The organism is Pseudomonas sp. 1L-C-7-B-C1, from assembly GCF_057291635.1.
The window spans coordinates 166,293-221,328 of record NZ_JBXAWH010000013.1; the positions used below are offsets into that span (position 1 = coordinate 166,293).

General features: G+C 60.6%; 54 protein-coding genes and 2 pseudogenes (2 of these 56 only partly in view). 28 read left to right on the forward strand and 28 right to left on the reverse strand.

Annotated elements, in window-relative coordinates:
• From rho to AC0Z8Z_RS20290, 3 genes are all read right to left on the reverse strand, one after another.
• On the reverse strand, nt 1-317 hold the start of the coding sequence (rho, locus tag AC0Z8Z_RS20280; RefSeq protein WP_037016529.1) for a transcription termination factor Rho. The gene continues 943 nt to the left of window position 1, outside the view; the window shows 317 of its 1,260 coding nt (coding positions 1-317); it begins with the start codon at nt 315-317; the stop codon falls past the left edge of the window.
• Between the two features lie 228 nt (nt 318-545).
• A complete protein-coding gene (gene trxA / locus AC0Z8Z_RS20285) occupies nt 546-875 on the reverse strand; it encodes a thioredoxin TrxA (protein WP_172610313.1) in 330 nt (109 codons plus the stop codon).
• Between the two features lie 122 nt (nt 876-997).
• Nucleotides 998-1,702 carry a FadR/GntR family transcriptional regulator gene (locus tag AC0Z8Z_RS20290; protein ID WP_485620296.1) on the reverse strand — a complete coding sequence of 235 codons (705 nt, stop codon included), beginning with the start codon at nt 1,700-1,702 and terminating at the stop codon, nt 998-1,000.
• A 266-nt stretch (nt 1,703-1,968) separates the two neighbouring features.
• Between AC0Z8Z_RS20290 and AC0Z8Z_RS20295 the strand changes: the two genes are divergently transcribed.
• The 5 genes from AC0Z8Z_RS20295 (at nt 1,969) to ppx (ending at nt 6,545) form a co-directional block, all read left to right on the forward strand.
• Nucleotides 1,969-2,754 (forward strand): transporter substrate-binding domain-containing protein, encoded by a 786-nt coding sequence (locus AC0Z8Z_RS20295; RefSeq protein ID WP_485620297.1) that lies wholly within the window; start codon nt 1,969-1,971, stop codon nt 2,752-2,754.
• A 23-nt stretch (nt 2,755-2,777) separates the two neighbouring features.
• Nucleotides 2,778-3,443, forward strand: a complete 666-nt coding sequence (locus tag AC0Z8Z_RS20300; protein ID WP_485620298.1) for an amino acid ABC transporter permease — start codon at nt 2,778-2,780, stop codon at nt 3,441-3,443.
• Entirely contained in the window at nt 3,440-4,090 is a 651-nt protein-coding gene (locus tag AC0Z8Z_RS20305) for an amino acid ABC transporter permease (protein WP_172613005.1), read from the forward strand. The genes AC0Z8Z_RS20300 and AC0Z8Z_RS20305 overlap by 4 nt, the downstream gene beginning before the upstream one ends.
• Nucleotides 4,077-4,811: an amino acid ABC transporter ATP-binding protein gene (locus AC0Z8Z_RS20310; RefSeq protein ID WP_122534109.1), complete on the forward strand. Its 735-nt coding sequence runs from the start codon at nt 4,077-4,079 to the stop codon at nt 4,809-4,811. Before AC0Z8Z_RS20305 ends, AC0Z8Z_RS20310 begins: the two co-directional genes overlap by 14 nt.
• Before the next feature lie 231 nt (nt 4,812-5,042).
• Nucleotides 5,043-6,545, forward strand: coding sequence for an exopolyphosphatase (ppx, locus tag AC0Z8Z_RS20315; protein ID WP_122623515.1), 1,503 nt, complete (start codon nt 5,043-5,045; stop codon nt 6,543-6,545).
• Here the strand turns inward: ppx and ppk1 are convergent.
• Complete coding sequence (gene ppk1, locus AC0Z8Z_RS20320; RefSeq protein WP_485620299.1) at nt 6,532-8,769, reverse strand: polyphosphate kinase 1; 2,238 nt, start codon at nt 8,767-8,769, stop codon at nt 6,532-6,534. The two genes, ppx and ppk1, sit on opposite strands and share 14 nt — an antisense overlap.
• A gap of 517 nt (nt 8,770-9,286) precedes the next feature.
• Here ppk1 and AC0Z8Z_RS20325 point away from each other — a divergent pair.
• Nucleotides 9,287-9,916, forward strand: coding sequence for a DedA family protein (locus tag AC0Z8Z_RS20325; RefSeq protein WP_240356798.1), 630 nt, complete (start codon nt 9,287-9,289; stop codon nt 9,914-9,916).
• A gap of 135 nt (nt 9,917-10,051) precedes the next feature.
• Nucleotides 10,052-10,732: an isoprenoid biosynthesis glyoxalase ElbB gene (gene elbB / locus AC0Z8Z_RS20330; RefSeq protein WP_485620300.1), complete on the forward strand. Its 681-nt coding sequence runs from the start codon at nt 10,052-10,054 to the stop codon at nt 10,730-10,732.
• Nucleotides 10,733-10,782: 50 nt separating this feature from the next.
• Here the strand turns inward: elbB and AC0Z8Z_RS20335 are convergent, their stop codons facing one another.
• From AC0Z8Z_RS20335 to AC0Z8Z_RS20350, 4 genes are all read right to left on the reverse strand, one after another.
• The gene (locus AC0Z8Z_RS20335) at nt 10,783-11,265 is read right to left on the reverse strand and encodes a YaiI/YqxD family protein (protein ID WP_172610306.1); all 483 of its coding nucleotides are present in this window, start codon (nt 11,263-11,265) and stop codon (nt 10,783-10,785) included.
• Between the two features lie 26 nt (nt 11,266-11,291).
• Entirely contained in the window at nt 11,292-13,184 is a 1,893-nt protein-coding gene (locus AC0Z8Z_RS20340; RefSeq protein WP_485620301.1) for an FTR1 family protein, read from the reverse strand.
• A gap of 452 nt (nt 13,185-13,636) precedes the next feature.
• Complete coding sequence (locus AC0Z8Z_RS20345) at nt 13,637-14,263, reverse strand: LysE family transporter (protein ID WP_122534115.1); 627 nt, start codon at nt 14,261-14,263, stop codon at nt 13,637-13,639.
• 139 nt (nt 14,264-14,402) lie between these two features.
• Entirely contained in the window at nt 14,403-16,313 is a 1,911-nt protein-coding gene (locus AC0Z8Z_RS20350) for an ATP-binding cassette domain-containing protein (RefSeq protein WP_272629612.1), read from the reverse strand.
• A 46-nt stretch (nt 16,314-16,359) separates the two neighbouring features.
• On the opposite strand from AC0Z8Z_RS20350, the gene AC0Z8Z_RS20355 reads away from it, so the two are divergent.
• The gene (locus AC0Z8Z_RS20355) at nt 16,360-16,827 is read left to right on the forward strand and encodes a TIGR02444 family protein (protein WP_485620302.1); all 468 of its coding nucleotides are present in this window, start codon (nt 16,360-16,362) and stop codon (nt 16,825-16,827) included.
• Here the strand turns inward: AC0Z8Z_RS20355 and AC0Z8Z_RS20360 are convergent.
• A complete protein-coding gene (locus AC0Z8Z_RS20360) occupies nt 16,824-17,741 on the reverse strand; it encodes an AlgP family protein (protein WP_485620303.1) in 918 nt (305 codons plus the stop codon). The genes AC0Z8Z_RS20355 and AC0Z8Z_RS20360 overlap by 4 nt on opposite strands.
• Nucleotides 17,742-17,920: 179 nt before the next feature.
• On the opposite strand from AC0Z8Z_RS20360, the gene AC0Z8Z_RS20365 reads away from it, so the two are divergent.
• Entirely contained in the window at nt 17,921-18,598 is a 678-nt protein-coding gene (locus AC0Z8Z_RS20365; RefSeq protein ID WP_122623522.1) for an FKBP-type peptidyl-prolyl cis-trans isomerase, read from the forward strand.
• Nucleotides 18,599-18,689: 91 nt separating this feature from the next.
• On the opposite strand, the gene rsd is transcribed toward AC0Z8Z_RS20365, so the two are convergent.
• From rsd to AC0Z8Z_RS20405, 8 genes are all read right to left on the reverse strand, one after another.
• Nucleotides 18,690-19,148 carry a sigma D regulator gene (rsd, locus tag AC0Z8Z_RS20370; RefSeq protein ID WP_485620304.1) on the reverse strand — a complete coding sequence of 153 codons (459 nt, stop codon included), beginning with the start codon at nt 19,146-19,148 and terminating at the stop codon, nt 18,690-18,692.
• A gap of 180 nt (nt 19,149-19,328) precedes the next feature.
• Nucleotides 19,329-19,856, reverse strand: a complete 528-nt coding sequence (locus AC0Z8Z_RS20375) for a disulfide bond formation protein B (protein ID WP_485620305.1) — start codon at nt 19,854-19,856, stop codon at nt 19,329-19,331.
• A 251-nt stretch (nt 19,857-20,107) separates the two neighbouring features.
• The gene (locus tag AC0Z8Z_RS20380) at nt 20,108-21,355 is read right to left on the reverse strand and encodes a heme biosynthesis HemY N-terminal domain-containing protein (RefSeq protein WP_485620306.1); all 1,248 of its coding nucleotides are present in this window, start codon (nt 21,353-21,355) and stop codon (nt 20,108-20,110) included.
• Nucleotides 21,352-22,494, reverse strand: coding sequence for a uroporphyrinogen-III C-methyltransferase (locus AC0Z8Z_RS20385; RefSeq protein WP_485620307.1), 1,143 nt, complete (start codon nt 22,492-22,494; stop codon nt 21,352-21,354). Before AC0Z8Z_RS20385 ends, AC0Z8Z_RS20380 begins: the two co-directional genes overlap by 4 nt.
• 49 nt (nt 22,495-22,543) lie before the next feature.
• The gene (locus tag AC0Z8Z_RS20390; protein ID WP_485620308.1) at nt 22,544-23,317 is read right to left on the reverse strand and encodes a uroporphyrinogen-III synthase; all 774 of its coding nucleotides are present in this window, start codon (nt 23,315-23,317) and stop codon (nt 22,544-22,546) included.
• Nucleotides 23,314-24,255, reverse strand: coding sequence for a hydroxymethylbilane synthase (gene hemC, locus AC0Z8Z_RS20395; RefSeq protein WP_122534125.1), 942 nt, complete (start codon nt 24,253-24,255; stop codon nt 23,314-23,316). The genes AC0Z8Z_RS20390 and hemC overlap by 4 nt, the downstream gene beginning before the upstream one ends.
• Nucleotides 24,256-24,417: 162 nt before the next feature.
• On the reverse strand, nt 24,418-25,164 hold the full coding sequence (locus AC0Z8Z_RS20400) for a LytR/AlgR family response regulator transcription factor (protein WP_172610293.1): 747 nt from the start codon (nt 25,162-25,164) through the stop codon (nt 24,418-24,420).
• Nucleotides 25,161-26,243: a sensor histidine kinase gene (locus AC0Z8Z_RS20405; protein WP_485620309.1), complete on the reverse strand. Its 1,083-nt coding sequence runs from the start codon at nt 26,241-26,243 to the stop codon at nt 25,161-25,163. Before AC0Z8Z_RS20405 ends, AC0Z8Z_RS20400 begins: the two co-directional genes overlap by 4 nt.
• Nucleotides 26,244-26,389: 146 nt before the next feature.
• On the opposite strand from AC0Z8Z_RS20405, the gene argH reads away from it, so the two are divergent.
• The 4 genes from argH to AC0Z8Z_RS20425 all read left to right on the forward strand — a co-directional run bounded on the left by argH (nt 26,390) and on the right by AC0Z8Z_RS20425 (nt 31,611).
• Nucleotides 26,390-27,784, forward strand: coding sequence for an argininosuccinate lyase (gene argH, locus AC0Z8Z_RS20410; protein WP_485620310.1), 1,395 nt, complete (start codon nt 26,390-26,392; stop codon nt 27,782-27,784).
• A 63-nt stretch (nt 27,785-27,847) separates the two neighbouring features.
• Nucleotides 27,848-28,141: a hypothetical protein gene (locus AC0Z8Z_RS20415; RefSeq protein WP_122534371.1), complete on the forward strand. Its 294-nt coding sequence runs from the start codon at nt 27,848-27,850 to the stop codon at nt 28,139-28,141.
• A 170-nt stretch (nt 28,142-28,311) separates the two neighbouring features.
• Nucleotides 28,312-28,563: a TIGR02647 family protein gene (locus tag AC0Z8Z_RS20420; protein ID WP_122534129.1), complete on the forward strand. Its 252-nt coding sequence runs from the start codon at nt 28,312-28,314 to the stop codon at nt 28,561-28,563.
• Nucleotides 28,564-28,761: 198 nt separating this feature from the next.
• The gene (locus tag AC0Z8Z_RS20425) at nt 28,762-31,611 is read left to right on the forward strand and encodes a class I adenylate cyclase (protein ID WP_485620311.1); all 2,850 of its coding nucleotides are present in this window, start codon (nt 28,762-28,764) and stop codon (nt 31,609-31,611) included.
• A gap of 25 nt (nt 31,612-31,636) precedes the next feature.
• On the opposite strand, the gene AC0Z8Z_RS20430 is transcribed toward AC0Z8Z_RS20425, so the two are convergent.
• A complete protein-coding gene (locus tag AC0Z8Z_RS20430; protein WP_172610289.1) occupies nt 31,637-31,870 on the reverse strand; it encodes a DUF1289 domain-containing protein in 234 nt (77 codons plus the stop codon).
• On the reverse strand, nt 31,867-32,223 hold the full coding sequence (cyaY, locus tag AC0Z8Z_RS20435) for an iron donor protein CyaY (RefSeq protein WP_485620312.1): 357 nt from the start codon (nt 32,221-32,223) through the stop codon (nt 31,867-31,869). The genes AC0Z8Z_RS20430 and cyaY overlap by 4 nt, the downstream gene beginning before the upstream one ends.
• 286 nt (nt 32,224-32,509) lie before the next feature.
• Here cyaY and lptM point away from each other — a divergent pair, with 286 nt between their 5' ends.
• The 6 genes from lptM to AC0Z8Z_RS20465 are packed head-to-tail and all read left to right on the forward strand — an operon-like array spanning nt 32,510 to nt 37,107.
• A complete protein-coding gene (lptM, locus tag AC0Z8Z_RS20440) occupies nt 32,510-32,671 on the forward strand; it encodes an LPS translocon maturation chaperone LptM (protein WP_037016591.1) in 162 nt (53 codons plus the stop codon).
• Nucleotides 32,672-32,680: 9 nt separating this feature from the next.
• Nucleotides 32,681-33,928: a diaminopimelate decarboxylase gene (gene lysA, locus AC0Z8Z_RS20445; protein WP_485620313.1), complete on the forward strand. Its 1,248-nt coding sequence runs from the start codon at nt 32,681-32,683 to the stop codon at nt 33,926-33,928.
• 4 nt (nt 33,929-33,932) lie between these two features.
• A complete protein-coding gene (dapF, locus tag AC0Z8Z_RS20450) occupies nt 33,933-34,763 on the forward strand; it encodes a diaminopimelate epimerase (RefSeq protein ID WP_272629627.1) in 831 nt (276 codons plus the stop codon).
• Between the two features lie 13 nt (nt 34,764-34,776).
• Nucleotides 34,777-35,514: a DUF484 family protein gene (locus AC0Z8Z_RS20455; protein ID WP_485620314.1), complete on the forward strand. Its 738-nt coding sequence runs from the start codon at nt 34,777-34,779 to the stop codon at nt 35,512-35,514.
• Between the two features lie 2 nt (nt 35,515-35,516).
• Nucleotides 35,517-36,422, forward strand: a complete 906-nt coding sequence (gene xerC / locus AC0Z8Z_RS20460; protein WP_485620315.1) for a tyrosine recombinase XerC — start codon at nt 35,517-35,519, stop codon at nt 36,420-36,422.
• On the forward strand, nt 36,412-37,107 hold the full coding sequence (locus AC0Z8Z_RS20465) for an HAD family hydrolase (protein WP_485620316.1): 696 nt from the start codon (nt 36,412-36,414) through the stop codon (nt 37,105-37,107). Before xerC ends, AC0Z8Z_RS20465 begins: the two co-directional genes overlap by 11 nt.
• A 109-nt stretch (nt 37,108-37,216) precedes the next feature.
• On the opposite strand, the gene AC0Z8Z_RS20470 is transcribed toward AC0Z8Z_RS20465, so the two are convergent.
• The 4 genes from AC0Z8Z_RS20470 to glnK form a co-directional block, all read right to left on the reverse strand.
• Complete coding sequence (locus AC0Z8Z_RS20470; protein WP_122534138.1) at nt 37,217-37,546, reverse strand: hypothetical protein; 330 nt, start codon at nt 37,544-37,546, stop codon at nt 37,217-37,219.
• Nucleotides 37,547-37,639: 93 nt separating this feature from the next.
• A complete protein-coding gene (locus AC0Z8Z_RS20475) occupies nt 37,640-38,071 on the reverse strand; it encodes a secondary thiamine-phosphate synthase enzyme YjbQ (protein WP_122623534.1) in 432 nt (143 codons plus the stop codon).
• A 249-nt stretch (nt 38,072-38,320) separates the two neighbouring features.
• Nucleotides 38,321-39,658 (reverse strand): ammonium transporter, encoded by a 1,338-nt coding sequence (locus AC0Z8Z_RS20480; protein ID WP_037016614.1) that lies wholly within the window; start codon nt 39,656-39,658, stop codon nt 38,321-38,323.
• Between the two features lie 34 nt (nt 39,659-39,692).
• Complete coding sequence (gene glnK / locus AC0Z8Z_RS20485; RefSeq protein WP_002555808.1) at nt 39,693-40,031, reverse strand: P-II family nitrogen regulator; 339 nt, start codon at nt 40,029-40,031, stop codon at nt 39,693-39,695.
• Nucleotides 40,032-40,446: 415 nt separating this feature from the next.
• Between glnK and AC0Z8Z_RS20490 the strand changes: the two genes are divergently transcribed.
• Nucleotides 40,447-40,731, forward strand: coding sequence for an accessory factor UbiK family protein (locus AC0Z8Z_RS20490; protein WP_172610284.1), 285 nt, complete (start codon nt 40,447-40,449; stop codon nt 40,729-40,731).
• 20 nt (nt 40,732-40,751) lie between these two features.
• On the opposite strand, the pseudogene AC0Z8Z_RS20495 reads toward AC0Z8Z_RS20490, so the two are convergent.
• Nucleotides 40,752-40,868, reverse strand: a pseudogene (locus AC0Z8Z_RS20495) (addiction module antidote protein, HigA family); the annotation flags it as partial.
• Nucleotides 40,869-41,195: 327 nt separating this feature from the next.
• On the opposite strand from AC0Z8Z_RS20495, the gene AC0Z8Z_RS20500 reads away from it, so the two are divergent.
• The 3 genes from AC0Z8Z_RS20500 to AC0Z8Z_RS20510 all read left to right on the forward strand — a co-directional run bounded on the left by AC0Z8Z_RS20500 (nt 41,196) and on the right by AC0Z8Z_RS20510 (nt 43,530).
• Nucleotides 41,196-41,819 (forward strand): CDP-alcohol phosphatidyltransferase family protein, encoded by a 624-nt coding sequence (locus AC0Z8Z_RS20500; RefSeq protein ID WP_485620317.1) that lies wholly within the window; start codon nt 41,196-41,198, stop codon nt 41,817-41,819.
• A gap of 155 nt (nt 41,820-41,974) precedes the next feature.
• A complete protein-coding gene (locus AC0Z8Z_RS20505; RefSeq protein WP_485620318.1) occupies nt 41,975-42,601 on the forward strand; it encodes a lysophospholipid acyltransferase family protein in 627 nt (208 codons plus the stop codon).
• Nucleotides 42,598-43,530 carry a phosphatidate cytidylyltransferase gene (locus AC0Z8Z_RS20510; protein ID WP_485620319.1) on the forward strand — a complete coding sequence of 311 codons (933 nt, stop codon included), beginning with the start codon at nt 42,598-42,600 and terminating at the stop codon, nt 43,528-43,530. Before AC0Z8Z_RS20505 ends, AC0Z8Z_RS20510 begins: the two co-directional genes overlap by 4 nt.
• Here AC0Z8Z_RS20510 and AC0Z8Z_RS20515 read toward each other — a convergent pair.
• Nucleotides 43,503-44,059: pseudogene (locus tag AC0Z8Z_RS20515) on the reverse strand (GNAT family N-acetyltransferase). The gene AC0Z8Z_RS20510 and the pseudogene AC0Z8Z_RS20515 overlap by 28 nt on opposite strands.
• A 181-nt stretch (nt 44,060-44,240) precedes the next feature.
• Between AC0Z8Z_RS20515 and AC0Z8Z_RS20520 the strand changes: the two are divergent.
• From AC0Z8Z_RS20520 to AC0Z8Z_RS20530, 3 genes are all read left to right on the forward strand, one after another.
• Nucleotides 44,241-45,734 (forward strand): YifB family Mg chelatase-like AAA ATPase, encoded by a 1,494-nt coding sequence (locus AC0Z8Z_RS20520; protein WP_485620320.1) that lies wholly within the window; start codon nt 44,241-44,243, stop codon nt 45,732-45,734.
• A gap of 61 nt (nt 45,735-45,795) precedes the next feature.
• Nucleotides 45,796-46,095, forward strand: coding sequence for a type II toxin-antitoxin system RelB/DinJ family antitoxin (locus tag AC0Z8Z_RS20525; RefSeq protein WP_485620321.1), 300 nt, complete (start codon nt 45,796-45,798; stop codon nt 46,093-46,095).
• Nucleotides 46,082-46,372: a type II toxin-antitoxin system RelE/ParE family toxin gene (locus AC0Z8Z_RS20530; protein WP_485620322.1), complete on the forward strand. Its 291-nt coding sequence runs from the start codon at nt 46,082-46,084 to the stop codon at nt 46,370-46,372. Before AC0Z8Z_RS20525 ends, AC0Z8Z_RS20530 begins: the two co-directional genes overlap by 14 nt.
• 25 nt (nt 46,373-46,397) lie before the next feature.
• Here the strand turns inward: AC0Z8Z_RS20530 and AC0Z8Z_RS20535 are convergent, their stop codons facing one another.
• Both AC0Z8Z_RS20535 and AC0Z8Z_RS20540 read right to left on the reverse strand, forming a co-directional pair.
• The gene (locus AC0Z8Z_RS20535; protein WP_485620323.1) at nt 46,398-48,374 is read right to left on the reverse strand and encodes a methyl-accepting chemotaxis protein; all 1,977 of its coding nucleotides are present in this window, start codon (nt 48,372-48,374) and stop codon (nt 46,398-46,400) included.
• A 218-nt stretch (nt 48,375-48,592) separates the two neighbouring features.
• Nucleotides 48,593-49,513: a LysR substrate-binding domain-containing protein gene (locus tag AC0Z8Z_RS20540; RefSeq protein WP_133773820.1), complete on the reverse strand. Its 921-nt coding sequence runs from the start codon at nt 49,511-49,513 to the stop codon at nt 48,593-48,595.
• 163 nt (nt 49,514-49,676) lie between these two features.
• Between AC0Z8Z_RS20540 and AC0Z8Z_RS20545 the strand changes: the two genes are divergently transcribed.
• On the forward strand, nt 49,677-51,059 hold the full coding sequence (locus tag AC0Z8Z_RS20545) for a NorM family multidrug efflux MATE transporter (protein WP_485620324.1): 1,383 nt from the start codon (nt 49,677-49,679) through the stop codon (nt 51,057-51,059).
• 180 nt (nt 51,060-51,239) lie between these two features.
• Here AC0Z8Z_RS20545 and AC0Z8Z_RS20550 read toward each other — a convergent pair whose 3' ends face one another.
• Entirely contained in the window at nt 51,240-52,910 is a 1,671-nt protein-coding gene (locus AC0Z8Z_RS20550) for a putative bifunctional diguanylate cyclase/phosphodiesterase (protein ID WP_485620325.1), read from the reverse strand.
• A gap of 201 nt (nt 52,911-53,111) precedes the next feature.
• Here AC0Z8Z_RS20550 and rep point away from each other — a divergent pair, with 201 nt between their 5' ends.
• Nucleotides 53,112-55,036: the 5' portion of a DNA helicase Rep gene (rep, locus tag AC0Z8Z_RS20555; protein ID WP_122534146.1), read on the forward strand. The gene runs 85 nt beyond the window's last position; only the first 1,925 of its 2,010 coding nucleotides appear in the window; it begins with the start codon at nt 53,112-53,114; the stop codon falls past the right edge of the window.

Genomic DNA, 55,036 nt, shown 5'->3' on the forward strand with positions numbered 1-55,036 from the left:
TCCTTCGGCGGACGGATCTTGCCGACAATGGTGTCGCCCGTACGCAGGTTGAAGCGGCGGATCTGGCTGGGCGAGACGTAAATGTCGTCTGGGCCGGCGAGGTAAGAGGCGTCTGCAGAACGAAGGAAGCCGAAGCCATCCTGGAGGATCTCCAGCACGCCGTCACCCGAGATTTCCTCGCCGCTTTTCGCGTGCTTCTTCAGCAGGGAGAAAATCACGTCCTGCTTGCGCGAACGGGCCATATTTTCTATGCCCATCTGTTCGGCCATTTCGAGCAGATCGGTAATAGGCTTTTGCTTGAGTTCAGTCAGGTTCATATAGGAATGACGTAATCATGTATGGAGGGGGAAATTAAGCTTTTGGCTTAATGAGGCCGCGCCGCAGAGAAGGCGACAGGATCGCGTGCAAATCGAAAGGAGACGGTCGGCGACGGCTAGCAGGGGGCAACGGAGAAGCCGTTGCGGGGCCGAATGTACCACTTGATTTTCTAAGCGTCTAGTACGACGCCAGAAAAAAACCCCGCGATTTGCGGGGCTTTAACGTCATCAGATATTGGCGTCGAGGAACGCCTGCAACTGTGACTTGGACAATGCGCCGACCTTGGTCGCCGCAACTTGACCGTCCTTGAACAGCATCAGCGTCGGGATACCACGAACGCCGTGCTTGCTTGGGGTTTCCTGGTTGTCATCGATGTTGAGCTTGGCAATGGTCAGCTTGCCTTCGTAGGTAGTAGCGATGTCGTCCAGAACCGGAGCAATCATCTTGCACGGGCCACACCATTCAGCCCAGTAATCGACCAGTACAGGGCCGCTGGCCTTCAGGACATCGGCTTCGAAGCTCGCGTCGCTGACGTGTTTGATCAGGTCGTTACTCATGAGATTTCTCCGAGGTCATAGGCAAAAAACGTGGGCCATCATAACTGTGTCGCGCGGTGACAGGAAGCCGAGGTTGATTGTCTCTCGCTATGACTCGACAGGGTTGCCTCAATCGACGGTATTCAGCCTGAGGGAGCGACGAACACGATGCCGGTGCGTAACGCCGCGCCCCGAATGTGCTCTTGCATGGCCTTCTGAGCCGGGCCAGACGCGTTTCGCGCCAGCGCCCGCAGGATCTTGCGGTGCTCCTGCCAAGTCTCCATCGCCCTGCCCGCCCGAATAAAAGGAAGCTTCTGGCTCTCCAGAAAAATGTCGGCGCTGGCGGTGATGATCCCCAGAATGGCCTGATTGCCACTGGCGACGAGGATGCGCCGGTGGAAATCAAAGTCCAGCCGGGCCGCGCAGTCAAAATCCCCTGCCTTGAGTTCAAGGCGCATGGCCTCGACGTTGTCTTCCAACACATCGCGCTCGTCGGCGGTCAGCGTGACCGCTGCAAGCCCGGCGGCAAACCCTTCCAGCGCATAGCGCAACTGGAAAGTCTCTGCGGGCGAGGCGTGCGCTGCATACGGCCAGGAAAATCCACTCGTGCTCCGTTGTGGTTCAGAAACCGCCTGCACGAAAACACCTTTGCCGGGCTGAACACTGACCAGCCCCAAAGCGCTCAGTGACGACAACGCCTCACGCAACGAAGCGCGACTGACGCCCAGACGAATTGCCAGATCCCGCTGGGATGGCAGGCTATCGCCGGGGACATAGCCTTGCTCGGCGATCAATTTGCGGATCGCCTGGAAGGCGGCTTCAGGCACTGCTACAGGGCTCGGATGCATGGCGATCAACGTGCGTAAACCGTGGGTAAAACCCCTTGTATCGCCCCCGGAGGCATCCGGCAAGTGACGCCCAAGCGAGGGGCGCCGGGCCTTTCAGGCGCGCCAAAGCGGGGCGCCCTTCGCACTCACTGTTCAGACCAGTTAGACCGGATCGTGCATGCGGCCCGCATTCCATGGTCGCGAGCGAGCGGCTGGCATGGGCTGTGCACTGGTGCTTGGCCATCATTTGGGCTTTGCCTACACACTGATCGATTCGGAGACACCCCATGACCCAGCGTTACAGCGCCCTGCTCGCCGCCCTGTTTGCCAGCCTCATGCTCGGCCAGGCTCCCGCCCACGCTACCGGCCTGGATGATGTAACCGCCCGCGGCACGTTGAAAGTCGCCGTTCCGCAAGACTTCCCTCCCTTTGGCTCGGTCGGCCCCGACATGAAACCGCGCGGTCTGGACATCGACACCGCACAACTCATCGCCAATCAGTTGAAGGTCAAGCTTGAGCTGACGCCGGTCAACAGCACCAACCGCATCCCGTATCTGACCACTGGCAAGGTTGACCTGGTGATTTCCAGCCTCGGTAAAAACCCGGATCGCGAAAAGGTCATCGACTTCTCCCGCGCCTACGCACCGTTCTACCTCGCTGTGTTCGGGCCGCCGGAAGACGCGATCAAAACCGTGGACGACCTGAAGGGCAAAACCATCAGCGTGACCCGCGGCGCCATCGAGGACATCGAGCTGACCGCCGTCGCTCCGAAGGAAGTCACGATCAAACGCTTCGAAGACAACAACTCGACCATCGCGGCCTACCTGGCCAAGCAGACCGATCTGATCGCCAGCGGCAACGTGGTCATGGTCGCCATCAGCGAGAAGAACCCCAAGCGCATCCCTGAACTGAAAGTGAAGCTCAAGGACTCGCCGGTCTACGTAGGTGTGAACAAAGGTCAACCCGAGTTGCTCGCCAAAGTGAACGAGATTCTCGAAGCGGCGAAACAAGACGGCTCGCTGGAAAAGAACGCGCAGACCTGGCTCAAGCAGCCATTGCCTGCCGACCTCTGATCATCGACTGCCGAGGCGCATAAATGGCTTATCAGTTCGACTTCATTCCGGTCCTGCAAAACACTGACCTGCTCCTGCGCGGCGCGCTGTTCACGCTGGAACTGACCGCCATCGGCACCCTGCTCGGCGTCAGTCTCGGCATTGTCGGGGCGGTGGTCAGAGCATGGAAAATCCAGCCGTTCTCGGCCGTTTTCGGTGTCTACGTCGAGCTGATCCGCAATACGCCGTTTCTGGTGCAGCTGTTTTTCATTTTCTTCGGGCTGCCGTCCCTGGGGCTGCAGATATCCGAGTGGCAGGCTGCGGTGCTGGCGATGGTCATCAACCTCGGCGCCTATTCGACGGAGATCATCCGCGCAGGTGTGCAGGCCATTCCGAGCGGCCAGATCGAAGCGTCGGCCGCGCTGGCAATGACGCGCTTCGAGACGTTTCGCCATGTCGTGTTGGTCCCGGCGCTGGGTAAGGTCTGGCCGGCGCTGAGCAGCCAGATCATCATCGTGATGCTGGGCTCGGCCGTCTGTTCGCAGATCGCCACCGAGGAGCTGAGCTTTGCCGCGAACTTCATTCAGTCGCGCAATTTCCGCGCGTTTGAGACGTACATCATCACCACGCTGATCTACCTGTGCATGGCGCTGCTGGTGCGTCAGTTGCTGGCGTGGATCGGCCGACGCTACATCGCGAGGAGCCGCTGATGGATTTCACCCTATGGGACGTCGTGCGCAATTTGCTGACCGGGCTGCAATGGACGCTGGCATTGTCGCTGGTGGCGTTCATCGGCGGCGGCGTGATCGGGTTGCTGGTGATGACCCTGCGCATCTCCGAAAAAGCGGCCCCGCGCAGGCTGGCACGCTGCTACATCGAGCTGTTTCAAGGCACGCCGCTGTTGATGCAGCTGTTTCTGGTGTTCTTCGGCGTGGCGCTGATGGGCATAGACATTTCACCCTGGCTCGCGGCGGCGCTGGCGTTGACATTGTTCACCAGCGCCTATCTGGCTGAAATCTGGCGGGGGTGCGTGGAGTCGATCTCCAACGGCCAGTGGGAAGCTTCCGCCAGCCTGGCGCTGACACCTTTCGAGCAACTGCGTTATGTGATTCTGCCGCAGGCGTTGCGCATCGCGGTGGCGCCGACAGTGGGGTTCTCGGTGCAGGTGGTCAAAGGCACAGCGGTGACTTCGATCATCGGCTTTACCGAGCTGACCAAAACCGGCGGCATGCTCGCCAATGCCACGTTCCAGCCCTTCATGGTCTACGGCTTCGTCGCCCTGGGCTACTTCCTGCTTTGCTATCCGTTGTCGCTCAGCGCGCGCTACCTGGAAAGGAGACTTCATGCCTCTGCTTAGAATTTCCGCCCTGCACAAGTACTACGGCGACCACCACGTGCTCAAGGGTATCGATCTCAGCGTCGAGGAAGGCCAGGTCGTGGCGATCATCGGGCGCAGCGGTTCCGGCAAAAGCACGCTGCTACGCACGCTCAACGGACTGGAGTCGATCAATGACGGCGTGATCGAGGTCGACGGCGAATACCTCGACGCCGCGCGGGCTGATCTGCGCAGCCTGAGACAGAAAGTCGGCATGGTCTTCCAGCAATTCAACCTGTTTCCGCACCTGACCGTGGGCGAGAACGTGATGCTCGCGCCACAGGTGGTGAAGAAGGTCTCCAAAGCTGAAGCGACCAGGCTGGCAAAGGAAATGCTGAATCGCGTTGGCCTGGGCGAGAAATTCGACGCGTTTCCGGACCGGTTGTCTGGCGGTCAGCAACAGCGCGTGGCGATTGCCCGTGCGCTGGCGATGTCGCCCAAGGTGCTGCTGTGCGACGAGATCACCTCGGCACTCGACCCGGAGCTGGTCAACGAAGTCCTCGCCGTCGTTCGCGAGCTGGCCAAAGACGGCATGACGCTGATCATGGTGACCCACGAAATGCGCTTCGCCCGCGAAGTGGGCGACAAGCTGGTGTTCATGCATCAGGGCAAGGTGCATGAAGTGGGCGACCCGAAAGAATTAATGGCCAACCCGAAGACGCCCGAGTTGGCGAATTTTATTGGCTCAGTCGAGCAGGCTTGAGCCCGGGTGCAGGACCGGCTTTAGCTCAAATTGTAGGACTAGCTTTAGCCGGGAAAGCGTCAGTTGCCATGCCGCAAATTGATGTTGCACCCACCGGCCTCTTCCCGGCTGAAGCCGGTCCCACCAAACAGCGATGCTCGTGCCGCAAATGCATCCGCGAGGCGTTGCCGGTTTGGCGACGGGGATGGATCGTGGCACGATGTCGGGGTTATCGACCGAGACCTTTTGACCATGCCGCTATCCACAGCCAAAAAACTCTCGCTGATCGCCGCGATCGACCTGGGCTCCAACAGCTTCCACATGGTTGTCGCCAAAGCCAATGAGGGCGAAATTCGCATCCTTGAGCGGCTCGGTGAGAAAGTGCAGCTGGCCGCGGGGATCGATGACGACCGCCGCCTCAGCGAAGAATCCATGCAGCGCGGGCTCGACTGCCTCAAGCGTTTCGCCCAGCTGATCAACGGTATGCCGCCCGGCGCCGTGCGCATCGTTGGCACCAACGCCTTGCGCGAGGCCCGCAACCGCAACGAATTCATCCACCGCGCCGAAGAAATCCTCGGCCATCCGGTCGAGGTCATCTCCGGCCGTGAAGAAGCGCGCCTGATCTACCTCGGCGTCTCCCACACCCTGGCCGACACGCCCGGCAAACGCCTGGTCGCCGACATCGGCGGCGGCAGCACCGAGTTCATCATCGGCCAGCGCTTTGAACCGCTGCTGCGCGAAAGCCTGCAGATGGGCTGCGTCAGCTTCACTCAGCGTTATTTCAAGGACGGCAAGATCACACCCGCGCGCTACGCTCAGGCCTACACCGCCGCGCGGTTGGAGATCATGAGCATCGAGCACGCGCTGCATCGTCTGACATGGGATGAGGCCATCGGCTCGTCCGGCACTATTCGCGCCATCGGCCTGGCGCTGAAGGCGGGCGGCCACGGCAATGGCGAGGTCAACGCCGAAGGCCTGGCCTGGCTCAAGCGCAAGCTAATGAAGCTGGGAGAAGTGGACAAGATCGATTTCGAAGGCCTCAAGCCTGATCGTCGGGCGATCTTCCCGGCGGGGCTGGCGATTCTCGAAGCCATCTTCGATGCCCTCGACCTCAAGCGCATGGACCATTGCGAAGGCGCACTGCGTGAAGGCGTGCTCTACGACCTGCTCGGCCGTCATCATCACGAAGACGTGCGCGAACGCACCCTCAGCTCGCTGATGGAGCGCTACCACGTCGATCTCGAACAAGCCGCCCGTGTCGAGCGCAAAGCGCTGTCGGCGCTGGAGCAAGTGGCGAAGGCGTGGGAGCTTGAGGATAATTCGTATCGCGAGTTACTGAGCTGGGCCGCCAAAGTGCATGAAGTGGGTCTGGACATCGCCCACTACCACTACCACAAGCATGGCGCGTACCTGATCGAGCACTCGGACCTGGCCGGCTTTTCCCGCGAGGACCAGCAAATGCTTGGCCTGCTCGTGCGCGGTCACCGCCGTAATATTCCGAAGGACAAATTTGCCGAATTCGGCAACGAAGGCGTGAAGCTGATTCGTCTGTGCGTGCTGCTGCGTTTCGCGATCCTGTTTCACCACATTCGCGGCACCCAGGAGATGCCGCAGCCTGTGCTGACCGCCAACGATAACCACCTGGACATCGTGTTCCCGGATGGCTGGCTGGAAAACAACCAGCTGACTCAGGCCGACTTCGCGCTCGAAGCGGAGTGGCTGACCCGAGTCGGCATCATCCTCAACGTACGCTGAGGACCGGATTGCTGAGCTTCTCAAGCAGACTCGCCTGCACATTGCGGGCGTTCTGGTTGCCGGTCGGGGTGCTGCGAATGTAGCGCCCGTCCGGCTGCAGCAGCCAGCTATGGGTGTTGTCGGTCAGGTACCCTTCCAGCTCTTTCTTCACACGCAAGATCAGCTTCTTGCCTTCCACCGGGAAGCAGGTCTCGACGCGCTTATCGAGGTTGCGCTCCATCCAGTCGGCGCTCGACAGGAACATCTGCTCGTCGCCGCCATTGAGGAAGTAAAAGACCCGCGTGTGCTCAAGGAAGCGCCCGATGATCGAGCGCACCTGAATGTTGTGGGACACGCCCGGCACGCCAGGACGCAGGCAGCACATGCCGCGCACGACGAGGTCGATCTTGACCCCGGTCTGACTGGCCTTGTACAGCGCGCGAATGATCTTCGGGTCGGTCAGCGAGTTGAACTTGGCGATGATGTGCGCAGGCTTGCCCTCGGACGCCAACTGCGTCTCCCGGCCAATCATGTCCAGCATGCCTTTCTTCAGGGTGAACGGCGCGTGCAGCAGCTTCTTCATCCGCAGCGTCTTACCCATGCCGATCAACTGGCTGAACAGCTTGCCAACGTCTTCACACAGCGCATCGTCCGAGGTCAGCAGGCTGTAGTCGGTATAGAGACGCGCGTTGCCGGCGTGATAGTTGCCGGTGCCCAAATGCGCGTAGCGGACGATCTCGCCGGCCTCACGGCGCAGGATCAGCATCATCTTGGCGTGGGTCTTGTAACCGACCACACCGTAGATCACGACTGCACCCGCCGCTTGCAGGCGGCTCGCCAGTTGCAGGTTCGACTCTTCGTCAAAACGCGCACGCAGCTCAATAACGGCGGTGACTTCTTTGCCGTTGCGCGCGGCATCGACCAGCGCATCGACGATTTCCGAATTGGCGCCGCTGCGATACAGCGTCTGCCGCACGGCCAGCACGTGAGGGTCCTTTGCCGCCTGGCGCAGCAGGTCGACGACCGGCGTGAAGGACTCGAACGGGTGCAGCAGCAGAATGTCCTGCTTGCTGATGACGTTGAAAATGTTTTCGCTGTTCTGCAGCAGCTTTGGAATCGCCGGGGTAAACGGCATGTACTGCAGCTCGGGGTGACTGTCCAGGCCAGTGATGCTGAACAACCGCGTCAGGTTCACCGGGCCATTGACCTGATACAGCTCGGTCTCGCTCAGGTTGAACTGTTTGAGCAGGTAGTCCGACAGCAGTTTCGGGCAGGTGTCTGCCACTTCCAGACGCACCGCATCGCCGTAGCGACGGGAGAACAGCTCGCCACGCAGCGCGCGGGCAAGGTCTTCCACGTCTTCGGAATCGAGGGCCAGGTCAGCGTTCCGGGTCAGACGGAACTGGTAGCAGCCCTTGACCTTCATGCCCTGGAACAGGTCATCGGCATGGGCGTGAATCATCGACGACAGGAACACATAGTTATCGCCCGTGCCGCCCACGTCTTCCGGCACCTTGATGATGCGCGGCAACAGGCGCGGTGCCGGGATGATCGCCAGACCGGAATCGCGACCGAAGGCATCGATGCCCTCCAGCTCAACGATGAAGTTCAGCGACTTGTTCACCAGCAGCGGGAACGGGTGCGTCGGGTCCAGACCGATCGGCGTGATGATCGGCGCGATCTCGTCACGGAAATAACGGCGCACCCAGGCCTTGATCTTGGCATTCCAGTTGCGACGCCGGATGAAGCGCACTTGATGCTTTTCCAGCTCGGGCAACAAGATGTCGTTGAGAATGGCGTACTGGCGATCCACATGGCCGTGAACCAGTTCGCTGATGCGCGCCAGCGCCTGATGAGGCTGCAGGCCGTCAGCGCCAGCCTGTTCGCGGGCGAAGGTGATTTGCTTTTTGAGGCCGGCGACGCGGATTTCGAAGAATTCGTCGAGGTTGCTGGAGAAGATCAGCAGGAACTTGAGCCGCTCGAGCAGAGGGTAGGACTCGTCCAGCGCCTGTTCCAACACGCGGATGTTGAACTGCAGCTGCGACAGCTCCCGATGGATGTAGAGACTGCTGTCATCCAGATTGGGCACCGCGATGATATGCGGAGCTGGATGAGGCGGTTCCAGCGCGGGGACCACTTCAATGGTCGGCTCGACCACGGCAGTGACCTCTTGGTTGACGGGCGGCTGGTTGACAGGCTGAGGGTCAAGCTCGACTGCGGCTTCGGTAGATCCTTCGGTGCTCATGAATAATCCTGTAAGGCAATTGGCCTTGTAACAGTTGGGCCGCGCATACGGCCGATGTCGGAATGCCGCTTGCGCCACAACAGTGGTGACGTACAGCGTGGGGCAACGGTCACGCCCAAGGCGTGGCGGTTCTGAAGATGTTTGCAGCCTGACTCGATGTCGTGCGGCGGGGCGACCGGCGTCAGGCTCGATGCTGTGAGCGGTTTGACTCTCCACGCTACGAATTTCTCCGTACGGTGCAAGCCCTGACCTGCAAACATTCGGGTGGTGCCAGGTGGAGGGCAATGTGCAAGGAGGGGCTCCGAGCCCATCCAGACGGGCAAGCGTGACATTTATAAGTGGCGATTATGACGCTTGCGTGACAAGCGTAATTGCGACGTAACGTGTGAGACACAAACCTGCTCTTCGCGCGAACAATCGCTCCCGAACGTAGGAAACTTTAACGCGGTGACACATTGCATACTTTCCTGAATGCCTTGGGCGCGTTAGGCTGCGCGTTCATTTCGCCAGCACCCAAATGATGCTCCAGCATTTTTTACAAGAATTTGGCTACTTCGCCCTTTTCCTCGGGACCTTTTTTGAAGGCGAGACCATTTTGGTGCTTGCCGGCTTTCTTGCGTTCCGCGGATACATGGATATCAATCTGGTCGTGGTGGTTGCCTTCTTCGGCAGCTACGCCGGCGACCAGCTCTGGTATTTCATGGGGCGCAAGCATGGCCGCAAGCTTCTGGCGCGCAAGCCTCGCTGGCAGTTGATGGGCGATCGCGCGCTGGAGCATATCCGCCGCCACCCCGACATCTGGGTGCTGAGCTTCCGCTTTGTTTACGGCTTGCGCACGGTTATGCCGGTCGCCATCGGCCTGTCCGGCTATCCGCCGGGGCGCTACCTGTTGCTCAACGGCATCGGCGCAGCGGTATGGGCAGCAGCGTTGGGCGCAGCGGCGTACAAGTTCGGCTCCGTGCTCGAAGGCCTGCTGGGCAACGTCAAGAAATACGAGCTTTGGGTCTTGGGCGCATTGCTGGTGATCGGTGTGCTGCTGTGGATTCGCCGCCGCATCAAAAATGCGCGCATCGCCCGGGAAGAGAAGCTGGCCGTTGCGGCCAATGCCGAAGCCAAGGTAGAAGCCAGAAACACCCCTGATGAGTAAATCCTCGGCGCAGGCCGATGAATCCGGAGACATTCGCTGACGGCGTTGTCTTAGGTTCATGGCTTGCGACAATCAGCGCAATGCTGACCTGCGTAACCGGCAAATGGCCGGAGCGCCCGAAGGAGGAACACGCGAATGACCAAAACAGTGGCCGTTATTCTTTCTGGCTGTGGCGTTTACGACGGCGCGGAAATCCACGAAAGCGTGCTCACGCTGCTGCGCCTTGATCAGCGCGGCGCAGTCGTAAAGTGCTTTGCACCCAATATTCCCCAGCACCACGTCATCAATCATCTGACCGGCGAAGAGATGCCCGAATCGCGCAACGTGCTGGTCGAATCAGCCCGCATCGCCCGCGGCGCCATTGAAGACCTCCGCGAAGCCGACGTCACTGAATTCGACGCATTGATCATCCCCGGCGGCTTCGGTGCCGCGAAAAACCTGTCGAACTTCTCCACCCAAGGCGCTGGCTGCAAGGTCCAGGCTGAAGTGCTGGCAATGGCCGAAGCGTTTGCGGCAGCCGGCAAACCCATCGGGCTCATCTGCGTATCGCCTGCGCTGGCCGCCAAAATCTACGGCCCCGGCGTCACCTGCACGATCGGCAACGATGCCGATACCGCTGCAGCGATCAACCGCATGGGCGGCACTCACCAAGAGTGCGAGGTGACGGAAATCGTTGAAGACAAGGACCGCAAGTTGGTGAGCACGCCCGCTTACATGGTCGCCACGTCCATCGGCGAAGCAGCGTCCGGAATCAACAAGCTGGTGGATCGGGTCCTGGAGCTGGTACAGGAAAATGATGACCGTCTCGCCGACTGATCTTTTAAAGCGGGGCGGGTGACACATCCACTGCCCACCCTGACTCGGCCCTAATGGCTCTCGCCTGCTGGCGGCGCGGGATACTCGCGGGCCAGCCGCGTCAGGATCCGGTCCAGGCAATTGGCGAAGGCCTGTTTCTCCCGCTCGCCATAGGCGCCCTGCCCGCCGCTCGCCTGGCCTTGCTCGCGCAGATCTGTGAAGAGATTACGCATCGCCAGGCGCTGACCCATGTTCTGCGCATCGAACTCCTTGCCCCGGGGATCGAGCGCCGCAACGCCCTTCTTGACCAGCCGATCAGCCAAGGGCACATCGCTGCAGATCACCAGCTCGCCCGGCACGGCATGCTCCACCAGATAATCGTCAGCCGCATCCGGCCCGCTGGGCACTACGATCAACTTCACCAGGGTCAGGCTCGGCTTGATCTGACTCTGCCCCGCCACCAGCACCACTTCAAACTTGCGCTTGAGGGCGAACTTGATGACCAGGTCCTTCGCGGCCTTGGGGCAGGCGTCGGCATCGATCCAGACGCGCATAAGCGACTCCAATTCCAGAAATGAATTTATGCAGCAGCCGCTCGGCGCTTCTCAGCTATCCGGCTGCGGCCATACAGCACCACAATCGCCAACAACGCTATGGCTTGCGCACCGAGCGAATAGGCGTCGGCGTGGATCCCAAGCCAGTCGAAATCGAAGAACGGTACCGGACGCGTTCCGAAAATCCCGGCTTCCTGCAGCGCCTTGACGCCATGGCCGGCGAACACCACCGACAGCGCGCACAGCAGCGCAGCATTGATGCCGAAGAACAGCGTCAGCGGCAGCTTCGCCGAACCCCGCAAGATCACCCACGCCAAGCCGACAAGCAGCACCAGCGCCGTGGCGCCTCCCGCCAAGACGGCGTTGTGGCCGGCGGGGCCTGCCTGCAGCCACAGGGTCTCGTAGAACAGAATGACTTCGAACAGCTCGCGATAGACCGAGAAGAACGCCAGCACCGCAAAACCAAAACGGCCACCGCCGCCTACCAGGCTGCTCTTGATGTAATCCTGCCAAGCGGCGGCATGACGTCGGTCGTGCATCCACACGCCCAGCCACAGCACCATGACGCTGGCGAACAGCGCGGTGGCGCCCTCCAATAGCTCGCGCTGCGAACCGCTGACATCGATCACGTACGCTGCCAGCGCCCAGGTGCCCAGGCCCGCCAGCAACGCCAGCCCCCAACCAATGTTGACGCTGCGCACCGCCGATTGCTGACCGGTGTTGCGCAGGAACGCGAGAATGGCGGCGAGCACGAGAATCGCTTCCAGCCCTTCGCGCAGCAGGATCAGCAAACCGGAGATGAAGCTCAATGTGGTGCTCAGGCCATCGCTGCCAAGCAAATCGGCCGATTCCTTGAGCTTGACCTTGGCATCATCGAGCTTCTGCGCCGCTTGTGCTGCGGGCAGGCCGTCCTGCAACGACTGCCGATAGGCCATGAGCGCTTTTTCTGTGTCCTTGCGCACGGTGGCGTCGACGTTGTCCAGCGAGCTTTCGACCAGCTCGAAGCCCTCCAGATACGCTGCGACGGACAGGTCATACGCCTGCTCGCGATCGCCGGCCTGGTACGCGGCGAGACTCTTGTCCAGAGTTGCGCTGGTGTAGTCGAGCAGCTGCGCCGGGCCGCGTTGAACCTGCGGCGGCTGCGCGCGCTGGGCACGGAAGCTGGCAGCGGCTTGCGGCCCTTCGCTGGCGCTGACTTCTGCCGGTGTCTGCCGCGCCAGATCAGCGAGGTTGTAGGGCTTGTCCTGCTTCGCAGCAGAATCCGCGCTGAAGCCTGCGATGTAAGTGGCGAGGTCCCAACGCTGGCGGTCATCCAATTGGTCCGCGAAGGCTGGCATTTCAGTGCCTTCAAGGCCCAGACCGAGGGTGTTGTAGATGTCGTAGAGACTCAGGCGGTCGAGCCGCACCGCGTCACGGAGGTTCGAGGGCGGCGGCAAAAGGCCTATCCCGGCGGGACCGTCGCCTGCGCCCGCATCGCCATGGCACACCGAACAATACTGCGCATACAAGGGTGCGCCACGGGCGGGATCCGGGGTAATCACTGGGGCCTGACTGACTTCGTACGCCACTGCCAGCTTTGCGCCGAGCTGACGCGCCTGACGGGACACTTGAGCGCCGTCCTGCTTCTGGTTGACCGCATTCATCAGCGCTGTGAGGCCCTGCTCCAGCGCTGCCCACTCTGGCTTGGCGGGTAACGCGGCGATCGTGCCCTGCAGCGCCGCGAGAGATTCCAGCTGCTCGCGGTATCCGGCGTCATCCACGACCTTGCCGTCCGCGATCGTCGCCGGGTAGTCCGCTCCGACGTAATCGAGTAAATGCAACGCCTGAGCCGCGTCCTCGGCAGGCGCTGCGCAGGCACTGGCGCTGAACAGGCTCAACAGCACGAGGCTCAGGCAGGTCAAAAAGCGGGAGCGGAACATGAGGGTGGATCTCAATCAGGAATGCGACGGGTTGCCATTGTTCATGTTAGGCGCTGAGGACTCAAGCGCTGAGTTGATGGCTATGACTCAACTGTGGGACTGGCTTCAGCCGGGAACACGTCAGGTGTCACACCGCAAAAATGAGGGTGCTGCCAATGGCCTCTTCCCGGCTAAAGCCGGTCCCACAGAAAGCACCGCGCTTCGTTAGTAGGACTGGCTTCAGCCGGGAAGACGTCAGGTGTCACACTGCAAAAATAGGGCGCTGCCGATGGCCTCTTCCCGGCTGAAGCCGGTCCTACTGACAGCACGTATTCCTCCAGGGGGACCGGCTTCAGCCGAAAAGACGTCAGGTGTCACACTGCAAAAATAGGGCGCTGCCGATGGCCCCTTCCCGGCTGAAGCCGGTCCCACTGAGACATCGTGTGCATCCAGTGGGACCGGCTTTCGCCGACTCAAGCCCTATGCAAGGTGGCGAGGAAGGCCGCGGCGCTGACGAACAATCCGGCGAAGGTGCGGTTCATTCGACGCTGCTGTTTGGGGGTTTTGAGGGCGCGGAGCACTTTCGAAGCAAGCCCGGTGTAGCCCGCCATGACGATCAGATCCACGCAGACCATGGTCGAGGCGATGATCAGGTATTGCGGCAGCAGCGGCAGATGCGTGTCGATGAACTGCGGCAGGATCGCCAGGATGAACACCAGCGCCTTGGGGTTACTGATGTTCACCAGAAAGCCGCGGGCCATGAGCACAAGCGGCTTGCCCACCGGCCGGACAGCTGACTCATCCGCCAGATCGCTAGGCAGCGCACGCCACTGTTTGATGCCCAGATAGACCAGGTAGGCAACGCCGAACCATTTAATCAGGGTGAACGCCAGCGCCGAAGTGGCCAGAACCGCGCCAAGCCCTACGGCGACCACAGCGATCTGCACGACAAGGGCGATCTGCAGGCCCAGCGCGTTCCAGTAGCCACGCCAGAACCCGTATTGCAGACCGCTGGACATCGAGGCAATAGCGCCCGCGCCCGGAGACAGGCTGATAACCCAGCAAGCGGCGAAGAACCCCAACCATGTTTCGAGCGACATCACACACCTCAGGCAACGAAATCTACGCTTAACCTAGTGTTTCCGGGCCCTTGAAGGCCAGTTATTTCTGACTGTTGCGGCGACTTGCCAGACAGCTGTAACGGTCGCCTGCGGTAGACGGCTAACGCAGGCGACGCTGTCAGGACAACGCTTCCAGCTCGGCTTGCATCGACTCCAGCAACTCCAGCGCCTCCATCCAGGCTTCTTCGAGTTCGGCCTCACGGGATTTGAGCTTCGCCTGATCGGCCAGCAGGTCGCGCAATTTGTCTTTGTTGGCCGCTTCGTAGATACCGCTGTCGCCCAAGGCCACTTCTATCTTCGCCAGCTTCTCGTGCAGCGTACCAAGCTCTTTTTCAAGCTTGTCGGCTTCGCGTTTGTGTGGCGCGAGTTGCTGGCGCAGTGCGGCAGCCTGCTGACGCTGGGCCTTCTTGTCGGTCTTGTCGACATTGACCGGTGTATTACTGGCCGGCGCATTGCGCAGGCGGTAGTCCACCAGCCATCGCGCATAGTCATCCAGATCGCCATCGAACTCCTGAACCAGGCCATCGGCGACGAGAAGAAAGTTGTCAGTCGTGCTCTTGAGCAAATGCCGATCGTGTGAGACCACCAGCACCGCGCCACTGAACTCCTGAAGCGCCATGGTCAGGGCCAGGCGCATTTCCAGATCCAGGTGGTTGGTCGGTTCGTCGAGCAGCAGCAGGTTGGGTTTGTCCCATGCAATCAGGGCCAGCGCCAGCCGCGCTTTCTCGCCACCGGAGAAATTCAGCACCGGCTCGTCGAGGCGCGCACCGCGGAAATCGAAACCGCCGAGGAAATCCCGCAAGGCCTGTTCGCGCTCGGTGGGCGCGATACGCTGAAGGTGCAGCAGCGGACTGGCCTTGGCGTCCAGGGAATCGAGCTGATGCTGCGCGAAGTAACCGACCACCGTGTTTTCGCCGCGCACCATACGCCCGCTCAGCGGTTCGAGTTCGCCCGCGAGGTTTTTGATCAGCGTGGACTTACCGGCACCGTTCGGGCCCAGCAAGCCGATGCGTGCACCCGGCGTCAGTTGCAGCTTCACCTTTTGCAAAATGGCTTTGTCGCCATAACCCAGTCGTGCGTCAGATAAATCCATCAGCGGGCTGGAGATCTTGGTCGATTCACGGAAGGTGAAGTCGAATGGAGAATCGACGTGGGCCGCCGACAGCTCTTCCATTCGCTCAAGCGCCTTGATCCGGCTCTGGGCCTGTTTGGCCTTGGTGGCCTGGGCCTTGAAGCGCGTGATGAATTTCTCCATGTGCGCGCGCTGGGCCTGTTGTTTGTCGTAGGCCTGCTGTTGCTGGGCCAGGCGTTCGGCACGAGCGCGTTCGAAAGCGCTGTAACCGCCGCGATAAAGCGTGATCTTTTTCTGCTCGACGTGGGCAACGTGATCGACCACCGCATCCAGAAAATCGCGGTCGTGGGAAATCAGCAGCAGCGTGCCCTGGTAACTCTTGAGCCAGTCTTCGAGCCAGAGAATGGCATCGAGGTCCAAGTGGTTGGTCGGTTCATCGAGCAGCAGCAGGTCCGAAGGACACATCAACGCCTGCGCCAGGTTGAGACGCATCCGCCAGCCACCGGAGAAATCGCTGACCTGGCGCTCCATCTGCTCGTTGGTAAAGCCCAGACCTGCCAGTAACTTGCGCGCCCGCGCATCGGCGGTGTAGCCGTCGGCGCTGTCGAGCTCCGAATGCAGACGCGCCTGCGCGGCGCCGTCCTGGGCGGCCTCGGCAGCGGCGAGGTCATGCTGCACCTGACGCAGGCGCAGATCGCCGTCAAGAACGTAGTCCACTGCCAGACGATCGAGGGTATCGACCTCCTGACGCATGTGGGCGATGCGCCAATCGGCGGGCAGCAGGCAATCGCCATTGTCGGGGGTCAACTCACCCCGAAGCAGCGCAAAGAGGCTGGATTTACCGGCGCCGTTGGCGCCGATCAGGCCGGCTTTCTGGCCGGCGTGCAGGGTCAGCTCGGCGTCTTCTAGCAGACGTTGCGGACCACGCTGTAAGGTAAGGCTTTGAAGTCTGATCATAATGGCGGCGGAGTCTACCAGCTTCGCCCAAAACAGGTAGATGACGATGCTTTCGGACCTATGGAGTTTCACCCTCGATTTCTATGCGCGCCCAGGCGTCGAGCAGGCGTGCCTGAACCTGCAAGCCAATGGCGCCAATGTCTGCGCGCTGCTGTGCGGGGTCTGGATGGACCGGCGTGGTGTGCAGTTCGACCCGGAGCGGGCAAGACAAATCGGACAATTGGCCGATCCGTGGCACGAGAAGGTGGTGGGGCCATTGAGGGATGTTCGGACTCGCTGGAAGGCCGACGCGATTGAAGACGAAGAACTGAAGGCGTTACGCGACAGACTGAAAACCCTGGAGCTCGATGCCGAGCGTGAGCTGCTGGTGCGTTTGCAACGGCTGACCAAAGACTGGCCTGAGCGAGATGCTCAACCTACGGGCGTGTGGCTGGAAGCGCTGGCGGGAGGTGCTGCTCAAGCCAGTCCCGACGCGTTGCAGATTCTGCTTCGCGCCGGGACCGATATCGCTTAGGACGCGCTGTTCGAGGTCGAATCAGCAGCTGGCGCGGCCGGAGCGGCTGGCGCAGCGGAGGCTGCCGGAGCGACAGACGTGGCGGCTGGCTTTGCCGCAGGCTTGGCTGCGACTGGCTTGGCGGCAGCAGGTTTCGATGCAGCTGGCTTGACGGCAGGCTTGGCGGCTATTTTGCTCGCGGCCGGCTTGGCGGCGGCAGTGGCGCCTGGTTTTGCCGCAGGCGCTTTAGCTGGAGCAGGTTTGGCAGTGGCTTTCACGGCAACCGGTTTGGCAGCGGTGCTCTTGGCTACAGGCTTGGCGGCCGATTTCGCGGCAACAGCCGTTTTCGCCGCCGGCTTGCTCGCAGCTGGCTTGGCGGCCACGGTTTTCGCAGTCACTTTAGCAACGGTTTTCTCAGCGACGGCTTTGACCGCAGTTCTAGCAGCAGGCTTTGCCGGGGCGGCTTTAACCGCAGGTTTTGCAGGCGATTTTACAGCGACAGGCTTGGCGTCTGCTTGAACCGGAGGTTTTGCAGCGCGATCGTTCAGCGCTTTGCCAACGGCTTCCTTCACGCGGCCAATGCCTTGGGCCAGCTTCAGGCTTTCCTGAGCATCACGCTTGAGGTTGAGGATGTAGCTGCGGGTTTCGGTCTGACGATCTTTCAAAGCGTCGAGCAGCGATTCGAGCTCGGCCACGCTGTCTTTGGCCTTGCGTTGGGCCTTGGCTTTACCGGCGGCGGCAGCGTCCTGCAATTTGGTGCGCGACTTGTGCAGTTTTTCCTGCGCCTTGCCACGTTGTTTCTCGAGTTTGGCGAGCAGTTTTTCAGCGTCTGCCAATGCTTGAGAGCAGGCGTCTTCGAGATGTTCGAGCAGGCTGCTCGAAAGCTGTTGAAGCAAATGCAACGGAGTGTTTACTGGCTTCTTGGTGGCCGACATGACTTACCTCCTGGCTGATTTGAGTGCGGCCATACTAGACCTCCGCCCGCACCGCCGCTAGGGCATCTTGACACTACGATCCCCGCTCTGTTGCAAGACGCCGAAAAACGCGGCAATACCCGTCACGCTCGGGCTTCAGCGCTGGCATAATCGCTCACTTCCCAGGCCGGAGAGCATTCATGTCGCGCTACCTGTTTATGTCGTTGTTCCTCTTGGTACCCTTTGCTCACGCGACTGATGCTCCGGCGTCCGACAACACTCACGACCTTTCATACAGCCTTGGCGCAAGTCTGGGGGAGCGTCTGCGCCAGGAAGCACCTGACCTGCAGCTGCCCGCACTGCTTGAAGGTCTGCAGTCGGCGTATCAAGGCAAGCCGCTGGCGATCAAACAGGAACGCATGGAGCAGATCCTCAGCGACCACGACGCCGCCCTCGCCCAGGCTGAAAGCTCTGGCCAGACTGAACCGCAAACCGAAGCGGCGCTGAAGGACGAACGCAAATTCATGGACGTCGAAAAGGCCAAACCTGGCGTTCGCCAACTCGCGGATGGCATCCTGATGACCGAACTGACGCCGGGCAACGGCGCCAAACCCGACATCAATGGCCGTGTGCAGGTGAAGTACGTGGGCCGTCTGCCTGATGGCACGATCTTCGATCAGAGCCAGCAGCCACAATGGTTCCGCCTGGACAGCGTCATTGCCGGCTGGACCACCGCCCTCGCCGACATGCCGGTGGGTGCCAAATGGCGGTTGGTCATCCCTTCGGCTCAAGCGTATGGCGCAGAGGGCGCGGGTGATCTGATCGATCCGTACACCCCGCTGGTGTTCGAAATCGAGTTGCTCGGGGTGTCGCAGTAACGCCGGCGATGACCGAGACTTCACCGGCCGCATTAAAGACAGATCATAAAAAAGGGTGCCCAAGGCACCCTTTTTTATATCAGCGTCCTTCTCAGACCTCTTCCTCGACCTGTTGCTTGTGCGCGTTGTGCAGCACTTCGATCAGGCAGTCTTCCAGCTCAAAGCGCTCGTGCAGCAAGCCGCCCAATTCCTTGAATTTCTCGGCGACGCATTTGCCTTCATCACAGAGATCGTTGAACGCCAGCAGCTTCTCGGTGATGACGTCGATCCGAGGATAGATCGTGTCAGCCAGCTCAAGGCCGCGCTGATTCTTGAACGCCTTGGCCTCGTTGGTGAGCTGCTCGTAAATTTCGAAATGACCCGCCGACACGTAATCGACCAACGAGCCGCAGAATTCCTGCAAGGGCGTGCTTTTTTCGGCAAACGCTTCCGGATCTGCACTCAAGGCGTAATAAGCCCTGATCAACTCGTTGCGCTCCAGCAACCAGCGGTCAATCAGCTTGTGAACCCCACCCCAGCGTTCCTGAGCGTTCTGACAACTTTCCAGCATGATGTTCTCTCTTCCCTTCAGGGGCATGCTGCTTCAAGCGCTTTCGTTCGGTCCGAGACGTGTCGGAGCCAGCCGGGAAAAGCGCGAACAGCAGCATTGATCCGATGATGCGTGCGGCCCAGATTATGCCCGCATGACTAGCCCATCAAGGTACGCAGGACATAAAGTTCATACAAGTGTTTAATCCGCCGTCCCCACATCCATTGATCCGAAGCGGCGAAACTCGATAAAAAGGTAGTACAGCGCGAACAGGCTTAAACCTGAAAACGCCAACAGGCTCCACTCCGGCAAGCTGATGCCAAACAGCGACCAGTTGATCTCGGAGCACCCTGCGCTTCCCGCCAGCACCATCGCCATGACCTTCACGTAGCTTTGCGTTTCCATGAGGTAGTGCAGGTTTTCAATACATGCTGCCATGTTCTCGGGCGGCGAAGCCTGCAACCAGACCTGACGTGCCGCGACGCTCGCTCCCAAAGCGGAAAACAGTAAAAGAAAGCCCGCGTAGATACGCCAGCCAGATTTGCCCGGCGCGTGCAGCGCGGCGAGCAAACACACACCCGCAGATACCGCCATGAGCACACGCTGAAGCAGGCACATCGGACATGGCGCTGCATCAACTACAGGGCCGAGATAAACCGTCGCTCCCACAATCGATGCGCAGGCCAGAAACGCCAGAGAGAACAAGGAGCGCGTACGAGCCAGCTGCATGGAAAATCCGTAACAAAAGACGAAGGCGGCTACGGTAGAGGAAAGCGCGAGTCGCTTTCAAGGCGCTCAACGGAGGATATTTCTTTGTTGATGTAGGTAAATCCCGACGCCGTGTTTAAGACGTTATACCGGTAGCCCAAAGATCCTCTCAACAAGCCACACGAAGCACGGAAATGCCCTACACAAATAAAAGACTCAGACACTGAAGAGGCCCGCAAGCGGGCCTCTTAGAGTTGACGTCTTACCCCAGTCTAAGCGCGCGTCAGTGCTGGCAACGGACGGGCGAGCAAACGCTCATCCAGCAAACCCAGACCTTCCTGAAACAGCTGATTGCTGCGATCAGTCTCGCCCAGCTGCGCAAGCAGACGAGCCAGTTCGGCACACGCTTCCGGGTTGCGCTGCAACCTCAAGCTCGACTCGAGGTAATCACGCGCTTTACCCCAAAAGCTGCTTTGCAGGCATAGACGACCCAGGGTCAACAGCAAGCCTGGGTCATCGGTATGACTTTTCAGCCAGCCTTCGGCGGTCTGCAGTTGCCTGGCAGGGTCGGCGCCGCGCACCAAGCCATACAGCCGCGCAAGGTGAGTGTTGTAATCGCGCTTCATCGCCGTACGCAAAACCTCTTCGGCCTGCACGTCGGCGCCCAGGCGCCGCAACTGTTCGGCATACGCCAACACAAGTGCGGGCTCCTGGCGCTGAGCCGAAGTCAATTGCTGCCAGGCGTGCTCCAGCGAAGGCAAACCGGTGGCGACAGTATCGCTGCCTGATTCCCGATGGGCAGCCAAGGAGAGGTTTTCGCCCCAGGCGCGTCTCTCCAGTTCAGCCAGCTCCTGCGCCGGAAGGACTTTATCCTTGCGTAGCTCCGGCATCAGACGAATCAACTCCGGCCACGCGCCACGCTCGCGGTACAGGCGCTGCAACTGGCGCAAGACCTGCGGGTTATGCGGATGGCGTTCTTGCATGGCCTGCAGGGTAACCAGTGCTCCATCGAGGTCGCCACGGTCCACCTGCAGCTGCGCGTGACTCAGCGCGATGGCCAGTTCAGCCTGTGGCTGACGCTCAAGCGCGCGCTCGAGCAGGTTATCGCTTTCTTCATAACGCCCCTGCTCGTTCGCTGCCCGGGCAGCACCGAGGTAGTACAGCAGCGGCTGACGCTCCGCTTCAGCGGCGCGATGCAAGTTGCGTTGCGCACTGGCCCAACGTCCTTCTGCGAGATCCATCTGCCCTTGTTCGATCGCGTTCTGCACACGACGGCTTCGATTGCGGCGTGACCAGGGATTGACCACCCCGCCAGAGGTCGTCAGCAACGTGATCAGCACGCGCACCAGCCACAGAATAAAGAGGAGGGCGACCAGCAGCGCCAGCGCTGCCCAGATGCTCGATTCGTAGCGGAAGGTGTCGTAGGAAATCAGCACGTAGCCCGCATGACGGGAGATCGCGACGCCTATTAGCGCCGCCGCCACGACCAGCACAAAGAGGATGACGTAAGCGCGCTTCATGGCTGTTTCCCAGGCTGCGCCTCGTCAGGGCGTTTCTCCAGCGCACCGCCGACAGGCGTATGACGCTGTTCGAGATACGCCTGCACCGCCGCCAGACTTTGTGTCAGGTCAGGGGTCGCGACGGAGACCGGCTGTTTGCTGAGCTCGTCCAGACGCTGCCCAAGCGCTTTGCTTTGCTGGTTATCGCGATTGAAATTGTCGTCCAGAACGCTGCACGCTTCAGCCATTGCCTTCTCGTAGACCGGGGCCTGGCCGTTGAGCGCAGCCCATTGCGCCTGCTCGATTGCCAGGCTCAACGCCAGACGAACCTGGGTCAGGCTCTGGCCTGCCAGCAACGGACGAATATTCTTGTCTGCGTTGAAGTCGATGCGCACAAACTGGGAAATCTTGTCCCACCATTTGGCCCAATAGCTGTCCTCACTGCCATCGGTCAAACCGAACAGCGAATCGCCCTTGTCCTTGTATTCCGGCACCAGCTCATTTAACTGCGCGACTTGATCCCGCACGGCCGCCAATTGCAGAAACAGTCCGGTGCGATCCGGTTGGTCGACGCTGCGCAGCGCGGTCAGGCTTTTGGCCAATTGCTCGCGAGCCGCGAACGCACCCGGATCGTCCTGCTCGCGCAGGATCTCGTCTGCGCCCTGGACCAGCGCTGCAGCGCTGTTGATGTCTTGCAGTGCAGACAGTCTCAGGCTCGCCAGCCGTAGCAGATGCTCCGCCTCGGCCAGACGCCAATCCTTGCGGCTGGCGCCGAGCACAGTCTCCACACGCTGGCTCAGTCGCTGCTGATCACCCTGCAACTGCGTAACGAGGCGACGGCGATCCTCCAGCTCCTGAGCCGGTGGCAATTGCGCCAGACGTGCGGCGATTTGCTGCTCGCTCTGCTTGAGCGCCTGGGTCTGCGAACCGATGTCCTGCAGTTGACCTGACTGCTCCTGGTGACCGGCCTGCATGGCGCGCAGTTGCCAAACACTCCAGCCGCCAACGGCAACGCCCGCAGCGCCCAGCAACAGCGCCAGTATGGCGAGCCCGTTGCTGCTTCGGCGATTCGACGGTTCTTTGTACGCTGGATCCGGCAGCGGCTCAGGTTTGGCCAGTACCGGTTCAACGTCATCTTTTGGCAAGACTGTTTCGCTCACGTATCCATCCTTTGCATTTTGGGCGTCGCGTAATCCGACTGATCGACCCTTACGCCTGTAAGGCAGGCGCGGGGTGTTCACGCAATGCTGCCAACAAGGCCGGGGCGCTGGCGCCACGGCAATCCACTACGGTAAGGACCCCGGCAGCACGCGCCATTTCGGCGACCCGGGGGCTTGGTACAAACAAAGGCATCTGCGCAAGCGTAGGCCAGGCGTCGCCCGCCAACTCACGCAGATGCTCGAAACCCTGTCCACTGCTGACCACCAGCCCATTCAAGCGTTCCGCCTTTACGGTATGAGGCAGTGTGAAAGCCGGGTATTGCGGCAGGTTGCGACGATACAGCGGCAGGTAATCGACCACCACACCACGATCACGCAACCGTTCGGCCAGCAGCTCGCGACCGTCTTCGCCACGCATGATCAGCACTTTGGGGTCGTAACCCGAGACGGCCTGTTGAAACTGCGGCAGGTCGAGAAGCGCTTCGCTGTCGTCGCCATGCTCGGGGAAGAACACATGCAATCCGTAATCATCAAGAATTTGCGCGGTAGCGGCGCCCACGGTGAACCACTTCTGCATTGGCGGCTGTGGCCAGACTTCATCGAGCATCGCCAGCCCTAGGCGCGCGGCCGGCTTGCTGACGACGATAACCGCGCAGTACGCGGCGAGGTCGTAGATGATCGAGCGATTGCCTTCTGACACCGGCAAAGGCTCGATCTGCAGCAGCGGCAGGCTGGCGCTGTGCACGCCAACCTCAGCCAAGATCTGCGCAAGCGCCTGCGATTCTTCAGTCGGACGCGTGAGCAGCAGGCGCCAGGCTTTCACTCGCCGTCAGCCTCGCCGTATACCGCTTTGAGAATCTTCGCTGCACCTTGAGCCAGCAGCGCTTCGGCCACTTGCACGCCCAGCGCCTGGGCGTCCACTTGTGGCGCGCGCGCTTCTGCGTGCAGCAGCACGGTGCCGGAGGGATCGCCCACCAGACCGCGCAGCCACAATTGCTCGCCTTCCAGCACGGCGTAGCAGGCGATCGGCACCTGGCAACCACCGTTGAGGTGCTTGTTCAGCGCGCGCTCGGCGGTGACCCGCACGGCGGTGTCGTCATGGTGCAGCGGAGCCAGCAAGGCATGAAGTTCGATGTCGACGCTGCGGCATTCAATGCCCACTGCGCCCTGCCCGCCGGCCGGCAGGCTATGGTCGATGCTAATGGGGGCGGTGATGCGGTCTTCGAAACCCAGACGGATCAGGCCGGCGGCGGCAAGGATGATCGCGTCGTACTCACCCGCGTCCAGTTTGGCGAGTCGCGTGTTGACGTTGCCACGCAGAAACCGGATTTGCAGGTCAGGCCGACGCGCCAGCAACTGAGCCTGTCGACGCAGGCTCGACGTTCCGACTACGGCTCCGGCGGGCAGCTCATCGAGACTGGTGTAAGTGTTGGAGACGAAGGCGTCGCGCGGGTCTTCGCGTTCGCAGATACAGAACAGACCAAGCCCCTGAGGGAAGTCCATCGGGACGTCCTTCATCGAGTGGACGGCGATGTCGGCTGTGTGCTCCATCAGTGCTGTTTCCAGCTCCTTGACGAACAGACCCTTGCCACCGATTTTCGAGAGCGGCGAGTCCAGCAGCTTGTCGCCGCGACTGACCATCGGCACCAGCGTCACGATCAGGCCGGGATGCGCCTGCTCCAGACGCGCCTTGACGTACTCGGCTTGCCAGAGGGCCAGGGCGCTTTTACGGGTGGCGATGCGGATTTCGCGAGAAGACATGAACCGGTCCGTGCTGAGTGAATGCGGCGAATAATAACAGCTCGACCGGATCGGACCGAATGACTGTATTCAATCGTTGCGCATCATGATCTCAATCAACCTGCCCACGCCATGCGACGGCATGTCGCCCGCATCGCACGGCATCGCCTTCGCGGCACTTGCTTACAACTGCTGCATCATCTTGCGCACACCGGCAACGTGCCGGCGGCTGACGATCAACGCATCACCGTTGAGCCCCTTGAGGAACAACTGGAAATGGCCCAGCGGCGTGCGCTGCAGGCGTTCGATGCGCTCACGGGCAACCAGCGCGTTGCGGTGAATACGCACGAAGCGATCGCCGAACTCATCTTCCAGGGCTTTAAGCGGCTCATCCAGCAGCACTTCGCCGCCTTCGTGGCGCAGGGTCACGTATTTATGATCAGCGATGAAATAGATCACCTCGGCGAGCGGGATCAGCTCAATGCCCTTTCGGGTACGCGCGCTGATGTGACTGCGCGGGCCGGCGCCGCTTTCCGCAGCAGGCCGGGTCATCGCTGCCAGCTGCACGCGGTTTGGCCGCTCGGCCTTGCGCAACGCATCGATCAAGTGCTCTGGACGAACCGGCTTGACCAGGAAACCCACGGCGCTGACCCGGAAGGCTTCTAGCGCAAATTCATCGTGGGCCGTGCAAAACACGACGGCGGGAGGGGCGTCGCGCTCGCACAATTTTGCCGCGACCTGAAGTCCATCCAGGCCAGGCATGCGGATATCCAGCAACACCACGTCGGGTTTCAAATTTTCAATCAGCTGCAATGCTTCTTCGCCATTTGTGGCGCTGGGTTCCAGAACCTTGTAACCCTCGAGCTCGCTTACCATACGGCTCAGGCGCTCTCGGGCTAGGGGTTCGTCATCAACGATCAGGACATTCATATTGCTCTGGCTTCCTGCGTGAGTCTCGCACAAGGATAGCGTAGACAGGTGAAGTGACGACCGTCTCGGCGCTCCACGCTCAGACTGGCGAGAGGGCCGAAAAGTGCCGTGAGTCGAGCGCCGATGTTTGCCAAGGCCTGCTGAGTGCCGCTCGGGTTTTGCCCCAGGGCGGCCTCATCGTATGGATTACTGACGCGCAATATGAATACTCCCCGTTCGTAGTCCGCCTCAACTCTGACCACGCCGCCTTCAATGCGGGGCGCGATGCCGTAAATCAGCGCGTTTTCCAATAATGGCTGCAAGGTTAGCTGGGGAATTGGCAAGTCGTCGGGAATTGCACTTATGGCCCAGTCCAACTGTAGACGCTCGCCAAGTCGATATTGCTCAATCGATAAATAGCGTTTCGCCAAATCAAGCTCTTCACGCCATGTCGTCAGGCTGCCGGGCTTGCCCAGACTGGCCCGAAACAGGTCAGACAGATCAAGCACCGCCTGCTCCGCCTTGACCGGATCGCTGGTGACCAGGCTGGCGATGCTATTGAGTGTATTGAACAGAAAATGCGGGCGAATCCGCGCCTGCAGGGACTCGATCCTGGCCTGAAGTTCGGCCTGCTGCTGTTTTCGCCACTGACTCTGCAGGTAAAAGTACCGCAGCATCAATGCGGACATGATCAAGGCGATCAGGGCGTAACGCAGGTACCGCTCGACGACCCCATTGAACGAGGTCGGGGGATTCACTTGGTAATAGTCAGTCACGGCGGTGCACATCAGCGTCACCGCGACCACCAGCAGACAACCGATGCAGCCGGCCACGCCAGCACGCATCCGCGCCAGCCAGGGACGCAAGCCACACAGCAGCGCGGCGGACAGCAGCACGATCCACTGCACGAAAAGAGAAATCAGCGCCAGACGCACCCAGTCGAACCCCGGCCGCATGGGCTCGATGAGCACGAGCACGAAGACCAGCAACTCCGCCAGCACCACCAGCATCAGCAACGCCTGGGGCAGGCACAGTTCCGGGAGGAAGAACTCTTTGCCGGGCGCACTGCTCTGCCCCGGTTGTTTGCGCTCGTTTTGCATGGCCGCCAGTCTCTTCGCTCATACCGTCGCAGGCAAGCCGCCGGGGATAAATAAGCGGCAATGCTGTTATCATCGCCCGCGTCTTTAGAATCGGCCGGCGCCGGTTTTTCATCAGTTTCAGCCACCAGCAAAGCAGCGAGCGAATCATGAGCACCGACAAGACCAACCAGTCCTGGGGCGGCCGCTTCAGTGAACCCGTCGACGCCTTCGTCGCACGCTTCACCGCCTCCGTCACCTTCGATCAGCGCCTTTATCGCCACGACATCATGGGCTCCGTCGCCCACGCCACGATGCTGGCCAAAGTCGGCGTGCTGACCGATGCCGAGCGCGACACGATCATCGACGGGCTGAAGAGCATTCAGGGCGAGATCGAAGCCGGCACGTTTGACTGGCGCGTGGACCTCGAAGACGTGCACATGAACATCGAAGCGCGCCTGACTGATCGCATCGGCGTCACCGGTAAAAAGCTGCACACCGGGCGCAGCCGCAACGACCAGGTCGCCACCGACATCCGCCTGTGGCTGCGTGACGAAATCGACCTGATTCTGGCTGAAATCACTCGCCTGCAAGAAGGCCTGCTGGGGCTCGCCGAGCGTGAAGCCGACACCATCATGCCGGGCTTCACTCACCTGCAGACCGCGCAACCGGTGACCTTCGGCCACCACATGCTGGCGTGGTTCGAAATGCTCAGCCGTGATTACGAGCGTCTGGTCGATTGCCGCAAGCGCACCAATCGCATGCCCTTGGGCAGCGCCGCGCTGGCCGGCACCACGTACCCGATTGACCGCGAACTGACCTGCCAACTCCTGGGCTTCGAGGCCATCGGCGGCAACTCGCTGGACAGCGTCTCCGATCGCGACTTCGCCATCGAGTTCTGCTCCGCCGCGAGCATCGCGATGATGCACCTGTCGCGTTTCTCCGAAGAGCTGGTGCTGTGGACCAGCGCGCAGTTTCAGTTCATCGACCTGCCTGATCGCTTCTGCACCGGCAGCTCGATCATGCCGCAAAAGAAAAACCCTGATGTTCCTGAACTGGTCCGTGGCAAAAGCGGCCGCGTATTCGGCGCTCTGATGGGCCTGCTGACCTTGATGAAGGGCCAGCCGCTGGCCTACAACAAGGACAATCAGGAAGACAAGGAGCCGCTGTTCGACGCTGCCGACACCCTGCGCGACTCGCTGCGTGCCTTCGCCGACATGATCCCGGCGATCAAACCCAAGCACGCCATGATGCGCGAGGCCGCGCTGCGTGGCTTCTCCACGGCAACCGACCTGGCCGACTATCTGGTCCGCCGCGGCTTACCATTCCGTGATTGCCACGAGATTGTGGGTCACGCGGTGAAGCATGGCGTCGAGACCGGCAAGGATCTGGCCGAGATGACGCTGGACGAGCTGCGTCAGTTCAGCGACCAGATCGACCAGGACGTCTTTGCGGTGCTGAAGCTCGAGGGCTCGGTCAACGCTCGTAACCACATCGGCGGCACGGCACCGGAGCAGGTCAAGGCCGCAGTTGTGCGTGGCCAGCATTTGCTTGCCACCCGCTAAGCGCATAAACGGCGTCGCCCGATGCGGGCGATGCCATTCAATTGGCAGGACATCGAGAACGACATGAGCGACAACATCGAAAACGACGAAGAAGAGTTTGCGGAAGCGACGCTGATTGAAGCCATCGAAAATCAGATCGAGAGCGACAACCCGCCAGCGGCCAAAGCCACCTACAACAAGCTGACCCTTGTGGGCATCGAGCGCGAAGAGATTCTGCAGATGATGGCCCACATTCTGGCATTGGAGATCGACGGGATCCTGGCTGAAGATCGCCCGTTCAATACTGCCTGGTACGAAGCCGCCCTGCGTGCACTGCCCGATATGCCGCCGGGCGTGCGACTGGCGGAAGACGAGTAACACCTGCCAGATATGCCGGTCGCTCACCCGACCTGACGACCGGCCAGATACTTCCTGCAAAATCCCCAGACCTGACTACACTCCAACAGCCTCGCTGCCGCATGGCGACGGGGCCGTCACGCCTGCGATTCTGATCGCGGTGTATCCACTGGAAAAAGTCTGGAGCACCTATGTCGTTTACCCCTGAATTGGTTGCCGAGCTGGAAATCCTGTCGCTGTTCAATCTGAGCAACACCAAAGAGGGACTGAAGGTCCACCACCATTCCGCGGCTCCCGCAGCCATCGCTGCCGCCCAACGACTCTTCGACAAAGGCCTCACCACACAACACGACGGAGGCTATTTGACCAGCCTGGGGCTGGATGCCGCCGACCACGCTCAATCGCTGCTGATCATTCTTGCCACCAGCCAGGAAGCTGCCTGACTCGACCCTCGCGAAACCTTTGCATGTACGCATCAAATAAAGGTTTCGCGAATCCTCCATTTCGACGATGCTGCGCCGATAAAATAATGGCGCCATAAAAAAGACCCGCGATTGTGCCGTATCGGCCTGACGCCACGCTGTCTTGATTATCGCTACACCTTTACTTCATGCAGTGCCGCCCGCCGGCTTCGAGTCGCGATGACGCGTAGTTCCGAAATTCGCCCGGATCTGGATGAGGGCATTGATCGCAAGGTCCTCGCTCAGTTACGCAGCCGCTTCCTGGCCCTGAGTGAGAGTCGACTGGCGCGCGCCTACGAAGGCTTATCGCCCCGCCAGCAAAGCGTGCTATCCCTGCTGCCGCTGTTTTTCCACGTTAATCATCCGCTGTTGCCAGGCTATGTGTCGGGCTCCACCCCCGCTGGCGTTTCCCATTACGAGCCTGACGCCCAGGCCCTTGCCGAAGCGCAGCGCCTGACGCGGTCGTTCTCCTACAAACCACGCCGGGTGAATCCCCCCCAGCCGATTCACGGCATCTTTCTGATGGGCAGCCTTGGGACCCTTGCCCAGGCTGACCAGAGCGACATGGACGTGTGGATCTGCCACGACCCGCTGCTGTCGGCCGACGAAATCCAGGAGTTGCGCAGGAAGTGCCAGTCCCTGGAAAGCTGGGCGGCGAGCATGGGTGCCGAGGCGCATTTCTTTCTCGTCGATCCGGAGCGTTTTGTCGTCGGCGAGCGCGACGCGCAGCTGAGTGGGGAGGACTGCGGGACGACGCAGCACTATCTGTTACTCGACGAGTTTTATCGCACTGCTATCTGGCTCGCCGGGCGCACCCCGATGTGGTGGCTGGTGCCGGTCTATGAGGAAACGCGCTACGCCGAATACACGCACACCCTGCTGTCGAAGCGCTTTATTCGTGCCGATGAGGTGCTGGACCTCGGCAACATGTCGCACATCCCACCGGGCGAATTTATCGGCGCCGGGCTCTGGCAGTTGTTCAAAGGCATCGAATCGCCCTACAAGTCGGTGCTCAAACTGCTGCTCACCGAGGCCTACGCCAGCGAACACCCGCAGGTGCAGTGCCTGAGCATGCGCTTTAAGAACGCCGTGTTCGCCAAGCGAGTAGACCTCGACGAACTGGACCCATACGTGATGGTGTACCGGCGCATCGAGGAATACCTGCTGGCACGGGGCGAGCCCGAACGGCTGGAGCTGGCACGTCGCAGTTTGTACCTGAAAGTGAACAAGAAACTCACGGGGGCTACTCGCCACCGCAGCAACGGTTGGCAGCGTCTTCTGCTGGAACGGCTGGTCAATGAGTGGAACTGGGACGATCGTCAGCTGGCGCTGCTCGACAGCCGCAGCCAATGGAAAGTGCGTCAGGTCGCCAGCGAACGTCGCGCACTGGTCGGCGAGCTCAACCTCAGTTACCGCTTCCTGACCCAGTTCGCGCGGGCGCAAAAGGCAGTCAATTCGATCAGCAAGCGCGACCTCAATGTGCTCGGGCGCCGGCTGTATGCGGCCTTCGAACGCAAAGCCGGCAAAGTGGAATTTCTCAATCCGGGCATCGCGCCGGATCTGGCAGAAGATACGCTGACGCTGGCGCAACTGCCGAACAAGCGCGAGCCCGGCAGGTATCAATGGTGTCTCTATAACGGCAACCTGAGTGCCCACGAGCTGGAGACGTTTGCCCCGATCAAGCGCAGCCGCGAGTTGCTGGAACTGCTCACGTGGTGCCATCGCAACAACGTCATCGACAGCAGCACGCGCCTGGCGCTCCACCCTGGCATCAGCGATCTGACCGAATTTGAACTGTTCAATCTTCAAGGCGCGCTGCAGCAGAGCATTGCGCTGCCGCTGTCCATGGTCGATGAAGACGTACTGCTGAGCCCGAGCGTGCCCCGCGAGATCCTGCTGTTGGTCAACGTCGGCATCGACCCGCTCAGGCACCACAAAGACCTGAACATCCTGATGACCACCGAGCGAACAGACTCGCTGAGCTACGCTGGCGTCCGCGAAAATCTGGTGCTGACCTTCGACCAGATCACCCTCAACAGCTGGAACGAGGTGCTGGTCAATCGCTTCGACGGCCCCCATGCACTGCTGGACTGCCTGACAGAATTGCTCAACAGCCTGCCGGAAAAGTCCGCAAGGCCTGTCATCCGCGTGCGCTGTTTTTGCCACAACCGTGCGCAGGCTATCGCCCAGCGCGTGGAAGAGCTCATCGGCACCGCGCAACTGCTGCTGGACCGGCGCCTGAATCATCGCTATCTCATTCAGGTCGAGCAGCGTTACCACGTTCTGCAAATGATCCCCGGGCAGGTCAGCCACGTCTCGCTCGAACACGTGCCGGCACTTTTTGATTATCTGGGTGAAGAGCTTTCTGCCTACAGCCCGCTTCATCTGGACCCCCAGGCACTGGACGACTTGGACTTGTCGCTGTTCATCCCGTACGGGCAGCCCGAGTGCATTCAGGTTTTTTACCGGATCAACGAACCCAATGCCGACCTGTACGTGCTCGATGAGCGCAATGCGTTATGGCATCAGCAGGTGCCGTATCACACTGAATCCAGCCTGCTGGTGCCGCTGCAGCGCTTCTTTGAGTCGCTGATGTACCGACGCGTAGCGTTGTTGCCGATGGATAACCCGCTGGAATCAACCTCGCTGGAGGCTTTGTATTACCGCATAACCCCCGATGGATCAGGGCGAGCCCGCCGCGTCGAGCAGCGCTCGCCCCCGGCAATGCTCATCGAAAAACCATTCTTCGATGTGCAGGCGATTATTGAGGAGGCAAGCCCAGGCCAGGTCAGCGTGACGCTGTATTGCGACGGGATGGAGTTCTCCGACCTCGAATTCGGCGATCAGCTGTTCAGCGTCGTGGCGCGGCGAATTCTCGACCAGCGCCGTGAGCCGCAACGTTACCGCTGTTACATCACCGACCTGGACCTGTCCGGGATTCTCGGGGATGCGCGCGGTCAGACCATCCTGTTCCTGCGCTACAAGGCCGAGCTGGAACAGTCACTGAATGCCGCGATGGATGAGGTTTGATGACGACCGGCTCGCTACAGACGATTCAGCGTGCGACGGAATTTACACTGCGACGCTGATCCGCCTGCCGCACGATCTCACGCCGACGCTCATCGGTCGCCGCCCGCCACTCGCGGATGTCTTCGACGTGGCGCTGGCACCCCGTGCAGACTTTGTCCTCATCGAGCCGGCAGATGCTGATGCAGGGCGACGGAACAGCCGGGCTGACGTTGCTGAACAGCGGCTTTGGCGGTTTGACCGGCGTTGCGTTAACGGTCACTGGCGGTTGCCATCGCTGCCGTCGAGGGCATCGAAGTCGATCTCTTCGCCGGCCTGCTGGTTCGCCAGACGATAGAGCATCTCGCTCAACAGCTCTTCGCTCTTGTCGCAGATCCAATGCTTCGCTTCTTCGTCGTAGTCAAAGTGAAAACCACCCGACGCAGCCGCCAGCCACAGCTGACGCAAAGGCTCCTGACGGCTGAAAATGAACTGCGAGCCGTTTTCGAATTTCACGGTCAGCACACCGGCCGAACTCTCAAGGTCCAGATCCAGACCGCTCTCGTCGAAGATGTCCTGGAGCTTTTCCTGGGTGGCATCGACCAGATCGTGAAAACGGGCTTCAGTCAAACTCATTGCATGAACCTCAAAAGTGTCGGCGGATGGCGCAGCGACGCACGATACGGTCGCTCCCCGGCAAATGCAAAGCCTACCCGCCCAACTGCAATGGCGGGACCGGCTTTTGTCGGGAAGGTACCGAACGTCAATGCATCACAGACTGCGTCAGAAATCCGCGCGTGCTGCTCAGTCTAATTGCGTGACGGCGTCAAACCCCCGCCGGACGGGAACTCCAGCGCATAGGCAATCTGTCGGGTGGTCGGTATACTCGGGCGCAATTAATGCTTATACAAAGGATTTCGCCATGAAGCGCCTGATTTCCTCCCTGGCCGCGCTGCTTGCAGTTGCGTGTCTGGTCTCTGCCTGCGGTCAGAAAGGTCCACTGTATCTGCCCGACGACGACTCGTCCGACGGCTCCAGCCAGACCAAGTCGCACTCGCACAAGCATCAGACTTCGACCTACTAGGAATCAGTCATGGACGCCTTCAACTACCGCGACGGTGAGCTGTTCGCGGAAGGAGTGGCGTTGTCTGCCATCGCCGAACGCTTCGGCACGCCGACATACGTCTATTCCCGCGCGCACATCGAGGCGCAGTATCGCGCCTACGCCGACGCCCTGAGCGGCATGCCGCATTTGGTCTGTTACGCGGTCAAAGCCAACTCTAACCTGGGCGTACTCAATGTCCTGGCGCGGCTGGGCGCCGGTTTCGACATCGTTTCCCGTGGCGAACTGGAACGCGTACTGGCAGCAGGCGGTCAGGCTGACAAGATTGTCTTTTCCGGCGTCGGCAAGACCCGTGATGACATGCGCCGAGCCCTCGAAGTCGGCGTGCATTGCTTTAATGTCGAGTCCACCGACGAACTCGAACGCCTGCAAGTCGTCGCCGCCGAAATGGGCGTGCGCGCCCCGGTTTCGTTGCGCGTCAACCCGGACGTCGACGCCGGCACCCACCCCTACATCTCCACCGGCCTCAAGGAAAACAAATTCGGCATCGCCATTGCGGACGCCGAAGACGTTTACATCCGCGCCGCGCAGCTACCGAATCTTGACGTTATTGGCGTCGACTGCCACATCGGCTCCCAACTGACCACGCTCTCGCCTTTCGTGGATGCCCTGGATCGCTTGCTCGATCTGGTCGACCGGCTGGGCGATTGCGGCATTCTGCTGAAGCATATTGATCTGGGCGGCGGTCTGGGCGTGCGTTATCGCGACGAAGAGCCACCACTCGCGGGCGAGTACATTAAAGCCGTCCGTGACCGTCTTGATGGCCGCGATCTGGCGCTGATGTTCGAGCCCGGCCGCTTCATCGTTGCCAATGCCGGCGTGCTGCTCACCCGCGTCGAGTACCTCAAGCACACCGAGCACAAGGACTTCGCTATCGTCGACGCCGCCATGAACGACCTGATTCGTCCGGCGCTGTACCAGGCGTGGATGGACGTAACTGCGGTCAAGCCCCGTGACGGCGCCACACGCACCTACGACATCGTCGGCCCGATCTGCGAAACCGGGGATTTCCTGGCCAAGGAGCGCGAACTCGCCCTGGCTGAAGGCGATCTGCTGGCGGTGCATTCGGCTGGCGCCTATGGCTTCGTGATGAGCTCCAACTACAACACCCGCGGACGTACGGCCGAGGTGCTTGTGGATGGCGAGCAAGCCTTCGAAGTGCGTCGCCGTGAAACCGTGACTGAGCTGTTTGCCGGCGAAAGCCTGCTGCCGGAGTAATCCCATGCTGCTGCGTTTTACCAAGATGCATGGCCTGGGCAATGATTTCATGGTGTTGGACCTTGTGAGCCAGCACGCGCACATTACGCCCAAGCATGCCAAGCAATGGGGCGATCGCCACACCGGCATCGGCTTCGATCAGTTGCTGCTGGTCGAAGCGCCGAACAATCCGGACGTGGACTTCCGTTACCGGATTTTCAATTCCGACGGTTCCGAGGTCGAGCAATGCGGCAATGGCGCGCGCTGCTTCGCCCGTTTCGTGCTGGACAAGCGGCTGACGGCCAAGAAGCAGATTCGCGTCGAGACCAAAGGCGGCATCATCGAGCTGGACATCCGCAACGACGGCCAGATCAGCGTTGATATGGGCGCGCCGCGCCTGGTGCCGGCGGACATCCCGTTCGATGCGCCGGAGCAGGCCACCAGTTATACCCTCGATGTCGATGGCGAAACCGTCGAGCTCGCGGCCGTGTCCATGGGCAACCCCCATGCCGTGCTGCGCGTCTACGACATCAACAACGCACCTGTGCATGTGCTGGGCGCGAAAATCGAACACCATCCGCGCTTTCCGGCTCGGGTGAACGTGGGCTTTCTCCACGTCGTCGACCGTCAGCGCGCGCAATTGCGGGTGTGGGAACGCGGCGCCGGGGAAACTCAGGCATGCGGCACCGGAGCCTGCGCGGCAGCGGTCGCGGCCATTACCCAAGGCTGGATGGATTCGCCGATGCTGATCGACCTGCCAGGCGGACGCCTGTCCATCGAGTGGGCCGGTCCTGGCCATTCAGTGGTGATGACTGGCCCGGCGGTCCGTGTTTACGAAGGCCAAGTACGTCTATGAGCGAGAGTATCCAATGACCGATCAGCCTCAGACTTCAAACGACACGCCCGGCCAATCACCTGCCGAGAACGCAGTGCCTGCCCTTGAAGCCGAGGCGGTTGCGGCCTGGCTGCAACAACACCCTGATTTCTTCGCCGAACACGACGAGCTGTTGGCGATGATGCGCGTCCCGCACCAACGGGGCGACACCGTCTCGCTGGTCGAACGCCAGCTTAAACTGCTGCGCGAGCGCAACATCGAGATGCGTCACCGGCTCTCGCAACTGATGGACGTGGCCCGGGACAATGACCGGCTGTTTGAAAAAACCCGCCGGCTGATTCTCGATCTGATGGACGCAACCAGTCTGGAAGACATCGTCATCTGCGTGGAAGACAGCCTGCGCCAAGAGTTTCAGGTGCCCTTCGTCAGCCTTATTCTGTTCAGCGACCACCCGATGACCGTCGGACGCTGGGTCAGCGCCGCCGACGCGCAGAAAGCCATTGGTGGGCTGATGTCCGGCGGCAAGACCCTGTGTGGCGCGCTGCGCGAGCATGAACTCGAGTTCCTGTTCGGCAGCGAGCAAAGCAAGGAAGTAGGCTCGACCGCCCTGGCGTCCCTCACCCATCAAGGGTTGCATGGCGTTCTGGCCATCGGGAGCCGTGATCCGCAGCATTACAAAAGCTCGGTCGGCACGCTGTTTCTCAGTTACATCGCCGACGTGCTCAGCCGTCTGCTGCCCCGCTTCACCAACTCGCTGCGTTCGGTTCGCTAGTCATGGAAGGGCAACTGGACGCCTACTGCACGCACCTGCGCAGTGAGCGCCAAGTGTCGAGCCATACGCTTGAAGCCTATCGCCGCGACCTGAACAAGGTCCTGGCGTTCTGCGAAAAGCAGCACATCGACAGCTGGAAAGCGCTGGATATTCAGGCCATGCGCAGCCTTGTCGCGCGCCTCCACCAGCAGGACCAATCCTCGCGCAGCCTGGCCAGACTGCTGTCAGCCGTTCGCGGCTTCTATCACTACCTCAACCGCGAAGGCCTTTGCGATCACGATCCGGCCAATGGCCTGTCACCGCCCAAGGGCGAGCGTCGCCTGCCGAAAACGCTTGATGCCGACCGAGCCCTGCAACTGCTTGAAGGCGGCGTCGAAGACGATTTCCTGGCCCGGCGCGATCAGGCCATCCTCGAGCTTTTCTATTCGTCAGGCCTGCGCCTGTCCGAGTTGACCGGACTGAACTGTGCAGACCTGGATCTGGCGGACGGTCTCGTGCAGGTCCTCGGCAAAGGCAGCAAAACTCGCGTTTTACCGGTCGGCAAAAAGGCCCGGGAAGCGCTGGAGGAATGGCTCAAGCAGCGGGCGCTGGCCAATCCACAGGACGATGCTGTGTTCGTCAGCCAGCAGGGCCGGCGCCTCGGGCCGCGATCGATCCAGCTGCGGGTCAAGGCCGCTGGCGAACGCGAGTTGGGCCAGAATCTGCACCCACATATGCTTCGCCATTCATTCGCCAGTCACTTGCTGGAGTCGTCCCAGGACCTGCGCGCCGTGCAGGAGCTGCTGGGTCACGCCGACATCGCCACCACTCAGATCTACACCCACCTGGATTTCCAGCATCTGGCCACGGTGTACGACAGCGCCCATCCACGGGCCAAGCGCAAAGGTAACGCCGACAATGAGCATTAAGCTGATCACCTTCGATCTGGACGACACGCTGTGGGAAACCGCACCGGCGATTGTCAGTGCCGAAGCCAAGCTGCGTGAGTGGCTGGCTGCCAACGCGCCAAAGCTAGGGCCGGTTCCGGTCGAGCATCTGTGGGAAATCCGCTCGCGACTCATCGAAGAGGATCCGACGTTCAAGCACCGGATCAGTGCGTTGCGCCGTACGGTGCTGTTTCACGCCCTGGCGGACGCTGGCTACAGTCAGGCCGAAGCCCACGAGCTGGCGGACCAGAGCTTTGAAGTATTCCTTCAAGGGCGGCACCAGTTGGACATCTTCCCTGAAGTGGTGCCGACACTGGAAATCCTGACCAAGTCTTACACGCTGGGTGTCGTGACCAACGGCAATGCGGACGTTCGACGCCTGGGCCTGGCCGATTATTTCGCCTTCGCTCTGTGCGCCGAGGACCTGGGTATCGGCAAACCAGACCCTGCTCCCTTCGTTGAAGCGCTGAAACGCGGCAATGCCGATGCCAGTCAGGCCGTGCATGTCGGCGACCACCCCGGTGACGACATCGCCGGTGCTCAGCAGGCCGGCATGCGGGCGATCTGGTACAACCCCGCTGGCAAAGTCTGGGAGGCTGAAAGAGCGCCGGATGCCGAGATCAGCAGCCTGACGCAATTGCCCGAGGTGCTGGCGCGCTGGGGTTGATCCGGGTCTCCCCCGGTATGAATGCCGGCTTTTGCGTCGGCAACCCGGATCGCAGGCAATAAAAAACCCGCAGCGACAGCGGGTTTTTCATCAAGCGCACAACCGGCCTTTAGATAGGACGGCTGCCGTACTTGTTATCAGGCTTCTTGGGCGGATCGGCGACCACATTGGCCTCCACTTCCACAACCTTGCCACCGCGAGCGAGGAATTCTTCCATCGCGCGAGCCAGAGCATCACGCTCTTTGTTCTTGGCTTCCACGCTCGGCAATTCGTCTACCGAGACGGCGGCCTTGGCCTTGCCCTTGGCCGGAGTCGCAGAGACTTCAGCGCTGTCGTCGACCTCCACTACATCTTCATCGGAAGCCGCAGCGAGCCCCTCGCCGCCCTCCTCGTCTTCCAGCTCGTCTTCCAGACCTTCTTCGATGTCGTCGTCGCTCATGTTCTACCTCATGACTTGCGCAAGCAGATTAGTTATAGCCCAGCCGGGCTTGATTTCTTGGACAGCCGGAAAAAATTCAACTACCGCAGACTCTCAGCGGTCGTGTCCCTCACCTTGAAGCGTGGCGAGGACTCTACGGGCTCCGCCTGCATCGCGGTGCTCGCCCAGATAAATACCTTGCCATGTGCCCAACGCCAGCCGTCCATTTGTAACCGGCAATGTCAGCTGGCAGCCAAGCAGACTGGCTTTGAAGTGCGCAGGCAGATCGTCGGGTCCTTCGTCGTCATGCTCGTAACCGTCGCGCCCCTGAGGCACCAGACGGTTGAAGAACCGCTCGAAATCGCGACGTACCGCCGGATCGGCGTTCTCGTTGACGGTCAACGAGGCCGAGGTGTGTTGCAGCCAGACATGCAGCAGGCCAATGCGGCATTCGCGTAATTCGCGAAGGCCCGCAACGATCTCGTCAGTCACCAGATGGAAACCACGAGGCCTTGCCCGCAGCGTGATCAAGGTCTGTTGCCACATACCGTTCTCCGCCCTTCGGCGCGCATTCTAACGCGCTGGAAAAAAAAACAAAGTGCGTAATGAGCGACGATTTTTACGGGCGCAGGACAAGGGCATTTATGCCCTCTCAAGCGTCCGGAATCGCCAGGTTTGGCCGAGCATTGCAGCGGATGTCCCTGCCTGGAACACCCGCCCCCTGTGCGGACATCCCTATCGACAAACCCCAGACAAAAAAATGCCCGGAGACCCGGGCATTTTTTCATGCGTGGATTACAAGTTGTAGCCACGTTCGTTGTGTTGCGCCAGATCCAGGCCGACCGCTTCTTCTTCTTCGGTGACACGCAGGCCCATGACCATGTCGAGCACCTTGAGGATGATGAAGGTCACGATCGCGGTGTAGATGACCGTGAAGCCGACGCCTTTGCACTGGATCCAGACTTGTGCCGCGATGTCGGTCACAGTGCCGAAGCCGCCCAGCGAAGGGGCTGCAAACACGCCGGTCAGGATCGCGCCAAGGATACCGCCGATACCGTGAACGCCGAACGCATCCAGGGAGTCGTCGTAGCCCAGTTTGCGTTTCAGGCTGGTGGCGCAGAAGAAGCAGACCACGCCTGCCGCCAGACCGATGATCAGGCCGCCCATTGGGCCCACAGTACCGGCAGCCGGAGTCACAGCAACCAGACCGGCAACCACACCCGAGGCAATGCCCAGCGCGCTTGGCTTACCGTGGGTCAGCCATTCGGCGAACATCCAGCCCAGCGCTGCAGCAGCGGTGGCGATCTGGGTGACCAGCATGGCCATACCGGCGGTGCCGTTGGCCGCAGCTGCGGAACCTGCGTTGAAGCCGAACCAGCCCACCCAGAGCATGGCCGCACCTACCAGGGTGTAACCCAGATTGTGCGGGGCCATCGGAGTGGTCGGGAAACCTTTACGCTTGCCGAGTACCAGGCACGCCACCAGGCCAGCCACACCGGCGTTGATGTGAACAACGGTGCCGCCCGCGAAGTCGAGAACGCCCCAGTCCCACAACAGACCGCCGACGCCACTCCAGACCATGTGCGCAATCGGCGCGTAAACCAGGGTGAACCAGATCGCCATGAAGATCAGCATCGCGGAGAACTTCATGCGTTCTGCGAAGGCGCCGACGATCAGGGCCGGGGTGATGATGGCGAAAGTCATCTGGAAGGTCACGAAAACGGCTTCCGGGAACAGTGCCGCAGGGCCAGTGATGCTTGCCGGGGTGATGCCTGCCAGGAACGCCTTCGACAGACCGCCGACGAAGGAGTTGAAGTTGACGACGTTGGCTTCCATCCCGGTGGTGTCGAAGGCCATGCTGTAGCCGTAGACGACCCACAGAATGCTGATCAGGCCAGTAATGGCGAAGCACTGCATCATCACGGAAAGAATGTTTTTCGAGCGGACCATGCCGCCGTAGAACAGCGCCAGACCCGGGATGGTCATGAACAGCACCAGCGCGGTGGAGGTCAGCATCCAGGCGGTGTCGCCGGAATTGAGTACGGGGGCTGCCACTTCGTCTGCCGCCATGGCCAAGCCAGGGGTTACGAGGGACAACAGGGCTCCTAGCCCTGCGAATTGACGCAGAGTCATATTGTTTTCTCCTGGGGCGTTGGGGTTTGGCGGCTTAGATTGCGTCGGTATCGGTTTCGCCGGTACGGATGCGGATGGCCTGTTCCAGATTGACCACGAAGATCTTGCCGTCACCGATCTTGCCGGTGTTGGCCGCTTTGGTTATCGCTTCGATAACGCGGTCCAGATCCTTGTCGTCGATCGCAACATCGATCTTCACCTTGGGGAGGAAGTCGACTACATACTCCGCACCGCGATACAGCTCGGTGTGGCCTTTCTGACGTCCGAAGCCTTTGACTTCAGTAACCGTGATGCCCTGCACGCCGATTTCGGACAGCGACTCGCGTACGTCGTCCAGCTTGAACGGCTTGATGATGGCAGTGACTAGCTTCATGAAACTTTCTCCCGAATTGGTGGACTTGCCCCAGGAAAACAAACCCGACTCAAGTCTAAGCGCAGTGTCTGGCTTTGTAACGCGTCGTGTCCGCAAGAGACCTGACCAACTCCAGAAAACCGCTTCTGACGAAACATTCCCCGCTCCGCCTGCCGCACTGCATTCGTCACAGCGACTGCATCAGTGCATGGGTTACAAGCCACTAAGCAGAAAGCTTGCCATCTCATCGATCGGCGTGAATTTCGGCACTTGAACCGTTAATTCACGCTTCAGCGTAGTCGTCGATTGCCATCGCCGCACAACAACGGTGCGCGCGTGCCCGAGGGGATGCGCGAAAAGCGTGCAGAGCGTTGCGCGTGGCGGACGGTCGAAAGCTGCGTGCTACAATCGCGTCCTCTGATTCTGGAGTTTCATCATGCTCGCCCCTAAAGCCTTTCTCGACGCCCTGAGCGGCCACGCGTCCCGCCTGTTCAACGGCGAAACCCCGGTTCCCCGCAGCGAATTCGAAACCCAGTTCAAGGCGCTGCTGCAGAGCGGTTTTAGCAAGCTGGATTTGGTCAGCAGGGAAGAATTCGACAGCCAGATGATCGTCCTCGCCCGTACCCGCGCGCGTCTTGAGGCACTGGAAGCGAAGATGGCGGAGATGGAAGCGCAGTTGGCGACGCAGCCGAAAGCGCCGGGGGCTGAGCCACAGGGTTGAGCGTTTAACCCTGCGGGTGCTCAGGCGCAGTGCGCAATGCGCTGAACCTGGGCTTTGATGGCTTCACCTCGCTCGATCTCTGCTTGGCGCAGGTCACAGGTGAGCTGCAAATTCAGCCAGAATTCCGGGGTGGTTTCGAAGTCCCAGAGCACTGGCTCTCGCCCGCCTCAAGCCGGTTCTCCACAGCCAGCGCTATGTCAGCCGGCTTCCGACAGTCCATCCCTGCATTTTCAGATCGGTCCTACATATTTCCTGAGCGCGAATTGATATTTTCCCGCCGCTCACGACTTCTCACTTCATCTCCTGGGTGCTAACTCGCACGATTTTGCTGGCGTCGGTTCCTGCTGAATCATTTTCAGCACGCAGACCACTTTGCAGCTAATCGGATATTCCAGCATGGACGCTTGTGCCCGGTTCACATCAGCCTCCATGGCTTGAATTTGGACTTCGCAGAGACCTGACAGATGCCTTCGATCTACACGCTCAAGCCAAGATTTCAGAATGCGCTCCGACCTTGGGTGAGGCGCCTTTTCGATCACGGAGTCACCGCCAATCAGACGACTGTGGTGGCCGCTGCGGGCTCAGTCCTGGTAGGCACTTTGGTCGCCGTTTTCGCTTCACACCTTTGGGTGTTCATCCTCGTACCCATCTGGATGGTGGTGAGAATGGCGCTCAACGCGATGGATGGAATGCTGGCCCGGGAGTTTGGCCAGCAGAGTGAAATGGGCGCTTACCTGAATGAACTGTGCGACCTGCTCGCAGACAGCGCACTCATCCTGCCCTTCCTGCTCATACCTGATGTGAGCCTGACGCTGACGCTGCTGGCCACACTCCTTGCGTGGCTCAGTGAATACGCCGGCGTAATGGGTCCGATGGTCGGCTCGACACGCCGCTACGACGGCCCCATGGGCAAAAGCGATCGTGCATTCATATTTGGTGCGCTAGCCACATCCATCGCGCTGGGCTGGCGAGACGCCGGATGGATTAACGCGGTGCTGGTTCTGGTGAGCGCATTGCTCTGCTACACAGTGTTCAACCGAGTGCGCGCAGGGCTCAGGCATGGGAAGGAGTGCCCTCCTTCCGCCTAAGCATGATGCGGTGCGCGAAGTTCGGACTTGCGCATTCACCTCCGCGATAGCGTTGCGCCTCTGTATCGATAGGGGCCAGCGTCCGATACGCCAAGGAAGGCAGTACTTCTCGTGCACCTCAGTCACGAGCAGCCCACTTAGCATAAGGAAGTCCCGTGCTCGAATCTCTGATCGCAAGGTTAATCACCGGCGCAGCGCGTACCCTGACCGGCGCCCGCAGCCTGTGGGTAGGCTGCACGCCACATCCGGAGCAACGTATCTATTTCGCTAATCACAGCAGCCACGGCGACTTCGTACTGCTCTGGGCTTCGCTACCCTTAGCCCTTCGCGACGCCACCCGGCCAGTGGCAGGCTCCGATTACTGGCAGACCAATCCTGTACGCCGCTACCTCATCAACCGCGTGTTCAAGGGCGTATCAGTAAACCGCGATCGCACGGCTGCCACGGATAACCCGTTAAAAGGCATGCAAGACGCGTTGGAAAATGGGGACTCACTGATCATATTCCCCGAAGGCACCCGCAACCTGGGGCAAGAGGTGCTGCCGTTCAAAAGCGGGATCTATCATTTAGCCAAGTGTTACCCGCAGGTGCAGATCGTTCCGGTATGGATTACCAACCTTAACCGAGTGATGCCCAAAGGCCGCGTGATCCCGCTCCCCCTGCTGTGTACGACGACCTTTGGCAAGCCACTCGGGATTGAACCCGAAGAAGATAAAAGTCTGTTCCTTGAACGTAGCCGGGCAGCACTGATGGCACTGAACCCGGAAAACCAAAGCTCATGAACAAGCAGACCCTCACACTCTTTGCCGGAATCGGCGCGCTTCTGCTGGTGGCTTCGCTCATCGCTTTTATCCTCAAGCGTGCGACTGGCAGCGAATCAAGCGCTGTAGTAGACAACCTCAACGCCCGAATCAATGCCTGGTGGGGCATGGTCCTCGTCATAGGAATGGCATTCTGGCTGGGGACCACCGCCGTCATCGTGCTGTTTTATGCGGTGTCCTTCTATGCACTGCGCGAATTCCTCACACTGACCCCAACCCGCGGCAGCGACTACCTGGCGCTGCTGGCGGCGTTTTACGTGGCTCTGCCGCTGCAATATCTGCTGATTTATATCAAGTGGTATGGGCTGTTCTCGATATTGATTCCTGTGTACGGATTTCTGCTATTGCCTATCCTCTCGACGCTAGCGGGGGATAGCGTCCGCTTTCTGGAACGCGCGTCTAAAGTGCAGTGGGGGTTGATGATCGCGGTGTATTGCGTGTCTTCGGTGCCTGCGTTGCTCACGCTGGACATTCCAGGCTATGAAGGCCGAAATCTTCTGCTCATCGCGTATCTGGTGATCGTCGTACAGTTGTCAGACGTGCTTCAGTACGTGTGTGGAAAATTGTGGGGCAAGCGCAAGATTGCGCCGAATCTGTCACCGTCAAAGACCGTTGAAGGCTTCGTCGGAGGTGTCCTGCTCGCCTCACTGATCGGCGCCGCGTTATGGTGGATCACGCCGTTTAATCCCTGGCAGTCATTTCTCATCGCGCTGCTAATCAATCTACTTGGTTTTGCGGGAGGTCTCGTGATGTCGGCGATCAAGCGAGACCGTGGCGTGAAAGATTGGGGCCATATGATTGAAGGCCACGGCGGCATGCTCGACCGTTTGGACTCAGTCTGTTTCGCAGCGCCGATTTTCTTTCACTTGGTACGGTATGGCTGGACTTGAATCCCGGCCGGATGATGGCGCTGGCATTCGAAACTTCTACCCATGCTTGAGGGGTCAGGTGCCCACTGCTGGGCAGCCTTGAGCAGGTGACGAGCATAATAATTATCAAATTCGCCCTTTTTGACGAACTGAAAACCGTGACGAGTATAAAACCGATTTGAAGCGCTTTCTTTCAGAGCCCCAACATACAATCTAGCGACGCCGCATCCGCTTCCATGAAGATCTGACGAAGGACAATCGAGCCTATTCCTGATCCTTGTGCGCTTGGCTTGATGTAAAGGTGATCGAGCAACAACCCGTCGATACGCGGCTTGACCACGACAAAACCCACCCGCTCGCCGGAAACCTCAACGTGGCGGGTAAATTCGGGAGAAAAACCTTCCCGGAAACGCTCCCGAGCACGCACGGGATCGAAGCGACCAATGCGCTTAAGGCTCTCACGCATGGCGTCAATCCGGAGGGCAACAAGCGCTTCGAAGTCACCGGCTCCCGCTATGGCGAAGGTGACCAAAGTGCCTGCAGTGGACATGGGTTCGAGAGATTCTTCGGTCAGAATTTCCTCAGAATGTACAGGCTGCACTCCAGTCCTGGTCATGATCCACCTCCAGTCGATTCATACACATGCCGTAGAACATGCACGGGGCCAAGCTTCAGAGCAATGACTATCCTTCAGCTCGCCGCAGGAAGCGGTGCTGCCTTCAAGGAAAGACATGTCCCTCGCGATCGTTCTGAGCCGTGCACAGGTTGGCGTTGAAGCCCCTGCCGTGACCGTTGAAACCCATCTCGCCAACGGGCTGCCCAGTCTGACGCTGGTGGGTCTGCCAGAGGGCGCGGTGAAGGAGAGTAAGGATCGGGTGCGCAGTGCGATCCTCAACTGTCGGCTGGAATTCCCGGCGCGGCGGATCACCCTGAATCTCGCCCCTGCCGATTTGCCCAAGGACGGCGGACGCTTCGATGTCGCCATCGCACTTGGCTTGCTGGCCGCCAGCGCGCAGGTGCCGACGCTTGCGTTGGAGGGCATCGAATGTCTGGGGGAACTGGCGTTATCGGGTGCGATTCGGCCCGTGCAGGGCGTGCTCCCCGCGGCGCTTGCTGCGCGGGAAGCAGGGCATACGCTGATCGTGCCGGCAGTGAATGCCGAGGAAGCGTGTCTGGCGTCAGGCCTGAAGGTAATCGCGGTCAGTCATCTGCTCGAGCTGGTGTCACACTTGAATGGGCACACGGTTATCCCGCCCTATAAATCCAACGGCCTGATTCTGCAGACGCAGCCGTATCCCGACTTGAGTGAGGTGCAAGGCCAGACCGCTGCCAAACGCGCGTTGCTGGTGGCCGCGGCCGGCGCGCATAACCTGCTTTTCAGCGGTCCCCCCGGCACCGGTAAAACGCTGCTCGCCAGCCGTTTGCCTGGGCTGTTGCCGCCGCTGGATGAGCTCGAAGCGCTGGAGGTGGCGGCGATTCAGTCGGTCGCCAGTCATGCGCCGCTGACCAGTTGGCCCCAGCGCCCTTTTCGGCAACCCCATCACTCTGCATCGGGTCCTGCGTTGGTCGGGGGTGGCAGTCGCCCGCAACCTGGCGAGATCACCCTGGCGCACCACGGTGTGCTGTTTCTGGACGAACTTCCGGAATTTGATCGGCGGGTGCTGGAGGTCCTGCGCGAACCCCTTGAATCCGGCCACATCGTCATTTCCCGCGCGCGGGATCGGGTGCGCTTTCCGGCGCGCTTTCAACTGGTCGCCGCGATGAACCCCTGCCCGTGTGGTTATCACGGCGAGCCGACCGGGCGCTGCCGCTGCTCAACCGATCAGATTCAGCGCTATCGCAACAAGCTGTCCGGACCGCTGCTCGACCGGATTGACCTGCATCTGACGGTCGCTCGGGAAACGACCTCCTTGGCCGCCACTGCAGACAGCAAGGGTGAAAGCGCCAGCGCAGCGGAAGTGGTCTCCGAAGCCCGACAACGCCAACAACGGCGCCAGGGCTGTGCCAACGCCTTTCTTGACCTGCCTGCGCTGCGTCAACACTGCGCGTTGCTGCCGGAAGACGAAGCCTGGCTCGAGAATGCGTGTGAACGCCTGAACCTGTCCCTGCGCGCTGCCCACCGCTTGCTGAAAGTGGCGCGCACGCTCGCTGATCTGGAGAAGGTGGACGCAATCGCCCGATGCCACATTGCTGAGGCGCTGCAGTATCGGCCTTCGACGAATTGAAGATCTTCGTTGTACGTATCTCAGATGAGATACATAGTGATCTTTTTCAGGAGTAGCCCTCATGACAACCCAAACTTCAATGCTGCATGTGAGGATTGATCTGGCACTTAAAAACCAGGCATCGGAGACCTTGGCCCACTTCGGCCTCACCATCTCCGATGCCGTGCGTATTTTGCTCACGCGGGTGGTCCGGGAAGGCGGTTTGCCCGCGGGCCTTGGCGCACACCCGGATGCTTACGATCAATGGTTCAGGGCCAAGGTGCGTGAAGCCATGGACGACTCGGGGCCGACGCATTCGCACGAGGACGTCATGGCTGCCGCCACCGAATTACTCGAAAGGAAGCGCGGTGCTGACAATTGAATGGAGCAGGTATGCCAAGGACGATTTGCTGGCGATCCTTGAATACATCGCCGGCCATGACGCCAAAGCAGCGTGGCGCTTGAAGGAGGAGATCGATGTTCGCATCGACCACCTCCCTCGCCATCCAAGGCTTTATAAAGCTGGTCGGGAAGCAGGAACCAGGGAGATCGTAGTGGCTCCGAACTACTTGGTGGTGTATGCCGAAACCCCCACGACCCTTCTCATTCTTCGCGTTTTACACGCTGCCCAACAGTGGCCCCTAAATCCCTCAGCTTGAATGTCCAGCTCGGTGGTCACTCAACTCACCGAAACCGATCCACTTCCTTCTGCAAGTCAGCTGCCACCGCGTTCAACTCTTGAGCCGTGATCGCCAGGTTGGACACGACTTCGCGTTGCTCGCTGTTCGCCTGGGCGATGCTTTGCAGGTTGGCGCTGAGCAGCGTTGCCGTGTTGCTCTGCTCCTGGGTCGCGGTGGTGATGGACGTGAATTGCTCACCGGCCGACCGGCTTTGTTCGTCGATCTGGGCCAGGGCTGCGGCGACTTTGGCGTTGCGCGACAGGCCTTCCTGCATCAGCGCGTTGCCTTGCTGCATGGTGTTGATCGCATTGCTGGTCTCTTGCTGGATGCTGCTGATCATGCCGGAGATTTCGTCGGTGGCTTGGCGCGTACGAGATGCCAGGCTGCGGACTTCATCCGCTACCACCGCAAAACCACGGCCTTGCTCACCAGCGCGTGCTGCCTCAATGGCGGCATTGAGGGCCAGAAGGTTGGTCTGCTCGGCGATCGAGGTGATGACGCTGACAATTCCGCCAATCTCCTGCGAGCGCTGGCCCAAGGTATCGATCACCGTCGCGGTGCTGCTCAGCGAGCCTGCAATTTGCTCCAGCGAGGCCGACGCCTCCTCCATGGACGTACGACCGATGCGCGTCTGCTGGGCATTGCCCTGGGCCATGCGCTCGGTAGTGCCCATGTTGTCGGCGATGGTCAGGGCCGTGGCGCTGAACTCCTCCACTGCGCCGGCCATGCTGGTGATTTCGCCGGATTGCTGCTCCATCCCTTCATAAGCACCGCCCGACAGGCCGGACAACGCGTTGGCTCGGCTGCTGACTTCCAGCGCTGCTGTGCGGATGTGGGACACCATGGTTTCCAGCGCCTGGCCCATCTTGTTGAAGCTACCCGCCAGCTGACCAATTTCGTCATGGCTGGAAACGTTCAGGCGCGCGCTCAAATCACCGGCACCCAACGCTTCCGCCTGACTGACCAACGCCGACAGCGGCCGCAGCTTGCTGCGCAGCAGCCAGATCGCGGCAGCGACAGCGATCAGCATCGCCAGGAGGCTGCCGATGGCCAGTTGCGTGCCGACGCTCCAGGTCACTGCGCTGATTTCATCCTTGGGCATCGTCGCCAGAACCGTCCACGGGCCGCCGGCAAACTTCTCGCCGACGGTGTAGAAGTCTTCACCGGCGTCCTGCCAGAACCGCCCAACGCCTGGCGTCTTGACGAACTCGGCCAGGGTGGTGCTTGCCTGATCCAGATCCTTCACGCCCGCTGGTGCCACCAGCCATTTGCTCTGCTCGTCGAGTAGGGCCAGCGAGCCGGTGGAGCCGATGCGGAAGTTTTTCAGGTTGTCGAACTGCGCTTTCTGCGCGTCGGTGTAGTCGAAACCGACAAACAGCACGGCGATGACCTTACCGCTGGCGTCACGCACCGGGCTGTATTGAGTCATGTACAGGCGATCGAACAACAGCGCGCGACCGACGTATCCCTGGCCGGCGAGCAGCTTGTCGTAGGCGGGATGTTTGTGATCCAGCGAGGTACCGAGGGCGCGTGAGCCGTCCTGCTTGCTCAGGGAGGTGCTGACGCGCACGAAGTCGTCGCCGCTGCGCACAAAGACCGTCGCCACGCCGGCCGTCATTTTCTTGAAGTCGTCGACTTCCGTGAAGTCGTTGTTCAAAGCCGTACCGTTCAGCAGCAACGCAGGAGTCTGCACGCCCGCAACCGCGATCTGTTGATCGGCCTGGACGCTCAAACCACCCGAAAAGCGCTTTTCAAACAGCCCGCTTAAACGCTGGGTGCTGTCGCGCAGCGTGCTGTGGAACGTGTTCAACTGGTCGGCCAGCAACCGGGCTTCGCTGCTCATGTGCTCTTCGCGAATGACCAGGTTAGCCGAGTCCAGAGAGCGCAAGGCGAATAGCGTACTGCCGCTGATGACGACGGCCAGAATAACGGCCAGGGCGATGCCGAGTTGCGAGGCAATTCGGGCGCGAGGCTGAGACATTGGAGCTCCTTGCCGAACGACTGGACCGTCCTGATCTCAGGAACACCATTCGGACGAATCTAATAGAGGGGATCGATGAACCGATTGAGGTGAACCGGCTCTGCATTACACCTTCGGCCGCCAAAAGAAATACTTGAGTCCAACCCCCTCTATGGACGGAATTATTTCCTTTTCTGACAGTCTCGGCGCCCTTTTTCAATAAGCCTGCGCTCTGCGGTTCACTCCAGAATCGTCACGTCCGGCAGCTCCATCGCCTGCACTTCACCCTGCAAAAAGTCACTGAGCCGGCGCATACGCTCACCGCCCGGTCGAGTCTTGGGCCATACCAGGTAATAGTTCTCGCCGCTGACGACTGCGGTGCGCCACGGCAGGCTGAGTCGGCCCTGAGCGACGTCCTCCGCCACCATCAGCAGATCACCCATCGAAACGCCGTAACCCCGGGCCGCCGCGATCATGCCCAACTCAAGCGTGTCGAATACCTGCCCGCCCTTGAGCGAGACCCGGTCAGACAAGTCCATGCGCTCCAGCCATCGGCGCCAGTCGCGACGGTCAGGCGTGGGGTGCAGCAGTTCGGCGCCGGCCAGTCGCTCGGCATCCCACGGCGCGTCATCCAGCAGCGTCGGCGCGCCCACGGGAATCAGCCATTCCGGGAATAGATACGTCGCCTCCCATTCCGGCGGGAAATGCCCATGGCTGAGCAACACCGCGCAATCGAACGGCTCCTGGGTGAAGTCGACGCTGTCGATGTCCATCCAGGCGCTGGTCAGTTGCACTTCGTTACCCACTTGCAAGTGGCGAAAACGACTCAGCCGCGCCAGCAGCCAGCGCATAGTCAGGGTTGAAGGAGCCTTCATGCGCAAGATGCCCTCCTCGGCCATCAACGCGCTGCACGCTCGCTCCAACGCGGAGAACCCTTCACGCACACCCGGCAACAATTCCCGCGCGGCCTCGGTGAGCTGCAGGTTGCGACCATTGCGGCGGAACAGGCGGCAGGCGAAGTGCTCCTCCAGCGTGCGGATATGCCGACTGACGGCGCTCTGGGTGATCGACAGTTCTTCAGCGGCGCGCGTGAACGAGCTGTGTCGCGCAGCGGCTTCAAACGCGCGGAGGGCATACAGCGGCGGAAGTGTGCGAGACATCGGCGTAGCTCCTCGGGGAGTCGGGCAACTGCAGTCACTCTACTGCAGAAATGCCAGGATGAGTTTTACTCATGCGAGTGATCGGATTTATCCCTTTGTGCATCTACGCCGCAATCCCCACAATGACCAGCCTGCCAACACCCGTAGCCCGAGCGCAAAGACCATGCACCAGCACGCTTTCAAAGAACTGTGGATCATCCTGCGTCTGGCCGGGCCGCTGATTGCTTCGCAAATGGCGCACATGCTGATGGTGTTCACCGACACCGTGATGATGGGCAAGCTGGGCCCGGAGTCCCTGGCCGGTGGCGGGCTAGGGGCGGCGAGCTACAACTTCGTGTCGTTCTTCTGCGTCGGTGTCATGGCGGCGGTCGGCACGCTGGTTGCGATTCGCAAGGGCGCGAATGATCACGCCGGGGTCACCCGTCTGACCCAGGCCGGCTTGTGGCTGGCATGGGGCATGGCCTTGGTTGCTGGGCTGATCCTGTGGAACCTTGAGCCGATCCTGCTGCACTTCGGTCAGGACGAGGCTAACGTACACATGGCCAGTGAGTTTCTGATCACGCTGCCATTGGCGTTGCCTGGCCTGCTGAGTTTCATGGCCCTGCGCGGTTTCACCAGCGCACTGGGGCGTGCCACCCCGGTAATGGTGATCAGTCTGGTGGGCGTGGCCCTGAACTTCGGGCTCAATTATGCGTTCATCCACGGGCTGTTCGGCCTGCCGCACTGGGGCCTGATGGGCATTGGCCTGGTCACGGCCATTGTCACCAACGCCATGGCTCTGGCCCTCGCCCTGCACATTCGTTATCACAGCGCCTACGCGGCGTATCCCCTTCACAAAGAACTGATGAAACTCTCGCGCAGCTGCCTGAAAGAGCTGTGGCGTCTGGGCCTGCCCATCGGCGGTACGTATGCGGTGGAAGTCGGCCTGTTTACCTTTGCGGCGTTCTGCATGGGCGCCATGGGCAGCACCCAGATGGCCGCGCACCAGATCGCCCTGCAATCGGTATCGATGGCGTTCATGGTCCCGGTCGGGATTTCCTACGCGGTGACCATGCGCATCGGTTTGCACTACGGCGCAGGGAACCTGTTGCTGGCGCGCACCGCCGGACGCATGGGGATTGGCTTCGGCGGGCTGCTGATGCTGTCGTTCGGCATTCTTTTCTGGGTTGCGCCCCACGCCGTCATCGGTTTGTTCGTGGACGTCAACGATCCGAAATACCAGGGTGTGGTCGAGCTGGCGGTGAAGCTGCTGGCAATCGCAGCATGGTTCGAGATTCTCGACGGCACGCAGACCATTGCCATGGGCGCGATTCGGGGATTCAAGGACGCCAAGACCACATTCCTGATCGGACTGGCGAGCTACTGGGTGGTCGGCGCGCCGTTGGCGTGGGGCCTCGGGTTTCTCGCGAACCAAGGCGCGGTGGGCGTGTGGTGGGGATTGGCGATTGGCTTGCTTTGCTCAGCGGTGGCACTGACCTGGGCATTCGAGCGCAAGACGGCGCGGCTGCTGCGCAAAGAGGCGACCGGCGTTGTGGTGATGGGATAGGCCTCTGCGGGTATTCACAATCCGGGGCGGTCACAAACCCGACTGTAGGAGCAATCGGAGGTTACGACGGTCGCGAAGGCGGTGGGTCTGTGACATCCATATCGGCTAACCTCATGCATTCGCGAGCAAGCTCACTCCTACAGAATCACTCCGAGGTGTGTTCAAAGAACGAGCCGCCGCTCACTGGCTCTGCAGCGCATTCCCTTTGTTCTGATCCATCGCCAGATACTCCATCAGCTCCGGCAATGCCAGCGGGTGGCTGATCAAAAAGCCCTGAGCCTGATCGCAATTGAAGCTGCGCAGCAATGCCAGTTGCTCAGGAGTTTCGACACCTTCAGCCACCACTTCGAGGCTGAGGTTGTGGGCCAGGTTGATCATCGCGTGGACCAGCTTGCGGTTTTCCTCACGCTGCTCCATTTCGCCAACGAAGCTCTTGTCGATCTTCAGCAGCGTGATCGGCAGGCTGTTGAGGTGCACGAAGGATGAAAACCCGGTGCCGAAATCGTCCAGCGAGAAGCGCACACCCAGGCGCCCCAGCGCGTCCATGGTCTGTTTGACCAAGTCACTGCGGCGCATGACGGCTGTTTCGGTCAGTTCGAATTCCAGCCATTGCGCGTCAATGCCGCGGTCGGCGATCAACCGACTAAGCGTCGCAAGCAGCTGGTTGTCCTGAAACTGGCGGAACGACAGGTTGATCGCCATGTGCAGCGGCGGCACGCCTTTTTCGCGCAGGGCCTGCATGTCGCGCAGGGCACGGGCGATGACCCAATAGCCCAGCGGCACGATCAGCCCGCTTTGCTCGGCCAGCGGCACGAACTCGCTCGGCGGTAGCAAACCGCGTTCGGCGTGGCGCCATCGCACCAGTGCCTCCAGCCCCAGGATGTGCCCGGTATTCAGGCACAGGCGTGGCTGGTAATGCAGTTCTAGCTCATCGCGACGCAAGGCCCGTCGCAGCTCACTTTCCAGATCGGCGAGACTGCGGGCATTGCGGTTGATGCGTTCGTTGAAGACATGAAAGGTGCAGCCCTGAGTGCCCTTGGCCTGCTGCATGGCGATGTGCGCGTGCCACATCAACGGATCGGCGCCGCCGTTAAGGCGCGCATAAGCGATGCCAAGGCTGCAGCCGATCAACAGGCTTTCGCCGTCGACCCAATACGGTTCGGACAAGGCTTCGGTAATGCGCTCGGCGATGGACTCCGCCCGTTCTGGAGCGCGTCGTGTGTCGATCAGCAGAGCGAATTCATCGCTGCCCAGTCGCGCCAGTTGATCGCATGCCTCCAGCTGGCTCTTCAGCCGGGCGACCACTTGCAGGATCAGCCGATCCCCCGCCTGATGGCCCAGCGCGTCATTGGCTCGGCGGAAGTTGTCCAGGTCCAGATGCCCCAGCGCCAGACCTCGGCCGTCGAACTCGGCGAGCCGGGCAGCCAACAGCGTCTGGAAGCCCTGTCGGTTGGCGATGCCGGTGAGGGGATCTTGCTCGGCGAGGCGATTGAGTGTGGTTTCCAGCACGCCCCGTTCGCGCACATGACGCAGACAGCGACGCAAGGCCTGCGGAGTGAGCGCGTCGCGCACCAGCCAGTCGCTGACACCGACGGGCTCTTCCTCCGGCTCTGTGTCAAAAAGCAATACGGTGGGCCAGTTGCATTGGCCGGCCGCGGGCTGAAGGGCTTCAGTGGTGAAAAGGATTCCGGGGATTGCGAGGTCTGCTTGATGGCCAACAGCGCCCCAGCTCGACGCGCAGTCAAGGACAGCGGCGTCTCCGAGCGGCGCCAGGCACTCGCGCAACGATGCCGGCCATTCGGGCGAGTCCGCCAAAAGCAGCAAACGCAAGGGTTCGACAGGCGTAGACAAGCTAACTCCCCACACAAACGTAAAGACCTTGGCGCACCCTCGAATGAGGGTCGTCAAACGCGAGAATCATCCGCAATACGCAAATGTAACAAAACGGCGAAATATAGATAGCGCGGCGCATCACAGGGTCGGACGGTGGCTGCACAATCCGCTGACCCTGTTAAAATGCCCGCCCTTTTCCAGGCAGCCCCATTTTTCCCCATGTCCCGACTCAATCCCCGGCAACAGGAAGCCGTGAACTACGTCGGCGGCCCTCTTTTGGTGCTCGCCGGCGCTGGCTCCGGCAAGACCAGCGTGATCACACGCAAGATTGCCCACCTCATCCAGAACTGCGGCATCCGAGCCCAGTACATCGTCGCCATGACCTTTACCAACAAGGCAGCGCGGGAGATGAAAGAGCGTGTCGGAACCCTCTTGCGCGCTGGCGAAGGACGCGGCCTGACCGTTTCGACGTTTCACAACCTGGGCCTGAACATCATCCGCAAGGAACACGCCCGTCTGGGCTACAAGCCCGGGTTCTCGATCTTCGACGAGACCGACGTCAAGGCGCTGATGACCGACATCATGCAGAAGGAATACTCGGGCGACGACGGCGTCGACGAGATCAAGAACATGATCGGCGCCTGGAAAAACGAACTGATCCTGCCGCCCGAGGCCCTCGCCAATTCGCGCAACCCCAAGGAGCAGACCGCCGCCATCGTCTACAGCCACTACCAGCGCACGCTCAAGGCGTACAACGCGGTGGATTTCGACGACCTGATTCTGCTGCCGGTGAAGCTGTTCGAAGAACACGCCGACATTCTGGAAAAATGGCAGCACAAGGTGCGCTACCTGCTCGTCGACGAATACCAGGACACCAACGCCAGCCAGTATCTGCTGGTGAAAATGCTCATCGGCACGCGCTGCCAGTTCACCGTTGTGGGCGACGACGACCAGTCGATCTACGCCTGGCGCGGCGCGCGGCCGGAAAACCTGATGCTGCTCAAGGACGATTACCCGTCGTTGAAAGTGGTGATGCTAGAGCAGAACTACCGCTCGACCAGTCGGATTCTGCGCTGCGCCAACGTGCTGATCGCCAACAACCCCCATGCCTTCGAGAAGCAACTCTGGAGCGAGATGGGCCACGGCGACGAAATCCGCGTGATTCGCTGCAAGAACGAAGACGCCGAAGCCGAACGCGTGGCCATCGAAATTCTCAGCCTGCACCTGCGCACCGACCGACCGTACAGCGATTTTGCCATTCTTTATCGCGGTAACTATCAGGCCAAGCTGATCGAGCTGAAGCTGCAGCACCACCAGATTCCGTATCGGCTGTCCGGGGGCAACAGCTTCTTCGGACGTCAGGAAGTGAAAGACCTGATGGCCTATTTCCGCCTGTTGGTGAACCCGGATGACGACAACGCCTTCCTGCGCGTGATCAACGTGCCGCGTCGGGAAATCGGCTCGACCACCCTTGAAAAGCTGGGCAACTACTCGACCGAGCGCAAGGTGTCGATGTACGCCGCCACCGACGAGATTGGACTGGGCGAACATCTGGACGCACGCTTCACCGACCGCCTCAGACGCTTCAAGCACTGGATGGACGGCGTGCGCCAGCAATGCGCGACGCAGGACCCGATTGCCGCTTTGCGCAGCATGGTCATGGACATCGATTACGAAAACTGGATTCGTCAGAACAGCTCCAGCGACAAGGCCGCCGACTACCGCATGGGCAACGTGTGGTTCCTGATCGAGGCGCTGAAGAACACCCTGGAGAAAGACGAAGAAGGCGGCATGACCATCGAGGAGGCCATCGGCAAACTGGTCCTGCGCGACATGCTCGAACGTCAGCAGGAAGAGGAAGACGGCGCCGAAGGCGTGCAGATGATGACCCTGCACGCCTCCAAGGGCCTGGAATTTCCGTACGTGTTCATCATGGGCATGGAAGAGGAAATCCTTCCGCACCGCTCCAGCATCGAGGCCGATACCATCGAAGAAGAACGCCGCCTGGCCTACGTGGGCATCACCCGCGCGCGGCAGACGCTGGCGTTCACCTTTGCGGCCAAGCGCAAGCAGTACGGCGAAATCATCGATTGCCTGCCGAGCCGGTTCCTCGACGAACTGCCGCCGGACGATCTCGCCTGGGA

What these genes read in the sequence shown, in the direction of transcription:
- rsd (WP_485620304.1), bottom strand. Translation starts at nt 19,148, where the DNA reads ATGCTGGAAAGTTGTCAGAACGCTCAGGAACGCTGGGGTGGGGTTCAC.
- ppk1 (WP_485620299.1), bottom strand. Translation starts at nt 8,769, where the DNA reads ATGAGCACCGAAGGATCTACCGAAGCCGCAGTCGAGCTTGACCCTCAG.
- AC0Z8Z_RS20335 (WP_172610306.1), bottom strand. Translation starts at nt 11,265, where the DNA reads ATGCGCGTCTGGATCGATGCCGACGCCTGCCCCAAGGCCGCGAAGGAC.
- AC0Z8Z_RS20375 (WP_485620305.1), bottom strand. Translation starts at nt 19,856, where the DNA reads ATGCAGCTGGCTCGTACGCGCTCCTTGTTCTCTCTGGCGTTTCTGGCC.
- AC0Z8Z_RS20355 (WP_485620302.1), top strand. Translation starts at nt 16,360, where the DNA reads ATGCTTTCGGACCTATGGAGTTTCACCCTCGATTTCTATGCGCGCCCA.
- lptM (WP_037016591.1), top strand. Translation starts at nt 32,510, where the DNA reads ATGAAGCGCCTGATTTCCTCCCTGGCCGCGCTGCTTGCAGTTGCGTGT.
- trxA (WP_172610313.1), bottom strand. Translation starts at nt 875, where the DNA reads ATGAGTAACGACCTGATCAAACACGTCAGCGACGCGAGCTTCGAAGCC.
- AC0Z8Z_RS20310 (WP_122534109.1), top strand. Translation starts at nt 4,077, where the DNA reads ATGCCTCTGCTTAGAATTTCCGCCCTGCACAAGTACTACGGCGACCAC.
- AC0Z8Z_RS20290 (WP_485620296.1), bottom strand. Translation starts at nt 1,702, where the DNA reads ATGCATCCGAGCCCTGTAGCAGTGCCTGAAGCCGCCTTCCAGGCGATC.
- AC0Z8Z_RS20405 (WP_485620309.1), bottom strand. Translation starts at nt 26,243, where the DNA reads ATGCAAAACGAGCGCAAACAACCGGGGCAGAGCAGTGCGCCCGGCAAA.
- AC0Z8Z_RS20325 (WP_240356798.1), top strand. Translation starts at nt 9,287, where the DNA reads ATGATGCTCCAGCATTTTTTACAAGAATTTGGCTACTTCGCCCTTTTC.
- hemC (WP_122534125.1), bottom strand. Translation starts at nt 24,255, where the DNA reads ATGTCTTCTCGCGAAATCCGCATCGCCACCCGTAAAAGCGCCCTGGCC.
- AC0Z8Z_RS20490 (WP_172610284.1), top strand. Translation starts at nt 40,447, where the DNA reads ATGCTCGCCCCTAAAGCCTTTCTCGACGCCCTGAGCGGCCACGCGTCC.
- AC0Z8Z_RS20540 (WP_133773820.1), bottom strand. Translation starts at nt 49,513, where the DNA reads ATGTCTCGCACACTTCCGCCGCTGTATGCCCTCCGCGCGTTTGAAGCC.
- xerC (WP_485620315.1), top strand. Translation starts at nt 35,517, where the DNA reads ATGGAAGGGCAACTGGACGCCTACTGCACGCACCTGCGCAGTGAGCGC.
- AC0Z8Z_RS20520 (WP_485620320.1), top strand. Translation starts at nt 44,241, where the DNA reads ATGTCCCTCGCGATCGTTCTGAGCCGTGCACAGGTTGGCGTTGAAGCC.
- AC0Z8Z_RS20500 (WP_485620317.1), top strand. Translation starts at nt 41,196, where the DNA reads ATGCCTTCGATCTACACGCTCAAGCCAAGATTTCAGAATGCGCTCCGA.
- AC0Z8Z_RS20350 (WP_272629612.1), bottom strand. Translation starts at nt 16,313, where the DNA reads ATGATCAGACTTCAAAGCCTTACCTTACAGCGTGGTCCGCAACGTCTG.
- AC0Z8Z_RS20455 (WP_485620314.1), top strand. Translation starts at nt 34,777, where the DNA reads ATGACCGATCAGCCTCAGACTTCAAACGACACGCCCGGCCAATCACCT.
- dapF (WP_272629627.1), top strand. Translation starts at nt 33,933, where the DNA reads ATGCTGCTGCGTTTTACCAAGATGCATGGCCTGGGCAATGATTTCATG.
- AC0Z8Z_RS20300 (WP_485620298.1), top strand. Translation starts at nt 2,778, where the DNA reads ATGGCTTATCAGTTCGACTTCATTCCGGTCCTGCAAAACACTGACCTG.
- AC0Z8Z_RS20360 (WP_485620303.1), bottom strand. Translation starts at nt 17,741, where the DNA reads ATGTCGGCCACCAAGAAGCCAGTAAACACTCCGTTGCATTTGCTTCAA.
- elbB (WP_485620300.1), top strand. Translation starts at nt 10,052, where the DNA reads ATGACCAAAACAGTGGCCGTTATTCTTTCTGGCTGTGGCGTTTACGAC.
- cyaY (WP_485620312.1), bottom strand. Translation starts at nt 32,223, where the DNA reads ATGAGTTTGACTGAAGCCCGTTTTCACGATCTGGTCGATGCCACCCAG.
- lysA (WP_485620313.1), top strand. Translation starts at nt 32,681, where the DNA reads ATGGACGCCTTCAACTACCGCGACGGTGAGCTGTTCGCGGAAGGAGTG.
- AC0Z8Z_RS20340 (WP_485620301.1), bottom strand. Translation starts at nt 13,184, where the DNA reads ATGTTCCGCTCCCGCTTTTTGACCTGCCTGAGCCTCGTGCTGTTGAGC.
- AC0Z8Z_RS20475 (WP_122623534.1), bottom strand. Translation starts at nt 38,071, where the DNA reads ATGTGGCAACAGACCTTGATCACGCTGCGGGCAAGGCCTCGTGGTTTC.
- ppx (WP_122623515.1), top strand. Translation starts at nt 5,043, where the DNA reads ATGCCGCTATCCACAGCCAAAAAACTCTCGCTGATCGCCGCGATCGAC.
- glnK (WP_002555808.1), bottom strand. Translation starts at nt 40,031, where the DNA reads ATGAAGCTAGTCACTGCCATCATCAAGCCGTTCAAGCTGGACGACGTA.
- AC0Z8Z_RS20420 (WP_122534129.1), top strand. Translation starts at nt 28,312, where the DNA reads ATGTCGTTTACCCCTGAATTGGTTGCCGAGCTGGAAATCCTGTCGCTG.
- AC0Z8Z_RS20470 (WP_122534138.1), bottom strand. Translation starts at nt 37,546, where the DNA reads ATGAGCGACGACGACATCGAAGAAGGTCTGGAAGACGAGCTGGAAGAC.
- AC0Z8Z_RS20365 (WP_122623522.1), top strand. Translation starts at nt 17,921, where the DNA reads ATGTCGCGCTACCTGTTTATGTCGTTGTTCCTCTTGGTACCCTTTGCT.
- AC0Z8Z_RS20510 (WP_485620319.1), top strand. Translation starts at nt 42,598, where the DNA reads ATGAACAAGCAGACCCTCACACTCTTTGCCGGAATCGGCGCGCTTCTG.
- AC0Z8Z_RS20425 (WP_485620311.1), top strand. Translation starts at nt 28,762, where the DNA reads ATGACGCGTAGTTCCGAAATTCGCCCGGATCTGGATGAGGGCATTGAT.
- AC0Z8Z_RS20545 (WP_485620324.1), top strand. Translation starts at nt 49,677, where the DNA reads ATGCACCAGCACGCTTTCAAAGAACTGTGGATCATCCTGCGTCTGGCC.
- AC0Z8Z_RS20380 (WP_485620306.1), bottom strand. Translation starts at nt 21,355, where the DNA reads ATGAAGCGCGCTTACGTCATCCTCTTTGTGCTGGTCGTGGCGGCGGCG.
- argH (WP_485620310.1), top strand. Translation starts at nt 26,390, where the DNA reads ATGAGCACCGACAAGACCAACCAGTCCTGGGGCGGCCGCTTCAGTGAA.
- AC0Z8Z_RS20415 (WP_122534371.1), top strand. Translation starts at nt 27,848, where the DNA reads ATGAGCGACAACATCGAAAACGACGAAGAAGAGTTTGCGGAAGCGACG.
- AC0Z8Z_RS20465 (WP_485620316.1), top strand. Translation starts at nt 36,412, where the DNA reads ATGAGCATTAAGCTGATCACCTTCGATCTGGACGACACGCTGTGGGAA.
- AC0Z8Z_RS20295 (WP_485620297.1), top strand. Translation starts at nt 1,969, where the DNA reads ATGACCCAGCGTTACAGCGCCCTGCTCGCCGCCCTGTTTGCCAGCCTC.
- AC0Z8Z_RS20480 (WP_037016614.1), bottom strand. Translation starts at nt 39,658, where the DNA reads ATGACTCTGCGTCAATTCGCAGGGCTAGGAGCCCTGTTGTCCCTCGTA.
- AC0Z8Z_RS20345 (WP_122534115.1), bottom strand. Translation starts at nt 14,263, where the DNA reads ATGTCGCTCGAAACATGGTTGGGGTTCTTCGCCGCTTGCTGGGTTATC.
- AC0Z8Z_RS20525 (WP_485620321.1), top strand. Translation starts at nt 45,796, where the DNA reads ATGACAACCCAAACTTCAATGCTGCATGTGAGGATTGATCTGGCACTT.
- AC0Z8Z_RS20400 (WP_172610293.1), bottom strand. Translation starts at nt 25,164, where the DNA reads ATGAATGTCCTGATCGTTGATGACGAACCCCTAGCCCGAGAGCGCCTG.
- AC0Z8Z_RS20535 (WP_485620323.1), bottom strand. Translation starts at nt 48,374, where the DNA reads ATGTCTCAGCCTCGCGCCCGAATTGCCTCGCAACTCGGCATCGCCCTG.